The sequence below is a fragment of the Vibrio sp. T9 genome (assembly GCF_003123985.1).
GTDB classification, from domain to species: domain Bacteria; phylum Pseudomonadota; class Gammaproteobacteria; order Enterobacterales; family Vibrionaceae; genus Vibrio; species Vibrio diabolicus.
Window position 1 is genome coordinate 403,699 of record NZ_NIGY01000003.1, and the last position, 48,618, is coordinate 452,316.

Sequence of the window (48,618 nt, forward strand, 5' to 3'; positions counted from 1 at the left end):
GTTCTCCTGTTGCTGGTGGAAGGGACACGAGAAAGTATACGCTTCGCAGAGTCTAGACCTAATCAATAAAGATGCAATTTAGCTTTTCACTATTGAGTGTTCGAAGTGTCGCGATATCATTCATTCACCAAGACTGTGCTATTGCTCTCATAATTTGGGATAAAAAACTTGTTTTTTGAGCAAAATGAACCATGCTTTAGGTGTAAAGCAACATGACTGCTTCAGAAGGAGGGATGTGAGGTTTTACACACAATTTGGATGGATTCAAACCCTACGGTAAGTCCTCGTTTTATGTTCGGGATGCATCAATAGACATCTCCGATTCGCACACTCACGATTGAGTAACGAGGTAGAGGCGCACGCAAATGTGCGCCTTCTTAATTTCTGCTCTACAACTTTCCGCACTACCTGCCACTATTTTTATCTTGAACAATTTCTACTAGTCGGTAATGTCTGGGTTCGATGTTAATCAACCAGAGTAATTCATGCGCTTTTATCCTCGAGTCCTGTTTTCTTTATGTTGTTTTTCGGTAACGTTTCCAGCATTTTCGACGCCGAGTTGGTGGCAGGACACGTTGTCTTCAATACCGTACTCCAATTTAAAAGAGCGTATAGAGACAAGGGGAAGCTGGTATCGCTGTGACGTGCAGCAGCAAGATGTTTCAACGTATATCAGCACATTTTGTTTGGACGATTTTTCGTACTATCAGCAGCATCTGTATGGTGAAGTGGTTTTGGGAAAGGACAGTGCTCAGTTCTCTTTTTTGACCGAATATCAATGGCAAAGTCTCAATGACTTAATCCTCAATTTAAGAAAAGACGGATTGGTTTTACGCAACATAACTATCGGACAAGAACACTATGACGTCGTTGAAGCGCTGGAAAAGAAATCTTCTGAGCTCGTCGATAAAGAAGTTATCTTGTTGATAAACCGCTATCCGCAAGAAACGATTCGAAGCTTATTTTGGGTAAAGCCGGACGAGTTTGCGTCGTCATCACCGTCTTTAAATGTGGAATTGCACAGCGATGGCGAAATTATCGATGTTAAAGTGACTCGTTTTTAGATTCTTTATGGAGAGATAGGAAGGTCGCCATCGCAGACTCGTCTAAAAATCCATCCGATTTTTTGTGCGCACGCAGGTATTGATAGCCAGCGATGAGCTTACGGTGCTGTTCTTCTGCCTCATCTGGCAACGGCTGATTCATAACGTGTTGAAATGCAAGTTTGTACGCATCCATATCTACGACTTCAGCGCGGCGATATAAATAACCACATCCGGTCGCTAACCATTCAAGAGAGCAGTTGGCTCGCATCGCAATTTGATTTGCTTTCGTTAGGCTCGGTTCACTGCCTTTTAAATATTTGCGTATTAAAGCTTCAGACACATCAACGCGTCGTGCAAATCCGCTGATGCTTTCTTCTCCGATCAAGGTGGCTAGGCGTTGGGCAAAAGACATATTTCGTACTCCAGTTCGAATTGCCAAAGTTTACCCGTTGAGCCGATGTGAAAACAAGACTACGATGAATGCAGATCAATTGAAGGAGAAAAACCATGGTTGCAAAAGTTGTGACTGCACCAAAAGGCCCTGAGTTCTCAGAGCTGGTCCAAGGATATTGGCGTGCAGTTGATTGGGGTATGACTGCTCAAGAGCGTTTGTCATTCCTCAAGCAACATATTGAGTTAGGCATTACCACGGTCGATCACGCAGACATATACGGTAATTACGAGTGTGAGAAGTTGTTTGGTGAAGCACTTGCTCTCGATAAGAGTGTGCGAGAGCAGATTCAGATCGTCACAAAGTGTGATATCAATCTGTGCGGAGATAAAACACCAGAGCGTAAGATCAATCACTATGATACGAGTTCCGCTCACATCTACCAATCGGTGAATAACTCGCTTGAGCGTTTGAATGTGGACGAAATCGATGTGCTTTTAATCCATCGCCCTGACGTGTTAATGGATGCCGATGAAGTGGCTGAAGCATTCTCAGAGCTACACAAAGTGGGTAAAGTGAAGCACTTTGGTGTATCTAACTTTACTCCACGTCAGTTTGAGCTGTTGCAATCTCGTTTAGGTAAGCCTCTTGTGACTAACCAAGTGGAAATCAACCCGCTTAATTTTGAGGTTGCACATGATGGAACGCTTGATCAAATGCAAATGTTGCGTACGCGCCCAATGGCTTGGTCTTGCCTCGGTGGTGGCTCTATCTTCAGTGGTGACAGTGAGCAAGCCGTTCGTGTTCGCAACGAATTAGAAGCGATTCGCGAAGAAGTGGGCGCGACTAGCATTGACCAAGTGATTTACGCTTGGGTACGCCGTTTGCCATCTAACCCAATTCCAATCATTGGCTCTGGTAAGATTGAGCGTGTGCAAACGGCAGTAAATGCGCTGAATATCGAATTGACTCGTGAGCAATGGTATCGCGTATGGGTGGCTTCTAAAGGTCACGGTGTGCCATAGAAGTGACACTTTATTGATGAATACATTATTCAAGGCACCCTATGAAAGGGTGCTTTTTTATTGCTACGCGATACCGATTTACCCAGTACTCATACTGAGCGGATAGAGTGGGAGTAAAAACGGATTTTTAATTTAAAATGCAACTTTGTGCTTATTTTTAATGGAGGCGTTTTATCCATGTTTGTTTCATGTCACTAAACAGCGAATGGGATGTTTGCTTTTTCGCCATTTTGTTCACTCATCCATTCATATTGCGTATGCTTATTGAATAAAAAAGAAATAAAAACTCGTCAGTTTTCTCGTATTACATGCTGTAACAATCTGTTAGACTCCGGCGCAGATTGTGGAATATAAAAAGGTGATTGAATGTCTTTTCCCGTACTCATCTGTGATGATTCAGCGTTAGCACGCAAACAGATGGCGAGATCACTACCAGCCACATTGAATGCCGATATTACGTTTGCTATCCACGGAAAAAATGCGCTAGAAGAACTCGAAAAGAACGAGTTTAAATTGATGTTTCTTGATTTGACCATGCCAGAAATGGATGGCTTTGAAACACTAGAAAACATGCAGCGGTTAGGGAATAAAACTCCCGTGGTTGTGGTGTCGGGGGATATCCAACCTAAAGCGAAAGAACGTGTGTTCGCACTGGGTGCAAAAGCGTTTATTCAAAAACCGATCGCCAAAGATGAACTCAAGAATGCGCTTAAAGAGTTGGTTGAGCCAGAGCCTCGTCCTCAAATTATCACGCCTGTTTCTATTGAGTTACCGATTTTACGTCGTCGCGATATTTACATGGAAGTGGCGAACGTCTCTATTGGTCGAGCCGCAGATGCATTGGCGCGTCACTTTGATGTGTTTGTGCAGTTACCGCTTCCGAACGTTAATATCTTCGAAGTGAGTGAACTACACATGGCTCTCCGTGACTTAGCGTCGCATGACAACGTATCGGGCGTTTGTCAGGGCTTTTGTGGCGAAGGTATTGCGGGTGAAGCTCTGGTGATTTTGAGCGATTCGAGCGTCTCGGATCTCAAGAAGTTGATGAAAGTGCCGGCTGACAGCGACGAACTGGAAGAGCTTGAGCTGCTCATGGATATTTCCAATATCTTGGTGGGGTCATTCTTAAATGGCTTGGGCGAACAATCTGAAGTGCGATTCTTCCAAAGCCCTCCAGTGCTTCTTGGTCAGCATATATCAATTGATTCGATCATTGAGTCTACGACGGGCGCATTCAGCCGCACCATGACATTCGAGGTGAGCTACAACATTGAGGGAACGTCAATCCGTTGTGATTTATTGTTTATGTTCGTCGATGAATCTTTGCCGCTGCTCGATAACAAACTGTCATATCTAATGGAGGAGTTCTAATGTTGAATATGCCAGCAGAGTTTGAACAATTCCATTGGATGGTCGACATGGTACAAAACGTCGACATGGGGCTCGTCGTCATTGACCGAGATTATAATGTGCAAGTGTGGAATGGGTTTATGACTCATCACAGTGGTTTGCAATCTCATGATGCAATTGGTCGTTCTATCTTTGATATCTTCCCTGAAATCCCGCAGGAATGGTTTAAGTTAAAAACAAAGCCCGTGTATGATTTAGGTTGCCGCAGCTTTATTACGTGGCGCCAGCGTCCTTACTTGTTCCGTTGCCGTAACGTACGCCCTGTTACTCAGCAAGCGGAGTTTATGTACCAGAACGTTACGCTGAACCCCATGCGTACCCCGACTGGGAAAATCAATTCGTTGTTTTTATCTATACAAGACGCGACGGCTGAAGCATTGATGTCTCAGAGTCAGTAGCGATAAAAAACTTTCTCAAAAGCCAAGGTTCGCCTTGGCTTTTTTGTATACTTATAATTGTGTTTCCTAATGCGCAGAACGTGAAGATGGACTTTAATCTCGCCCTAAAACTCTACACCGCAGAACAAGTAAAAAACGGTGAAACGCTGGCAGCGCAAATGGCTGGTGTTTCTATGTATAGCCTAATGCAACGCGCAGGTATGGCTGTGTATGAGCGTTTTTTACACTTATATCCCAAATCAAAAAATATCTTAGTCATTTGTGGCAAAGGGAATAATGGTGGTGACGGATACGTATTTGCCTCGCTTGCTAAACAAGCGCAACTCAATGTACAGGTTTTCCAACTTGGTGATGTGACTGCGCTCAAAGGTGATGCTTTACGCGCATATCAAGATTGGCAGTCCATCGATGGTGTTAACAATGATTGGGATGAGTGGAATACCGCATTGCTAGAAGCCGATGTGATCATTGATGCCATGTTAGGCACTGGTTTAAGTGGTGAGGTTCGTTCGGAGTACCGTCGCTACATTGAGCAAATCAATCAAATTCACACCCCAGTGATTGCAGTCGATATTCCTTCCGGGTTGTGTGCAAATACAGGTGCTATTTTAGGCGATGCCATTCATGCTAAGCATACTGTAACCTTCATTGGTGTTAAGCAAGGCTTGTGCACCGGACAAGCGAGAGATCGAGTTGGTGAACTCCACTTTTGTGGGTTGGGTGTAAATGTTGAGTTTGATTCTATCGAAGTAGAAAGTGCACTAGGTATTGATCATCAGGTTGTTTCAAGGTTAATGCCCAAGCCAAACCCGACAGCACACAAAGGTGACAATGGCAAACTACTTTGTGTCGGTGGTAACCAAGGTATGTCAGGAGCGATTCGCTTATGTTCCTCCGCTGCGGTTAGATCCGGAGCGGGTTTAACTGCCGCAATTACTCACCCGAGTAGCCTTATTCCGCTACAGATTGGCTGCCCAGAAGTAATGAGCCAAAGCATCACCGCCGACTTACTCAGGGATACTGAGAATGACTTAACCAAACGCATTCGCTGGGCTGAAGTATTGGTGTTTGGTCCAGGTTTTGGTGATGATGAGTGGGCTTATCAAGCCTATCAATATCTGGTTCAAGAACAGAAACCTAAAGTTGTTGATGCTGATGGGCTCAATATTCTAGCGATGCTAAGCCAACGATGTGATGGCACTTTGGTGTGCGACAACCAGCGAGTGATCACGCCGCATCCTGGAGAGGCAGCTCGACTATTAAATGTGACCACTCAACAAATAGAAAGTGACCGATATTCTGCTGCAAGACAACTGCAAGAGCGTTATGGCGGTGTGGTGGTTTTAAAAGGTGCGGGAACGCTTATTTACGATGGAACGAGAATGTACGTCTGCCTAGCGGGCAACGCAGGAATGGCGACGGGCGGAATGGGAGATGTGCTATCAGGTGTTATTGGTGCATTGCTAGCTAAAGGGTTACCCATTTCCATCGCGGCACGTTTAGGTGTGGTACTCCACAGTCATGCTGCCGATATAAACGTGAGTCAGCATGGTCAAATTGGTCTTTTGGCAAGTGATGTCGTTAGCACTCTTCGTACCGCTATCACCCAAGAGCTCTATCGAACTTAATTATATTTCATGCATTGTTGAGAAAATTGGTCGATTTTTTTGAGTACTTTTTACGAATTAGCAGGGCATCTTAGTATTAGGTGATTGAGTTTTAGGCAGATTTGAGAGGTTGTGCGTTTTCATTTTAAAGGTATGACGCAAAGGTTTGCGCAATAGGTTAACTTGAACGTTTTCTTAAGTTGTTGATAATTATAAATAATGAGAAAAAATAACGACTTGAGGAGTGTTTTTGATATGCGATTATCAAGATGGTATCACAAAAAAAATTCAAATATCAGACTTGTAGGAAATAAATCACAGCCTATAATGCTGAAAACCGGAGCGTCTGCCAACGCTCCGGTTTTTTTGTGTCCGAAGAACAGTGAACTCGTCTGCCAACGAAATCACTACGCACTCTGAGATGACACATATACATATGAATCAAGGAATTACACAATGCGTATCGAACAAGAACTTAAGTTAGGTTTTAAAGATGTACTGTTTCGCCCGAAACGTTCTACCCTTAAGAGCCGTTCTCAAGTAAATTTAACCCGCGATTTTACATTCAAGCATAGTGGTCGTCAATGGTCTGGTGTGCCTGTAATCGCAGCAAACATGGATTCGGTTGGTAGCTTTGCAATGGCTAAAGCGCTAGCTGAGCATGGTGTAATGACTGCTGTTCACAAACATTACACGGTAGAAGATTGGGCTGAGTTTGCTAAATCAGCTGATAAAGCAACCCTGAATAACGTAATGGTGTCTACGGGAACATCTGACGCAGACTTCCAAAAAACCAAAGATATTATGGCGCTTTCAGATGAATTTATTTTCATCTGTATCGATATTGCAAATGGTTACTCAGAGCATTTAGTCGAGTATGTTGAACGCGTGCGAGCAGAGTTCCCAGACAAGGTGATTTCTGCGGGTAACGTGGTTACTGGTGATATGTGTGAAGAGTTGATCCTCGCTGGTGCAGACATCGTGAAAGTAGGCATTGGCCCTGGCTCAGTTTGTACAACTCGTGTAAAAACGGGTGTTGGTTACCCGCAGCTTTCTGCAATCATCGAGTGTGGCGATGCAGCGCACGGCCTTGGTGGCATGATCATCGGTGACGGCGGTTGCTCATGCGCAGGTGATGTATCCAAAGCATTCGGCGGCGGTGCGGACTTTGTTATGCTAGGCGGCATGTTAGCGGGCCACGAAGAGTCAGGCGGCGAAGTGATCGAGAAAGATGGCGAGAAGTTCATGAAGTTCTATGGAATGTCGTCGAAGAGCGCGATGGAGAAGCACTCAGGTGGTGTTGCTGGTTACCGCGCAGCCGAAGGAAAAACCGTACTATTACCTTACCGTGGAAGTGTTCACGGCACTATCCAAGACATCCTTGGCGGCGTTCGCTCAACTTGTACATACGTGGGTGCAGCAAAGCTTAAAGAGCTAACCAAGCGTACTACATTCATCCGCGTTCAAGAACAAGAGAACAACGTGTTCGGTAAAGAGTAAATCGACTGAATGGCGATTATCTTGTTTAGTTCCAGATAAATTAAGAATAGTGAATTTAGCAGTTTGTCTTTTAAAAGCCCCGCTTAGAAAGCGGGGCTTTTTGCTTCTCATTTGTTTGCGCTTCAAAATTAACTCTAAGCGATTTTAATAGTTGGTCGAGATTCGACTTGTTCAAACGGTAATGATGTTGTAACTGGCATGAGCTGTAAAACGCTTGAAATCTGACAGTCTCTATTTAATCCAATATAGTCTTTGACATTGGCTACTCGCCAAGTCATGTCTCCGTAAGTACGCAGATAGAACGCGGGTGACTGATGACTGTTATGTCTAATAACGCTCCATTGGGTGATATCACTAAAAAAGACTTCAGGGTTATCGGATGTCTCAAACTCATTCGCCATGATGCCCAAAGGTATATCAACGCGATTAAGTAGCTTTTGTCCGAGTGAGAAGGCTTCGTCGAAGTTAGTTGGTTGTTCGCTTAACTGCTTAATTGCATAGGTTTGTACAAATCGAGACGGCGGTGTTGGGTCGGCGGGTAGGCCCATCAAGCCAGCGCCATTGATTGATTGAAGTGGGCCAGGCACTTGGACATGACGTTGCATGGTTACTTCATTGTTCGGTTCTGGGTTGTAGTTGCGCAAATTGGAAAAATATGAGAGGTGATTGACATGCCAATGGTAATTTGGGCAGTTAGTCATTACTCCTACGTAGGAGTGGTCCACAACCACTTTATAATTATCAAAGTCGTATTCGGTACATTGATAGCGTGCTTGCTGATTTTCCTCTTTGCTGAACATATCGCTTTCTTTAAATGCTCGATAGATATGCATATTACCGTTAAGAAACTCAATGACTGCACTGTCATTATTTGCATCGTGAATCACGAAATGCTGGTCCAAAGCCATGTTGCCACTCTCTGTTTCACCAGTTGAAATAGTCGAGTTAAACACGTAAACGGGGTGGGTGGTGAAGTAGGTCACCATCTCGTCCACAGTATTAAACGTAGACAAGATAAAAGTACCAAACAGGCCGCTGCCTAATGCAAAGGCATCATCAGGGATGTGAAAGGTCGATACATTTTGATTGAGAATGGGCAAGTACAGTGACCCAACAGAAAGGCCAGATTCATTAATGCCATCAGCTGTTAAAAGAGGGTTATTATACCGGGTAATGGCGTTGCAGTGTATGAAGCTCAACTCTCCCTGCCAATTTGCTCGAAACTCACATTCTTTACTGTGACGTTTTGGCGGCTGACCATTAAAAACACGGTCGGCTTTTCCGTCGGAAGTAAAGGTCGTAATTTGGTAAGTTTGTTGGGCTCTAAACCAGATCTCGGTCTGTAGGTTAACTGCAAACTCCATGGTTCTAGCGGATAAGGTTTGGTTGTTGCAACCATAATTGATATTCACATCTGTACACATAGCCATGCTTTCCGTTGTTTATCTTGAATGATGCATATCCAAGAAACTCTCTGAATCAAATGCTTAGAGATTACGTGGATATAGAAGGATTGCGCTTTAATAATGGTTTTAGCCATTGAGATAAGCGCATGCTATTAAGTTAAGCATTCAATCAAAAAACGTCAGTAGCAGTTTAGTATCAGTTGATAGCGTTAAAATAAAAAGTGATGTATTAAGTAAAACTCTTTGATCTTAGAACTCAATAATATATTTATTTTTCAATCCTGGTTACTCTAGATTTAAAGTTGGTTTTAAAAGTGATATTTATTGATTCGATTATCTTGCAGTGGTGATATAAATTGAGAACATAAAGTTAACAATTTCAGATTATGATTGAAAATGGGGAGAGTCTTCAATCCAAATACCGAGAAATGAAACTGCCCGAGAAGTTGTTTAACAGTCTCGGGCGAAGTGATGAATCGGGTAAGCGGCTATAAAGTTTTCTCACAAGAACCGCTAAGTGGTGGAGATATTTTTAAATTATCATTAAAGATTTCCACAGCGACGGGGCCTTTATTTTCGTCTTTTGCATAGTATGCACAAGACTTGTCCCCAGTATTCAAGTCGAAACGGACCTCCATTTCCGGAGAGTCTTTAAATCTCACATATCCGGTGATTTTATCGCTGGAATTATTTTTAACGTAAAATGCCCCCTTAGTTGTCATAATTTTTCCTCTTTTTTAACTTTCTATACGTGATAGAGCGTCCAAATGACGGCCTGTAAATATATGCTTTTTAAGATGCATATTGATGTTAAATGATGGTCTTATTAGTTCTAAGATGATTAAACTTATCCTTAGCGTATTTTTCTTTTATACCGATTAAGTCGCGGTAGCTTCGATCAAAATAAACGCTTGTCGGAATTGCCGGATCTTTAAAGCTGATGAAGGCACCATAGGTTCCCGGTATATCAGCTTCTCTGGCTTTATCAATCCAGTCCATGGCTCTGTTTACATCAACAAGTACTGGGTTATTTTGTAGTTCTAGTTTTTGCTTTATCTCTTCATTCCACCAAGTTTGGTATTGGACTGTATATTGACACTGGCGGTAGGGGAAAGATATGTCTTCAAGGTCGTCTGAGTGATGATAAAAGCCACCAGTGATCGCACCTAAGGTTACGTAACTAAATAGCCCTTGATCGCGGTTTTCTGGCTTTATCAAAGGCGAAGTTAAGCTTTGCAAAAGTGCAGTATAGCCTTCTGCTTTAAGACCTCGCTCTGACACCAATCGCGAAGTGATTTTGTGAGGTGCTGGGGCGTCATAATCTGGAGGGAAAGGAGAACCGCTTTGACACAAAGAATCGCGCCCCCATGTGCTCATCAGGGAGTGATCGTATTTCTTCCCGTCAAAATCAGTGCCATGTGCTTCATAGACTTGAACTAAATCAGGGGAGCAGGCGCCAAATTGAACGGCTATAAATTGGTCAAGATCTTGCACTGTTCCTTCCCAGTAACCGTACATAGTGCAGTGATGGCTGATGGTTTCGAGATCACAGTGGTTAGATGATTCAGGCAGAGCATCAATTTGCAAGTTGGTGCCAAGAAGTTTAGGCGTATCTAGGCTTTTTATAGCCTGCTCCCAATTTTTTAGCACATCTATGGTAGGGTGCGTTGGTATTGGCTGAAGCATACCGTTGATTTTTTTGTAAAGGTTCCACTGAAGTTCGAAGCGGTGGATCTCTTTGGGTAAAGGGAATGTTTTTACGCGTAGCTCGGTAACAATGCCATAACTCATGCCTCCGCCGCCTCTTAGTGCCCAAAATAGGTGGGGGTTGGACTCTGCTGAGACTTCTGTGATCGTACCATCACCCAATACCACGGTTGCACTCACTAGGTGCTCACAACACATGCCGTATTTTCGTGTCCAAGGGCCCCATCCTCCGCCTTGAATATAGCCAGTCAACCCAACTGTGGCACAGGTTCCATGTGCAATCATTCGATCATGCTCTGCAAGTTTTGGTGTCAGTTGATAGAAGCGATAGCCAGCACCAATGGTGGCAATATTTTCACACAATTGAAATGTCTTAATTCTGCTCACGTCAATCAAAATGACGTTGTCACCGCTGCATTCACCTGCGTGATCATGCCCTCCTGAGCGAACACGAATCGGGAGACTGAATCGAGTTGCTGTTAGATAGGCTTGCTGAACTTCTTGCGTACTTTCGCACATGACAATGACAAAGGGTTGGTGTTGATAGCGAGTATTGAAGATGAGTGACTCGACTTGATATTGGTTCAAACCAGGAACCGGTGAAACCGTGTTTTCAAGAGGTGTCAGTAGTCGCTCTTTAGGAAAACCGCATTTATCCATTTTCTGAATAAACAGTTTGGCATTATTGATTGAGATTGAGTACGCGTTAAGTACAGCGAGGCGTTGTATTTGAGGGTTAGGGTGCTGTTCTACCACTTGGTTTTTTTTAGTTCCCTGCATCCATTCTTGTTCCATTATTTTTTCCATTTGGCTTATGTATTGAATAGTTGTTTAAATATTAACTAGCATGCATATGTTCGCCATATCAGTTTGGTATCAGTTGTTCTGTACAAATCGCCAAAAGCATCAGCGAGAGAGCAATAATATCTGGTTGATGAAAAGAACGAGCGGCATCTGCGTGACCGTAGATAATTTATGTAGTCAAGTAGATCTGAGCCTAAAGTGATACTGAACTTGAATGACGTGTTATCTACATTGAATGGGTCACTAACGACAATAAATTCAGTTGGAGAACACAATGAAAATGGAATCAAAAGAATCACAAGCAATTTTTACTGCTCATTATCAAATTGGTAACGGCTTACCTGGAGGAGTGAACTCAGATGTTAATCTACTCGTGGCCAGCGAAGACAAATCAATAGTGGGTAAAGGACATATCTTTCAGGCCATTAACCCACCGTTAAATGTGGTGTCTGATCTCAATGGCAGTTTCAACTATCAATGCACGATGCGTGATTGTCATATCATGGTGACGTTGCAGGGCTACCAGCCTTACCTAGGCATTGCTCCTTTAGGAGCAGATCTTCACAACGTAACGCTCAACATCCTACTTAATGATGATTGGAAGTCAGGCGTGGCATTCTATCGATATAAAAATAGTTCAGGTAAATGGGTTGAAGTAGCAAATCAACGCGTTACTCTACTTTTACCTGAGCATGTTCCTAGCATCGAAAACTTTAAGGTGGAGCAAAGTGAGCATGCGCCAGCATAAATCTAATCAGCGATGACACTGTGCCAAAACACAGATATTCGATGGTTTCGAATATCTGTGTTTGACGAGGTAAATCGAGCAAACAAGATGATTTGACAGTGCAATTAGTCGACTTTCTTCGTTTATTGAATATTTCATGGTTGAGTAGATGTGAAGAGCCAATGGTCGAGCTCATCAACACTTATTTGAGCCTGGTTCAGTTGATACTTACGCGCGGCCTGATTGAAGTTTAACAACTCAGATACGGAGCTGGACTGGTCGAGTAAGGCAAGCATCAGATTCGCTTGTTCAATATAAAAATCACCCCATGGATGCGGATCTTCTCGGGTGAAGTTAGCAAGCTTATCGCGATATTTTCGAAGTAGCGTAGGCTGCTTATACTGCCACGCTACTTGGATTCCTTGTTGGTAAAAGCGTAAATAGTTATGACCAACACAGGTAGATTCTAGCCAAGCCTCACCAGTGCGCAAAGCGGAGAGGGCCGTTGATTCATCGCCACAAATAAGTGCCTTGGTAGATACGAGCCAAGGACCAATAAAATTGTGTAGCTTATTGATATGAACAAGCTCTAGAGCCGTGTCGATGTCCGAAAGGGCTTTCTCCTCTTTTCCCTGATACCAGTGCAATCTTGCACTGGACTCCAAAAGAAAAGCGACAAATCGATGAGCATTAAGCTGTTTTGAAAGTTGCAGAGCGGTCGAGATTTCGTTTTCAGCTTGCACCAATACATTACGGTCGAGAAAGATCCATGCTGCCGTAAGCCTGGAAACAATTTCTGCTCGGCGGTTTGCCGTGAGATAGGCAAGATTCGAGGCATGCTGAGCCTGTTTTAGTGCTTCGTCAGATTGCAGTTGATAGATCATCACTGTTGCCAGCATGTAGCGATTGGCAGTTTCAATCGAAAGCAACTGATGCTCTTCACACAGTTGCAAACACTCGGTTAAGTGCTCGTATGAGCGAGCCATTTTTCCTTGTGCGTAGGCACAATCACCGAGGCCGCCAAGCGATTTTGCTTTCGCGCGAAAACAGTTTGCTCGCTGACTGTAATCTAATGCAAGTAAATGTTCTTTCTCACATTCGTCTAGCTGCCCAGTAGGGAACAGCATATTACCTCTCATCGAGTGGATTTCACACAAAGATTTATTTAACGTCAGCTTTTCGCACAGGGCTTGGGCTTGGTCTAAAATCGACATCGCTTGTACAAAGTTGTCGGTTAAGCGGTAGGGGTTAATGAGGTCTAGATAGTATTGAACACGTTCAGGATCATTTTCTGTGTGATGAACCGCTTGCTCAAGAACCTCAATACTCTCTTTGATGCGTCCCATCGAATACAGGCAGTTTCCTTTCATATTTAGTGCATACGCCATCTGTTCTTTAGGTGACTCTTTAATAGCGAACTCAATAAGTGTCAGTGCTTTTTCAAACTGATAATTACTCAGGTAATGTTTGGCGGTCTGTTCAAGAACAGTAAATACACCTTCGACCTTGGCATGATTAATATGGACGGCATATAAGAATCGATCTCGGCTCTCATACCATTTTGCACAGGCCATGTGTATTTTTGAACACTGTGACTTGTCTATTTGACGGAAAACAGCATTACAAATCAAATCATGATGGAAAAGGTATTGATCGCCATTGAGTTTTACTAAGCCAGCGTCGACTAACTTATCTGGTACGTAGCCGGGAATTCGAGTGATTTCACGCAGTTGCTCCAGTTGAAAGCACTGCCCCAACACAGAGGCAGTACAGAGTGCTTGGCGATCTTGGGCTGGAAGTTGAGCTAATTGTATCGAAACTAAATGTTCCAATGACTCCGGAACGTCTTTATCAAACTGAGAGCAAAGCAGTGTTTGGCGCAAGTATAGAGGATGGCCTTTCGCAAGCTTTATACAGTCATTGATATGTTTATTCTGTTGGCATGTGATTGAGCAAGCTAACTCGTAAGACTCTTCAGATGATAACTCCCTAAGTTCGATTAGATTCACGTTGGCAAACCAAGATTGTTTGGAACTAAGTCGTTTTTGCTGCCTAAACGTCAGAAAGAGTAAAATATTGGTTTTTGTGATATGAGGTAGCAGTGTCTCAAGAAATGCCAACATTACTTCGTCGGCCCAATGGACATCTTCAACAATAATCAAATGCGGTTTTCTGGTCTGCCGTTGTTGAATTAAGAAAGGGATAGATTGCTCTATCGTTTGTTTCAGCGTTTGGAACTCCATTAAGTTCAGCAACTGCTTTTCTGATTCGTTGAGTGCTACCCCCATTAACCAATAAAGGCAGAGGTGGAAAGAAGACGGAATTGATGACTCGACAGTTTGCTGACGAATAGAATCATCGGTATCTTCACGAGTAAATGAACAAATTGCCCGAGTGAATATATTTTGAGGGGACAATAGAGCAGCACTGCCATGATTCAGGATTTGAATCTCTGTGGTTAAACACGAAGATCGATTCAAAGACGCAATGACCTGGTTGAGTAGGCTGGTCTTTCCTATCCCTGCGGTACCAGTAATACAATACGTTTGGCCTGCTTCTTGTTTTTGCCATCGCTTGATTCCGCTATTCAATGTTTCTAGTTCAAGTTTACGCCCTACAAAACAGTCAGTATGGCTTTGGTGTAAGGATACAAGATGCCAGTTGTTGAAGTCTGGCTCTCCTGTCAGAAACGGTTTTATTGGTCTGGCACAATTGGACGAGATAAAGCAAGGACAAGCAGCTATTTCTCCCCAAGGGATTTTAACTAGGATTTCATTGATTGGGGTTATCGCATCCGGATGTTCCGATAGCTCAGTGACTCGATGCTTGTACTTCACATTGATAAAAGACCGAATCGAAGTCGAAAGAGCAACCTGTATTTGAAGGGCTAGTTGTCGAATTCGCTCAAAAACATATTCGTCCGATTCCTGTATAGACCAAGTAAGAACAAACGTCCGGTTTTGTATTATGGGTGTAGTGTTTTGGCTGAAAAGTAATGTTTGCAGAGCCTTTTCGGTCAAATCACACTTTGCTTCGATTGCAAAAATAAAAAAATATGGTGGTGATGAAGACACATTTGTAAGTAATGGTTCTGAGGCCCGATCTATTAAGAGGTCCTCTACGGGGACAGAAAAGTATTCCGCGAGATTGGATGCGGTACGATACAGCACATTCGCCCCAGACTCTGCTCGCTTTATGGAAGCAATAGATACGACAAAACCCTGTTGAAAGCATTCTTCCGCCAGTCTTTCTTGGCTCAGTCCTAATTTCTTTCTCAGTTCTTTGAGTCGTAATACGTTGAGTGGAATTCTTCCATCCCTATTTGCCATATTTCACTCCGTTGTAACGTATAGCTTTTCCCAGTAAACCTGAATCGATTGGATATGTTGAGTGAACAAATTTATCTTATTTCACCACATATAATACTAGTAGTTAAAATGTTATATACGAAAATGAAATGGGCATTTTAATCTTCAAACTACCTTAATTCATTGTTGTATTGGTGGTGTTTTTGTTATTAATAATTTTGATAATTATTGTTGTGAATTCATGTTTTTATTAATAAGTTTTTTTGAAATATCTTTAAATGTATATCTTTTAAAAGATTGCACACCTTCAACTTATATTGGATTATATTAAACTTTAACAATTAAATTCTTTAATTTTAAAGATATAAATTGACAGTTTTATTTTTAGTGTTTTTTTTATTTCTATTCTGGCGAGTTAAGTTTTTCTAGTCTATAAATTAAACATCGGCACTTTCTAAATAACTGCCGATAAAAATAATTTTAATTTCAATATTATAAATAGTTGGCTTTATAATGGATATTGGCTTTTTCTGCCTGTTAAAAGGATTTCATATTACACCACACTTGAATGCCGCGCTTACCTCTATCAAGGAGACTGCGTGGCTGCCACATGTCAAACGATCTTGTTATCGAGGGGATTGGCAAGCGCTTGCTTTAGAAGAATCATATCGAAAGGCCTATTACCCTAACTATTTACTACTCTCTGAATTTCCAGAATTGGAACTGTTTTTATCTCAATTTTTCTGCCCAATTTTGTCAGTACGGTTTATGAAATTAGATCCGTGAGCTCAGATATTATAACGCCGAGCTTATGGCGTATGTTTTTCTCAAGTACAGGCTTGTTTACATCATTAACAACTGCTACAGCGGCAATTGAGGTTCATAAATTATGCAAAAGGGCTCACCTATAGAATTCTACCAGCAACGTCCTCAATCTCGTGAGACGGTCGGTATTGAAGAAGTGCAGCAACAAACTCAACAGTTTGGTTTTGCTGAACCCGAAATGGATGAGCTGCTTAAGTACTCATTACGGACTCAACTTGAGGCTATGCTCCAAAACCAACTCAGCACGGCTGAACGCCAACGGCAACTGAAAGAAAGTTTCGCTGCGGCAGTTGAGCTCGTATTGAAGGAGACGAAAGTTGAGCACCGAACACTGGTGCAAGCCTTTCAGAGCATGTATGGCAACGCTTGCCAATCTCTTTCTCTGGCTAAACTCACTCAAGAGGAACTGACCCGACAGTACATTTCCACATCTGGGCTGGTGATGTCTCCACTTAACTGTAAACACACCATCAAAGATGTGTACCGAATTAAAGGCTTTGCGTGTGGTACAAACAAAGCTATCCAACAAATGCTTGCCAACAAGCCACAGGTTAAAGTGCTTTATCCAGCTTGCGGCCCCTTTGCACCATTGCTGCTACCTTTACTTGCTCACTACAAACAAAGTGATCGGATTAGCGCAGAGCAGCTTCAGGTGACATTAGTAGATATTCACCCCGGAGCGATTAAAGCACTCAATCAATTGATCGCGGATCTTGATATCGCAGACTACATTGAAGCCTTAGTGGAAGAAGATGCTACCCAATTTTCGCCAACTCAAACGTTTGATCTCCTGATACTTGAAGCGATGCAGCATGGCTTTAGTCGGGAAGGGTTCCTCAGCATCGCGAAACATTTGGTTCAATATTTACATATTCAAGGCGAAATGATCCCCAATCAGGTATCTGTGCGCGCCATGATGGTCATCGGGGAGACGGAATTTAATCAACAATGGGAAAAAGCAGAGTATGCACATTCCAACCGTTGCCAGCCGGAAGCGATAGATGATCGAATTGATCTGGGAGAAATTCTTAACGTCAATAAAGCCATGTTGCTCAGAAGCGAGATTTTTGAGCTAGATGGTGGAATAAAAATGCTGCAAGGCAACACCATTGAGCTGCCGAAAGATGTGCCAGATATGGCAAAACGTATCCTCGCCATTTACAGCCATATCGATACTTACGGAGATGCGATGGTCGGACAATACGACTCTGGTATTACCCATCCTAAACCCGACATGACTTTTTATGTGGATGCCAAGCCCAAAGCTGTTGAACACCATTACTTTGAAGCGAAGGGAGGGGATAAGGTCAGTTTCTATTATCAGTTAACCGGATTGCCAGGTTTTGTCGCCACCCATGGATGATTTCGATATGCAGCAAAAATACGTCGTTTTGACAGGAAGTTGTTACGCCTTGCCCATCATTCAGTTGTTGGCACAACAGCATAAATTGGCGGGCGTGGTAGTACCGGAAGGAGAACTAAATCCTGACTTACAGCAGCTACAGAGCTATCTGAGCGCTCAATCGATTCATATTGCTCAGTATACCGCCAATGACAGCAGTGCTTTGATAGCGCAACTCGATGCTTGGCGAGTCACGGATGGCGTCATCTATTTGTTCAGGCACATAGTTCATTCCTCGCTGTGTCAGTTTTTCAACGGAAACTTGTACAACATTCATCCGGGAAAGCTGCCCGAGTATCGAGGCCCGATGCCTCTCTATTGGCAATTAAGAGACGGTTTAGACACCTTTAGCCTCACCCTGCATCGTCTTGAGGCATCGGCTGATTCCGGCGCTATAGGAATGGAGTTAGAGGTACCATTTCACCCGTTTGAGACCTTAACCAGTGCTCAGCAAAAAGCGTCACAAATGACGGCTAAGCTGATGTATGACTTCCTCATCGCGCAACAAAAGCAAGGGCTGGTTTGGCGTGAGCAAGTATCAAACCCCAACGAAGTGGCACGAGCAGTAAACCAACATGATCTGCACATTCGTTGGAACGTGCAAACGAGTCGCGAAATCGTCAACTTAGTGCGAGCAGGCAATCATGACTTCGGAGGTGCGATGTTGAGCTTGCCAAATGGTGTCGCCAATGTTTTGCAAGCAAGCGCAATGGAGACTTCTTTAGCCGGTGTTGAGGCGGGGAGCATTCTCGAGATCAGCCCACAACATGGGTTACAAGTGAAAACGTTAGATAGCGCAATATCAATAGATGTTATTGCTACACAGCAAGGCGTGTTTTCGGGTTATCGCTACGCGCAAATGGCTGGGCTGGACGCTGGGATGTCATTGCTTCAGCACGCTTCAGCCTGCGAGTAAAGATTACGTTATGGGTTGGTTTTAACTTAAGTGTATACGTTAAAAGGAAGAACAGTATGGCTACAGAACCGTATCTTGGGACACTAACCGCATTTGGCGGCAATTTTGCAATTAGAAATTGGGCAATGTGCTCGGGGCAAATGCAGGCAATTGAAGATAATCCAGCACTCTTCTCTCTAGTTAGCACTCTATACGGAGGTGACGCCCGAACTACCTTTGGTTTACCTGATTTGCGTGGCCGCAGTCCAGTTGGTGTAGGCACACGACCTGGGGGGATGGATTATCATCAGGGAGAAAGATTGGGTACTGAACTGGTAACTATTGATATAACCCAAATGCCAGCACACTTACATACGGCAATTTTTACCCCTCTTGGCACTTCTGCACCTGTAACAGGCAGGATGCAGGTTGCTACCAATGCTGCAAATACACAGGTACCCGATAGTAATTCGTATATAGCGCAAAACTCTACCCCTGGGTTCTATAAACCGACGTTTCAGCAACCAGATTTGACTGAGATCGAAGGCTTAAGTGTGTCTGGTGGTGGCTCGGAAGGAGGTACTGTAACTGTGACTGAAACAGGCGGTTCAGTGCCACTTAATATTTTGAGCCCGGTATTGCCGATTAATTGGTTAATTGCCACTGCGGGAGTATACCCACCGCGCAGCTAATCAACCAAGAAAGAATTGGCTGAAACTTTCGCTAATCCTTTCCTATAAAAAAATTAAATATTTAAGTTGATTATGATAACCCGGCTATGTTGATAAGGCCGTCATCTTCAGGAGAGGAAAATGAGATTACGTCGTCAGGTAGCGATCGCAATTACAACAGCATGGGTGTCCTCAGCGTTTTTTTCCGGTGAAGCCTGGGCCGCACAGCAAACGATTAATTACTCTAATGGTTCAGGTTCCAATTTTAGTGAGGTGGAGACAGGCGTCACTGGGGGTATGCCCTCGGTCACTCTTACCAATGCAGGTGCTGTGTCTATGGTATTAGATGCCGGCAATAGCACTGATAGCACTCCGTTTACTGGCCTAAATGACCTCGGGTTTGTAGCTGGTGTTTTTTTCTCAAATACCATGATTAATGAGTTCAACAATCGTGGCTTCCGCTTTTTTGAGCGATCAAGTACTAACTTCAGTTTCGACGAAATTACCTTTATGCAGGGGTCGGCCCGAGACTCAGATAAAACGTATCAACTTGTGTTAACTGGCTTCTCTAATAATACTCAAACAGTGACCGAAACTGTCACCTTGCCAAAAGGTGGTGAAGCAAACTCAGGGTTACAGGATTTGTTTACCCTGACCCGTGGTACAGACTTTACTGATTCTGCATGGCAGGACGTTGATACAGTGACTATGGCGTTTACCCGAAGTCCGGGTGCTGACTCTCGTTATCTTATCAAAAGTATCAAGATTGATGACGCTGCGGTTTCAGACTCAACCGCGCCTACTTTTGTCAGTGCGAGCTCAACCCCCACTGATGATGCAACCAATGTTTCTGTTAGCAACAACATCGAGATTGCCTTTGATGAGAATATTGAGCTGAAGAACGGCAATATTACCATTCGTAATGTTACAGACAGTCGCGACTTTGAAGTATTTAATGTTGCCACCGAAAGCGATGGCACAACAACATCACCAGGCGCTGGCCGAATCAGTGTTACCAACGATAAAGTTTACTTAAACCCAACCAGTGATCTGATAGGAAACCGGACTTACGCCATTCATATTGAATCCAGTGCCGTGGCTGACACCGCAAATAATAGCTTTGCTGGGATCAGCGATGATGCCACATTTAACTTTACTACGGTCGATACCACGCCAAATGCGCCATCTACACCCGATTTAGATGCTAGTTCGGATACCGGATCATTAAATACTGATAATATTACCAGTGACACTACTCCAACGTTTAGTGGGATTTCCGAGAGTGGATCGATCGTTACTTTATACAGTGATCAAGTCGGTGGAGGTGCAACGGTTATTGGTACAGGCACTGCTACTGGAGGAAACTGGCAGATAACAACCAATGAGTTGGCGTCTGGTATTACACATGCAATAAGTGCTAAAGCGTCTGATAGCGATGATAATGTTAGCTCGGCATCCAACGCGTTAAGTGTCACCATTGATACAGTAGCACCATCCGTAGTGAGCATTACCACGCCGATTGAGGCTGATAGTATCGTCAACGCTGCAGAAGACAACGATGTGCTTATCGCTGGCTCCGGCGCGGAAGCAGGCAACAGCGTGACCGTGACTATCACAGACAATAACAGCTCTGTCAGTCGTACGGTGACGGCCGACAACTCAGGCAACTGGACGCTGAGCGGCAGCGAGCTGGATATCAGTGGCCTGAACAATGGTACCCTGACGGTGTCTGCAACCCAAGCTGATATAGCAGGTAATATCTCCACCGCAGCCACACAGAGCATTACCCTGGACAATGCTGCCCCATCAGCAGTGACCATCACCACGCCGATTGAAACCGACGGTATCGTCAATGCGACAGAAGATAACGATGTGTTGATCGCTGGCTCCGGCGCGGAAGCAGGCAACAGCGTGACCGTGACCATCACGGACAATAACAGCTTTGTCAGTCGTACGGTGACGGCCGACAACTCAGGCAACTGGACGTTGAGCGGCAGCGAGCTTGATGTAAGTGCGTTTAACAACGGCACCTTGACTGTGTCTGTAACCCAAGCGGATACCGCAGGTAATACTTCCACCGCCGCCACCCAGAGCATTACCCTGGATAACGCCGCACCATCAGCTGTGACCATCACCACGCCGATTGAAACTGATGGCATCGTCAATGCGGCAGAAGACAACGACGTGCTGATTGCTGGCTCCGGCGCGGAAGCAGGCAATAGCGTGACCGTGACCATCACGGACTACAGCAATTATGCCAGTCGTACGGTGACGGCCGACAACTCAGGCAACTGGACGTTGAGCGGCAGTGAGCTTGATGTAAGTGCGTTTAACAACGGCACCCTGACGGTCGCGGCTAGCCAGAGCGATGCTGCAGGCAACACCTCCAGTGCAGATAGCAAAACATTTACGTTAGATAACGTGCAGCCAACTGTTTCTTTGAGCAGCTCAGACCTCGATTTGATCTCTGGCGAAATGGCGAGTGTCACGTTCACCTTAAGTGAGTCATCAAGTGACTTTGCTGAGTCAGATGTCACCGTCACTGGCGGCAGTTTGTCCAACTTTGCAGGCAGTGGTAGCAGTTACACGGCGACCTTTACACCAACGGAAGAGAGTGTGGCGAGCGGCACCATTGATGTTGCCACCGGCACATTTACCGATGCCTCTGGTAACAGCAATAGTGCAGCAACACCACTTTCCATCAGCGTCGATACTATGCTTCCAACCGTCAGTATCACTAGCTCCAGCGCTGCGCTGAAAGCGGGTGAAACGACAACACTCACGTTTACCTTGAGTGAAGCCGCAACTGATTTTGCCGAAGCCGATGTGACCGTTGCTGGCGGAACTCTTTCTAACTTTGCGGGCAGTGGCGCCAGTTACACGGCTACCTTTACACCTGCAGAAGAAAGCACTGAGGATGCAACTATTGATGTTGCAGCAGAGCAATTTAGCGACGCTGCAGGAAACCTCAATACTGCAGCGACTCAGTTGTTGATTTCAGTGGATACGGGGATCCCGACTGGACATAGCATCAGCATTGATCAGGAGAGCATTAACAAAACCAACGAACAAGCGATAAGCTTTACCTTCGCAGCAGCTGAAGTGAACGCAATGTTCACTTATAGCGTGACCGACGGTACCACGACCATTGACGGCGCTAGTCAAACAATCTCCTCGGAGACCATGCAAGTAACGGGCATTGACGTCACTGGTTTGCAAGAGGGGACGTTGACAGTAAGCGTGGTGGTAACCGATGCCGCAGGCAACGCATCTGATGCAGTGACGGATACGGTGACTAAACGCTATGATGTCGCGCCAACGGCAGTTGATGATAGCTTCTCGACTGAGGAAGATACGGCGAAACAATTTGATCTGTTAGCCAACGATTCCGATATTAATGATGACATGGTCGCTTCTTCTGCAACGATTAAAACGCAACCAATTAAAGGTCAGGTGTCGATCAGCAACGGCGTTGTTACCTATACGCCAAATAGTAATGAGACAGGCACGGATAGCTTTACCTATACCGTGAAAGATGCCCTGTTACAGGAGTCACAAGACGCGACAGTAACCGTAACTATCAAGGCTATAAATGATGCGCCAGTCGCGAAAGCGCTGACCATTAACACTGACGAAGATACCGCAAGCGCAGCAGTCACCGCGCGCAGTCAAGCGAAGGATGTTGAAGATGGCATCCCAACGGGTGATTTAGCGTTAGTTAGTTTGCCTCAAAAAGGACAAGTCGCCATTGATCAAGCTGTAGGCACTTTTGTATATACGCCGAATGCGAATGAAAATGGTAGCGACAGTTTTACTTACACGATCGCAGACAGTGAAGGCGGCGTTTCTCTTGCGGCCACGGTCAACGTCAATATCGGTTCCGTCAATGACTCACCAGTGGCGGAGGCAGACAGTTTTACCTTTGATGAAGATGTCACATCGATACTCGATGTTTTAAGTAACGACAGTGATATTGAAGATGGGTCATTCACCGCGAGTAGTATTACCCTGCAAGATCTTGGTCAAGGAGAGGGGGGGTACAGTTTTGCCTCGGTCAGTGTCAATGCCGATGGGACCTTAAAGATTGTGCCAACAGCGAACGTTAATGGTCAACATAGCTTTACCTACACGTTAACCGATAGTGGTCAAGCAGTCTCCGTGCCAGCAACCGTCACGCTCAATATTACGCCAGTGAATGATGCCCCCGTTGCTGTTGATAACAGTGCACAACTACTAGAGGGAGGCTCCTTCGAGGTCAACGTATTAGGCAATGATAGTGATGCCGATGTTGGAGACAGTTTTGAACTCACTAGTGTCACAGTCGTCGATACGCCAGCACATGGCAGTGTGAACGTGACGGCGTCTGGAGCGATTGTTTACAACCCCAATGAAAACTACTTCGGTGAAGACAGCTTCACCTATACGGTGGCAGACTTAGCAGGTGCTGTATCTAACGTCGCAACAGTGACCATGACGGTAACACCAGTCAACGACGCACCAATGGCGCAAGCACAGTCACAAACGCTTGATGAAGACAATAGTTTGGTGATCACGCTGGTTGGTTCAGATATTGATAACGATGATGACACTCTGCAGTATCTTATCACTGAGCAAGTCAGTCATGGCGTGCTAGAGCAGTTGACCAATAATGGTTGGCGCTATACACCAGAAGCGAACTTCAATGGCTCCGACTTCTTCTTGTTCAAGGTCAACGACGGTGATCTAGACTCGACAGAGGTTCGTGTCGATTTGACGGTTAATGCAGTCAACGATACACCAACCGCGACCGATATCAGTGCTACGGGAGAGGAAGAGATACCGCTGACCATTATTTTAAATGGTAACGATGCAGAAGGCTCATCTTTGAGCTATCAAATTGTAAAATCACCAGTCAACGGTAATGTTACCGTCACAGGCAATCACGCGGTTTATACGGGTAACAGTAACTTCTTTGGTCAGGACAGTTTCACTTACAGCGTAAGTGACGGAGAACTTACCTCTGGAGTGGCGTTAGTGACCATCACAGTGAATAACGTTAATGACTCGCCAGTGATTACGGGTACTCCATCGGCACAAGTGGATGAAGATAGTGTGTATCAGTTTGTGCCCGCCGCATTGGATAATGACCCAGCGGATACTCTGACCTACTTGATAGCTAACAAGCCACCTTGGGCTACATTTGACAAGACAACAGGAGCACTTTCTGGCACGCCAAGTAACAGTGATGTGGGTACTTATCCAGATATCGTGATTAGCGTATCCGATGGTACTATTTCTTCCTCATTGTCAGCGTTTTCGATTACTGTGAATAACGTGAATGATGCACCTGTTATCTCTGGCTCACCAGCAACACAAGTGAATGAAGACAGCGCCTATCTGTTCATGCCACAAGTGTCAGATGTTGACAGCCAAGCCTTTACTTTCAGTATCGTGAACAAGCCATCTTGGGCTAGCTTTGATGCATCAACAGGCACGCTCAGTGGTACACCAGGTAATGGTGATGTTGGCAAATATCAGGGCATTGTTATCTCGGTATCTGATGGTCTCACGACCACAATGCTCAATAGATTCAGTATTGTGGTTAACAATGTCAATGACGCGCCAGTGATCAGTGGCACTCCTGCTCTTACCGTCAACGAAGGCAGTACGTATCGCTTTGCGCTGCAGGCATCGGATGTTGATAGTAGTAGCTTGAGCTTTTCAATCCGCAATAAACCATCATGGGCAACCTTTGATAGATCTACTGGGTTGCTAAGTGGTACGCCGGAAAATGAGCATGTTGGCAGCACCAATAATATTGTTATTAGTGTCTCTGACGGTGAGCTAAGCGCTTCTCTAGCAGCGTTTAGCATCACGGTAATCAACGTCAATGATGAACCAATGGCAGTTAATGATACCTATGTCTTTACCGAGAGTAACGATGGTAGCTACTTATTGGATGTACTTAGCAACGACAGCGATATTGATCTAGACACATTACAACTGGAATGGGTTAAACCTACATCTGGAACGGCAACGATTATGGGCAGTCAAATCCAATTGGTAACGACGTCAATTGGTACAGTGACAGTGCAATACAGTGTAAAAGATGGTAATGGTGGAAAGGCCACCGCGAAAGCAATCGTGACCATTAAAAGTGCGAAATTGGACGCACCAACAATAACCGCACCTTCAGATATTGAAGTGAAAGCAACTTCGCTCTTTACTAAAGTTGCATTAGGCTCTGCCGTGGCCCGAGATAGTACAGGCAAGCTATTACCTGTTTCATTGGTCGACAGCACGACCTTCTTCCGACCTGGAACTAATACGGTCTATTGGCGTACTCAAGACTCTGATGGAAACGTCGCTGAGGCTAGTCAAACGGTAACAGTGTATCCACTGATAAGTATCTCCAAAGATGCGCAAACCACGGAAGGCACCAACCATAGCGTAACGATACACCTTAACGGCCCTTCGCCGAGTTACCCAGTAGTCGTACCTTACACGGTTTCAGGAAGCACAGACAGTGATGACCACACACTCACCTCTGGCGAAGTGGTGATAACTAGTGGTACCGAAGGCAAACTTTCGTTCGAACTACTTAATGATGGACAAAGTGAAGGCGTTGAAACCTTAGTGATTGATTTGGACAGCACCCTTAATCTAGGTAGTAAGCGTCGTTACACCTTGACAATCTTTGAAGAGAATGTGGCTCCGAAGGTCTCGGTAAGTGTATCTCAGGCGGGGGAGCAGCGGAGCCAAATTGAAAATGGTGTTGAACCGGTCACAATCACAAGCAGTGTTAATGATGCCAATATGTCCGATATACACAGTTTCAGATGGACTAGTGATAGCGATGTACTTAACCAAGCGATTGAGGGGCAGATGTACAGCGAAACATTGACTTTCTCTCCGCAATTACTGAGTTCAGCAATTTACAATTTGCAATTGACAGTTACTGACAATGGCACTCCACCATTATCAGTGACACGGAATGTCTATTTAGAAGTGGTACAAACATTGGCGGAGCTCGGAAGTGAAGATAGTGATGGCGACTTAATCCCGGATGATCAAGAAGGTCATAATGATAGTGATGGTGATGGCATTCCTGACTATCTTGACGCAATTTCTGACTGTAACGTAATTCAACAGGTTGTGTCAGAAAAAGATCGCTTCCTCATTGAGGGGCAGCCAGGTGTCTGTTTACGCAAAGGAATAACCATTCTGACTAACACAACAGGAGGAGCTTTATTGCTGGATGAGGAGCTTCCTAAAGATATCAACATGAAGAGCATAGGGGGAATCTTTGATTTTGTAGTAACTAATTTGCCGCTGCCCGGCCAAAGCTATCAATTAGTTTTGCCTCAGCGTTTACCTGTTCCAGCAAATGCAGTGTACCGAAAGTATAACGCTGAACAGGGGTGGATAGACTTTATTGAGGATGCTCAAAACACAGTTTCTTCTAGTTCTGGCGAGGCTGGTTATTGTCCGCCACCAGGGCACAGTTCATGGTCACAGGGTCTGACTGAAGGTGACTGGTGTGTACAACTTACCATTGAAGACGGTGGTCCGAACGATGATGACGGATTGGCTAATGGCAGTGTCGTTGACCCTGGCGTCGTTGCCGCTCGTGTAAACAATAATGCACTTCCTCAAGCGATTGACGACAATGCGTTTGTTAGTCTCAATGGTACGGTGACGCTCGATGTATTGAGCAATGATACCGATGCTGATGGTGATGGGCTGAAGGTAAGTCGCGCTTCTGTAGATATTGGTAGTGTTAGTGTGGTTGATAACAAACTAAGTTATGTCACTCAACCACAGTACTACGGGGAGGTTTTGATCACTTATAGCGTAACGGATGGTAATGGTGGAACGGGATCGGCGAAGGTGACGGTGAATGTGGTAAACAGTCAGAATCCGAATGCGGTGGACGATAATATTACCACCGATGATCGTACCCCTGTCACGGTTTATGTCCTTGCTAACGATATCGATCCGGATAACGACACATTGAAGTTGGTTTCAGTCCAAGCGCAGTATGGGCAGGTGGTCATGAATGCAGATCAGAGCGTGACCTATACCCCTACCTCAGGGTTTGAAGGCAATGATGTGTTGACATATATCATTCAAGATAGCCAAGGCCTGCAAGACACAGGGAAAGTTATAGTGACAGTTAAGTTGGTAAGAGATGTAAAGGTTGAAAATACTTCAGCAGGATCATTGGGTAGCATGGTGTTGATGCTTTTGATTTTGTTAGGAGCCATGCAACGTTATGGAAGAAACAGTGCTCTAGCACTAATTGCTGTGTTTAGTTTTAGTAGTCAAGCGGGTTGGTATGTTGATGTTCAAATGGGGTCAAGCCATGCAGATGAGCGTGATGCTGTTAAAGGTGATAACGTAATTTCTACTGACAACACCGGGCTCTACCGCTCTATCGGGTTTGGATATACTTTTTCTGAGCAATGGTCAGGAACTATTCGTTATATAGATATGGGTGAAGGTAGTGCAACATTGCGTAGTGCGACTACTTCACCAGAAGACTATCACACCAGTGTCGCATCTATAGCACCACTCCTTGTTAAGGGCATAGGCTTCGACATCGGTTATAAGTTCTGGCAATACAATTCATGGTCCGCAAAACTGAGTTTGGGGGGCTTGTTCTGGGATACCGATATTGAAAGTACGTATCAAGGCAGCAAGATAACGACGGAAGTGGATGGTTTTGATGGATATATTGGTGCAGAAGTTGGCTACAACCTCTCAGATAATTGGGAGATCGGTGTCCAAGGCGCTCGTTATTTTTTACATGAAAATGATGTTGATATAATTGCGCTACAACTTCGTTATTTTTTTGAGCCGTTAGCAGCGTATTAACTTATGGTTTGGTATTTTTCGATAATTTATATCCCAATTGCTCATGAAGCGGTATGGTAAATCACTGGAGATTAATGTCGTGATTGTGCTCTTTATTATGTAGATCAATAGTCCATGAAAAATCCTTAATTATCTTGAGGTCTTTTCTTCTTTAACATCTAGGGAAAGATAGTGATTGATAGAGTGTTAAGCAGAACTTACTATCCGTTCGATATTAGAAAAATAAGGTTCATTGAATACTAGATGTGAACTTAAAAGAAGATGATTTACGTAATAGTGTTGCTGGGGGCGCTGAAAATGTCAGCGTGATACGTCGCTTTACTTTGAACCTAGTACGTTTACAGTCGAAGAAATATAGTTTTGGGGCTGAAGCAAACCAAGCGGGTTATAGCGACACAATTCGTAGTGAACCCTTATTGAGTTGAAAAGCGTTCCAAGCTCGCAGTTGCTCTGACTCTGCTGGTGATAACACGACGATAAATTGATACCTATCAAAACGATAATTTGATATTGCCTCTTCATAAATCTATTGCTTTTTAAGTTTATGATATTTTTGAAGAGGCAATTTTATATCTGCTTTAATCCAATACTGATTGAATAATATCAAATGCTTTTTCTATTTTTGGGGTAGGGATAATGCCAAACCCAAATAAGAGGGCATTAGAATGATTGTTGATAGAAAAATGCGATGATGGGTAAACCGCTACATTGGATGAAGCAAGCTTATTCATCATTTGTGTCGCGCATCCCGATACTTCAGCTGCTATATGCAATCCACCTTGGCTTGGAATACGTTGTAAGCAATCTATGTTGTCAATTAATTGAGTGAGTTTATGATACCTTTCGCTATAGATTTTATTCATATTGAGTAAATGGTGAGAGAAATGACCGTCACGCATGAATTCGTCAAGTAGGATTTGAGACACTACAGATGTACTTCTTCCCAAGTGCCATAACATATTTGAAATTGGCTCTATTAAAGATTTTGGCGGAATCATATAGCCAATGCGTATGCCGGGAAATAGTATTTTAGAGAAACTGCCTATCATTATGACGCAGTCATTTTTGTCTTGTGACTTCAGAGCTTGCTTACTGGTATTGAGATAGTGATATTCCGCATCATAATCATCTTCGATAATGATTGCGTTATTAAATTCTGCCCACCTCAACAGTTCTAACTTTCTTTCGACGGAGTAGCTAAAGCCTAAAGGGAACTGATGACTAGGCGTTGTATAAATAATTTTGCTATTAGAAGGGATTGATTCAACGACAACGCCTTGGTTGTCCATCGGTACGGTGCCTATTTGCGCGCCAAGCAATCGAGCTTGATTTCGAAAAACAGGATATCCTGGATCTTCCGTCGACACGAGGTCCCCCGGAGAGAGTAATGTAAGGAGAGTCGTCATTATTGCCTGCTGGCATCCTTGCGTAATGATGATGTCTTCAGGATCACAGATTACGCCTCTCGAATGTCTTACATACTCGCAGATAGACTCTCGTAAACAAGCTAACCCTTGCAAATCAACACCATGTGCAAACTCTGGAGTTAATGCATTGAGCCTACTCAGTCTTGAGTGTCGCCAAATGTGCTTTGCTATTCTCTGATGATCAGGAACGCCTAAAGTGAAGCCATAGTCTAGATTCTTTGGTGCGATGATCTCTGGCTTCTTCGCTGCGTTAGTGCCAAACACCCCTAGTTGGTAGTGTTTTATTGGTCTTTTATCTTGATTCACCGTTTGTTCTAGAGCATTACTTACGTACGTGCCAGACCCTGCCTTTTTTACTATCCACCCCTCGAACTGAAGTCGCTCATACACCGAAATGACAGTGTTTCTTGCTATGCCTAACTTTTTAGACAACATGCGAGTCGACGGTAATCTCTCATTTGAGCGTAATCTGCCTTCTAATATCCCTTGGTATATCTCGGAATAAAGCTGTTGGCTGGTGACTTTTCCAGTTTCGAAGTGTAGTGAAAATGGCATCGTTTTCTCTGTAGACGTTGAAAAGTGGTTCTAAAGCGTTGTGAGGATGTGGATCTGTATATACCAAGTATATCTGCCTAGTATACCGTTATCTTGGTATGGAAAAAGCGCATTTGAGTACACTATTTCCCCATTTTGCAAACGGATGTTACTCACATTCGTATCTAATCGGCCTACCTATCAACGGTGATCAGGTTTAAACCTGTTTATATCGCGCTAAAAATTTGAAGACACAGTGTTATTCAACGGGGGTTAACGATTGGAGTTCTTCAAGTCAGGATTACTTTTATATAAAAAGTTAAAAGCCTTGGAATAAACTAGAAATTAATTATAAGTGAAAATTAACAATAGAGGGTTCAATGAAATTAAACAATGCCTTGGTGGCTATTTTATCGCTCACTTCTTTCGTCACGTTTGCGAAAACGGAGTTAACGGTTAGCAGTCAATTAAAGAGCGTAGTTGATGAATGTGCTAAAGGATTAATGAACGAATACGATATTCCGGGGTTGGCTGTTGCAGTAACGATTGATGGTAAGCGTTATTTTTACAATTACGGTTTCGCTGACGAAAGTAAGGGGAGTTTAGTCACTAACGACACAATTTTTGAACTCGGCTCTATCAGTAAAACTTTTGCCGCTACTTTGACTGGGTACGCCCAAGCAAAAGGTAAGCTGAACATGGATGACAAGGTCAAAGATTACATTCCGGAATTAGAAAATAGTGTCCTGGGTAATACCAAGCTAGTTCATGTCGCAACCTACACTGCAGGTGGTCTACCATTGCAATTCCCTAGCGAAGTAACGAACGACGCTGAAATGATGCAGTACTACAAAACGTGGAAACCGGAGTACGAAGCCGGTACTAAGAGGAAGTACTCAAACCCTAGTATTGGTCTATTTGGTTACATCGGTGCCTTGAGTATGAAGTCAGACTATACGGAAATGATGGAGACCCTCATCCTACCTGAGCTCGGTATGACCAATACGTTTGTCGATGTACCAAAGGATAAGCTTAACAACTATGCTTTTGGTTATAGTTCTGAGGGAAAACCCGTTAGAGTTAATCCAGGTATTCTTGATGCACAAGCCTATGGTATTAAATCAACAAGCTTAGATATGCTTCAATATATCGAAGCAAATATGGGTCAAGCGCAACTTAATTCTGATATAGAAAATGCGCTAGAGCGAACTCATACTAAGTATTTTGATACCGACACGTTTACACAAGCCGTAGGATGGGAAGGTTATGATTACCCCGTTTCACTTTCGCAATTATTGAAGGGTAACTCCAGCGATGTAATTCTCAACGCTAAACCGGTTCAAGCAAGTGTATCCGGTACTCTCGGTCGTGACGTTTGGTATAACAAAACGGGTTCAACAGGTGGCTTTGGGGCATATGTTGCATATGTACCCTCTGAAAAAATAGGCATAGTGATTCTAGCGAATAAAAACTACCCTAATGCAGAAAGAGTAGAGGCTGCTTACAATATTATTAGCTCGGTGGTGAAGTAAATTTTAGTGGTAATAGGAACTACGTAATTATTAGAGCTTATTTAGATACATACTATCTGTAGTGTTTTATTCGATAGTATTTATAGGAGTATTCATGAAAACTAAGCATTGGTCTAAGGTGACTTTGCTACATGAAGTTGTTACGAACCCAAATATAACGATTAAAGGTAAACATAGTTATTACAGTGATTGTTGGGACGCCGGTTTTGAGGAGTCCGTTGTAAGATATCTACAAGGCGATGAGTTCAGCCGAGATTGGGAACCAAAATGGAAGATTGATAAGTTACATATAGGTGACTTTGTCTGCATTGCAGCGGAAGTTGTGATTGTTATGGGGGGAAATAGTACACATAGAGCTGATTGGTTCTCCTTGTACCCATTTATGGACTTTATTGAAGAAGCGTACGTCGGGAAAGGAGATACTCACATTGGCGATGGTGCCTGGCTCGGTATGCGATCCATGATAATGCCGGGTGTGACTATCGGAGAAGGAGCAATCGTTGCGGCAAACAGCGTGGTGACGAAAGATGTTGAGCCTTACAGCATGGTTGCAGGCTCACCAGCTAAGCATATCAAATATCGCTTTTCTCGCGAGACGATAGACGAACTGCTCGCCCTTAGGATATATGATTGGCCTGATAAGAAAATCGACAGTCTGAAGAGGTTGTTATGTTCAGACGATTTAGAAGGGCTGAAAAAGGCAAGCGCTGAATACGATAGAAACCATTCAGAAGAGTGACGATGTCACTATTTTAAAAAACAGAAGAGGCTCATTATAGAGCCTCTTTTTAGTGTGATGGATCTCTGCAACCACCACACTTCCTTATCAACTCATCATTCAGCAAGTCGCCAACTAGAATCGGAAACCTTTTAGTTTCATCTTTGCAGGGAAGGTTACCTCAATAGCTGGCTCTTTCAATTGTTAGCAGAGACGCTCATAACTGTTTTGTTTGAGCAATTCGGTTAAGTCGCCTTGACCATATTTTAGAGTTGCTTGGTGTTTTTGATGTCGAATGACCTGATCAAAAGTAGGTCGAGTCACTGAACGAAAAACGCCCACGGGTACGGGAAAGTCTGGATAGCTCAAGTTAGCAAGCGCATAAGCATAGTATGACTCCTCGCATTGACTGGAGTGGAGCAAAAGGTTCGGGGCCTCTGATTCGACAATCTCGAAACCAAACCCTCTATTGATCAACGCTTTTGAGTGTGTTTTACCAAACAATAACGGTTCATTATCTGAGAGATAAAGTAGATGTTCGCTTCTATTAGCTGGGCCGTTGTAAGGTTCGTGCACTTTATCGTTAAAAATGACGCAGTTTTGCAGGATTTCAACTACAGCAGTGCCCGAATGCGCGGCGGCTGCCTCTAACACCATCGTCATGTGTGTAGGATCATTGTCTGATGTTCGTGCTATGAACGTAGCACCTGCGGATGCTGCTAATGCCAGAGGTTTAAGCGCTTGATCGGGAGAACCTTCAGGACTCGACTTAGAAATGAAGCCCTGTTCGCTTGTCGGGGAAAATTGGCCTTTGGTCAGTCCATAGACAGCATTATTAAAAAGCAAAATTTTAATGTCTTGGTTGCGTCGAATCGCGTGAATAAAGTGATTACCGCCAATACTCAGTGCGTCACCATCGCCAGTTACAACCCAAACATCTAACTCTGGATTGCTCGCTTTTACACCAGTAGCGATGGCAGGGGCACGGCCGTGAATCGTATGAAATCCATAAGTATCGAGATAATAAGGAAAACGAGATGAGCAGCCAATCCCTGAGATGAATACGGTGTTCTCTTTAGTTCGACCTAATCGTGCTAGAACGGATTGCATCGTTTTTAATACGTTAAAATCACCACAGCCTCGACACCATTTGACTTCAACATCAGATGCGAAATCTTTGCGGTTGAGTACCTTAGTCGTCATTTTTAATATCCTTCAGGTGGTGGTTAATAGACTCAATGACCTCGTGAACTTTGAATGGTAACCCCTTAACTTGGGTTACGGAGCGTGCAGAAATGGCATATTGTGAGCGAATCACTTTGACGAGTTGTTGGTTATTCAACTCAAAAACAAGCACATGTTTGAATTGGCTAATGATCTCTTCCAAATTGCTTGGAAACGGGTTTAGATACTTAATATGGGCGTGGGCAACCGATGCGCCTTGCTTTCTCAGATGCTCAATTGCGGTCGACACAGAACCTTGCGTGCCTCCCCAACTTAGCACTAGCAGTGAGTCTAGAGTACTGCCTGTTAGTGTTTGTTTGGGGATGAAATGGCAGATGTTATTTATTTTTTTTGCTCTTTCATCAGTCATGCGCTGGTGGTTTTCAGGATCATGAGAAGGGTTGCCTGTAATCGCTTGCTTTTCCAATCCTCCAATGCGATGCATTTTCTCTTTTGTACCAGGCGTGACCCACTCTCTGCTGTAATACACGTCATCACGGGCATAGGGATAAAACGGGCTTATGTTTGCTTTTGCTGCCTCGGCAGTGAGCTTAATCTCATCAGGGTTGGGCACGAGCCAAGATTCGGAGCCGTTTGCTAAGTAACCGTCACTCAATAAGATCACTGGCGTCATAAATGTAGTGGCAATTCGACATACCTCGATTGCCATATCAAAGCAGTCTGCAGGAGAGGCAGGAGCCAACACTGGGAGTGGTGAATCCCCATTTCTACCATACAAAGACAAAAGCAAGTCTGATTGCTCTGTTTTAGTCGGTAGACCAGTTGAGGGGCCTCCACGTTGTACGTTGATAACAACCATTGGCAACTCCGCCATTACGGCAAGGTTAATGGTCTCTGCTTTCAAACATAATCCAGGGCCAGACGTTGATGTGACTCCTAAACCGCCAGCATAAGATGCGCCTAAAGCTGAACAAGCAGCTGCAATCTCATCTTCTGCTTGGAATGTCGTAACCCCAAAGTGTTGATAGGTTGATAGCGTGTGTAGAATATCTGAGGCGGGTGTTATGGGGTACGAGCCCAAAAATAGCTGGCGTTGGAGTTTTTCTGCTGCGCATATTAACCCAAGCGATAATGCTTCGTTCCCTGAAACAGTACGATACAAGCCAGCTTTATCTGCTACGGGAGCAACCTGAAAACAGTCGCTGAATACTTCGGTTGTTTCGGCATAATTAAATCCCGACTTTATGGCTAAAGTATTTGCCTCTCTCATTTGCGAATTGTCAGCGAATTTATTATTTAGCCATTCAATGGTCGGTTCTAGTGGACGGCTGTAAATCCATAAAACAATACCAAGCATAAAAAAGTTTTTGCTTCGCTTCACTACTTTAGGCGCTATGTTTAACTCAGAAAGAGATTGAACGGTTAAACGCGTAAAACTGTCACTAATCACTCGATAATCTGCGAGGCTACCATCGCTCAATGGGTTAGATTCATAGCCAGCAAGCTCAAGGTTTTTTTTATTAAAACCATCGAGATCAATAAGCACCAAACCGCCTTCAACGAGTTGTGAGATTTTGGTTTTTAATGCAGCGGCATTCAGAGCGATTAAGACTGAAAAATCGTCGCCAGGAGTATAAATCTCTGTTGAGGCAAATTGCATCTGAAAAGCCGATACTCCAGATGTGGTTCCTGCCGGAGCCCTTATCTCAGCTGGATAATCAGGTAACGTCATGACATCGTTTCCTTGTTTCGACGAGTTGTCTGAAAAGCGTTCTCCAAGTAATTGGATACCATCTCCAGAATCGCCAGCAAAACAGATCACTTCGCGTTTAAGTTGAATTATTGTCATTAAAACCTCTTACCGTGTTAGAGCAAGTTCAGTATGTTTCATTGCACTTAATGAGATGCAATGGAATTAAAGGTTGGAGAAAATGCCGTAAGCCCGAGCATTCTGAGTGTAGAGTTAATGGTGTTGGCTTTATTTGTCGTCTCTGAGGTCAGTAGAAATATCCATAGCTAGGTATGCTTTTCCGAAATACTAGAAAAGTTTGCATGACACAAAAATACTTTTTCTGTCATATTAGATGTGATTATTTTTCATTAATTGTGAGCGTTATGGATAAGTTGTCATTAATAAAGTTGTTTGTATCTGTTGTGGACTTAGGGAACTTTACAGCAGTCGCGAATCAATTAGGGCAGTCGCCTTCTACTGTTAGTAAAGCGATTGCTCGCCTAGAACAGGATTTGGGTGTTCGTTTAGTGCACCGTACAACACGTCAACTCCAGCTCACTGAAGCGGGATTTAACTACCTTGAGACGGCAAGAGAAGTGATCAACTTGCTCAAAAGTAGTGAAGAGCAGCTTCATCAAAGTATTGCATCTCCGTTTGGTACACTTCGTGTCAGCCTTCCTTTATCGTTCGGGCAAAACTATATAACTCCGCTGATTCCAGAGTTTTGCGAACGTTACCCTGAAGTGAAGTTGGATCTTAGCTTTTCCGATGAATACACCAGTATATTGGAGAGTGGGATGGACGTTGCTATTCGAAGCGGGAGACTAAATGACAGCAACCTGATTGCGAGGCGATTATGTCCTATTGATATGGGTATGTTTGCCAGTCCGGAGTACATAAAGAAGTTTGGTCGGCCTCAGAGTGTTGAAGCGCTTAACCAGCACAAATGGATAATGTACCGCTATAAACAATCGGGGCGCTTACTTACCTTGACGATGCCTTTAGATGGGCAATTAGTAGAATTTAGTCCTACACATCAAGTGACAGTAGACAATGGTTATGCGATGGCCTCTTTAGCGAGTTTAGGAGCAGGGATTGCACTGATGCCCCAATATCTTGCTCGAGACTTAGTACAGCAAGGTAAACTGATGTTGGTTTCTGAACCTCAAAGAACCGATGGTCAAGGTGTCTATATATACTATCCAAGTCGTAAGTTTGTACCCGCGAAAGTAAAAGTATTTATCGACTATATTATTCATAAACTGGATGAGCAGGGAGAGGCGATCAACAGCAGTTGGATGCTGAACCATTAAAGCTCTTACTGGAGGATGATAGCTTTTTATGAAGTCTAAGCGTGTTACGTGCCACCAAGTTTGCTAAATTCAGTTGTGCCCACAAAAATATTAACTCATGGGTCTGTAAACAAAGATTCGCATCATTAAGAGCCGCATATAGCGGCTCTTTTTATTCTCGATGTATATAATAGTGACTTGGCTGAAACAGTCATAATATAAAATCGGTAATATCACTTGATGATAATGACCAAGCCGTAACTAAAATCCTAGGTAGGGTTCACATATCTCTGGGATCATAGGTTTTCCTAGAGTGTACAAGTGCTTAGTTCCAGATTCTCTTGGGTCAACTAAGCGAGATGAAGTGGACCATAAAATTCCTTTTCCATTACCGTATACTAATGCATCACCTGCAGAGGTGGCACTCTCACCAGTAATTTGTGATATACTTACTTGAGTTATTTTTTCATTAACACGGTCATAATAATACACTTGAGGTCCATAGCCACCAGCAGTGTTATATTCTCTATTTTTTGATGAGAAAGCGATACTTTCAGCATTATTTGATATAGTAGGACTAGAAATGCTATGAATAAGTTTATTGTTTGGTCCTTTTACATATTCAGACATTCCAGTATCTACGTTATAAATTGATAGATAAATGTTTTGGGTAAAGTCTTTATCATTTTCTGTATTTGCTGGTTTTCTAGCTGGATATATTAAGAACTTTCCATCAGGGCTAATTGATGAGTAAAAAGTGCTAGGCTGATGGCTTAAGTCTATCCTAGTTGACTTTATTTTTACCGAACTACTTTTTATTCTATCATATAAATATATTGCAACTTCAGTATCTTGCCCATCATAGACATTGTTTATGTCCATTTGCTCTGTAGAAGTGTATGTCAAATAACGACCATCACTAGAAATGATTCTTGATGGAGATAACCATATATTACCCAAGTTGCCATCTATGTCGATATTTATTACTCTAGATTCTTTATTCTGTATGTCAGTTATTCCAACTACTTTTTCTGTATGGTTTTTTAAACTACTTCCAGTAGAGCAAGGGTATTCGTAGTATGAATATTTTTCATTTATAGGGTAAACGTTAAAATGAGTATGCTTATTTGTGCATTTTCCTTCCATCTCGTCAGGGTATTTTGCAGTAAGTAATTTGTCTTCTAATCTATCCCATATTACTCCACTGTAATCTATCGAGTTGTCAGTATATGTAAAACCAATATATCTCCCGCTTGAGGATATAGCGGGATTTATCATTTTTATATAATTATCTAGACTTGATGGACGCCCTAATCGAGTTGTTTGATTTGTTTCAGTATTTTTTAGGAAATAACCACCATCCATATTGTCATCGGCAAGCGGTATTTTAGGTAATGTGTTGTGAAAAAGTACGTATTTTCCACTATCAGTAATTGACATGCTATGAGGTTTCACGTAGTAGGCTCCGTGACCAGCCGGATTCATATTAGAATCAGAGTTAATGATATACGGAGAAAGTTTTTCCTCATTTTTGATATAGGAGTTCTCGATATTAAAATCAGAAGCATAGGATTGAAAAGCAGAAAAAAATAATAGGGATATTGATAATTGACGCATCGTAGTTCCTCTGTAGTAAACGATCATGTTTATTTGCGACGCATTTTACTTTAAAATTTAAAAATTTATGGTTTATTATATACTCTATAGTTATTCCACTCCTTCATCAGTTCTGCTTTTTCTTTTCTCGCTGCAATCAGCATTTCTATATTAACGTCAGTGTTTGGGTGCTTTTGAATGTATCGCTCGTAATCAACCGGAATACCATTAATGTGCAGTTCAAGGTGTAAATGCGGCCCTGTTGTTCTTCCTGTGTTACCCGTTTTTCCTATCACTTGTCCTCGGCTGATCTTCTCGCCAACGTGGACGTTGCGTTGAGATAAGTGTAGGTAGCGTGATACAGAGCCATTTGTGTGGCGGATATTAATGTAGTTGCCCGCAAAACGGTTGTAACGAGACTTTAAAACGATACCATCAGCAATACTACGAATCGGTGTACCTACTGGTGTTGCATAGTCAGTGCCTAAGTGCGGAGTCGTTATATTAGTTACTGGGTGTGTTCGTTTTAAGTCATAGCCAGAGCTTACTCTGTAGCTTTTATAAAAGGGATCTGAAAATCGGAGTTTATTTTTTATTGACACGCCATGTTCATCAAATATGTTACCTTGCCCATCATTGATAATAAATAAATCGGTTTTACTACCTAAATAGTAAAAAGAACTAATATAGGTTTCATTTCTACTATTTAGCTTAGTTCTCAAGATAAAATGGTCATCTCTCTTAACTGAATCAATAATATTAAAGTTACTTTTAATAAGGGCCAATAGCAAATTAATCTCTTTTTGACTTATCCCTGATTTTAACAATGAAGCGACAAACGAGTACTCAACCACACCTATGGTGATTTTTTGTCTAAGAGTACCCACCTCAAAAGGAGCTTGAACTTCCTCATTCTTGAACTCCAAAGGCTTAACGGTAGGCAGTCTATCCATGGGAGTGAGGATGTGGTGAGAAAGAGACACGCCAATAAAAATGAGTAAGGCAATGGTGAGAAGGGTTGCGGTAGGAGTTCGCACACTCCTTTTTATTATCAAAATAGTCATTAGTTTTGGTGGTTTATCAAGGCTGACAGTTGTGCGTAGAGTATAATATTTTAAATAAAACCTAGCATTAAAGTATGGCTAATTCCTCTGTTTTAACTAAGTGAATAATTATAGGTGATGATTTTAATTTAATAATTTAGTAAAAGTGACGGTTGGCCTGGTGTTTTTGGCTTTTTAAATGGTGTTATTGTCACGTTGAGAAAATATTTTACAATAATATAATCTCGGCAAAATATATTTTGCCAAATTACTATGTTCGCTAAAAATACGCTGAAATTAACATTAGGTCTTACGCTTACATCTCTTTTATTGAGTGCATGTGGTGGTGGTGATGGAGGAGACAACACACCTCCAGCTAGAAGCAAAGGAAGCATTTCCGGTATGGTTTTTGACGCCCCTGTAAATGGCGCAAAGATTGAGGTTTTCGAGTTCAAAAATGGAAACTTAGGCCGGAAGTTGGCTAACACGACGTCTGATGCGTTCGGAAACTATCTGCTAGAGTTTGAATCGTCTTCAATGCCTCTTTTTGTTGTTGCAAAAGAGGGGAGTTATACCGACCCGTTTACGAATGAAGCGGTATCAGTGAGCAATGCGAAGACACTTAAATTTGAAGGTGTTGTGAACTTTAAAGAGGGGAGTGAGCAAAAGTTAATGCTTACTCCGCTGTCGAACTTGGCAGCAGGCTTGGCAAAGTACAAAATTTCTCAAGGATCCACAGATGAGAGTGCCTTTTCTACCGCTTTGGATAGTATCAATAGCATGTATGGGTTTGACGTAAATGAGACCAAACCTATTGATATAACCAAAGGTGGGCAAAGCAGTTTTGCTAGTGCTGGGCATCAATACGGCGCTTTATTAACTGCATACTCGTCTTACTCTTACGATCTTATAAAAAAATACGGCAACAGCGATAACGTCTACACTTCAATGCATTTCGCTGACATCCAATATCGGGATGTTATTGCCGATGGTGTTCTTGATGGTCTTGAAGTGAGCCAGACTTCAGGAGCAGTGACTCCCCTCAGCTTTGGACAGAAAAAGATAAATAGCGACATTTATACACGTGATTTATCTCAGCATGTTCTGATCGTGGTAAACGATCCAAGTGTCAATATCTCTGGTACTGATGCCGCAGACTATGTCGACTTTAGTAAGAAGCTTAATGACTTAGGTACATATGGCAGTACTGATGGCGTCATTCCGCCGCGAGATGGTACGGATATCGATACAGATGCGCCAATAGTTACTCGTACGGACAGTGATGTACTCGCTGGCACTGATAAAGTTGATCTAAAAATTGTTGATGATATCGGTGTAGAAGACGTATCCGCCTTTATTCAGTATAAGATTAATGGCTCTTGGTCTGGTGAATTTCAGTGTAACGACATACAAGATTTTGGAAGCACATTCTGTTCGGTTGAATTTGATGATTTTGAAGTTGGCCTTCGAGAGACCAACGTTAAAGTTAACATTAATACCAAAGAGATCGATAGTGTGGATATGAACCCTGCCACAGGGCTCTCAAACGTAACAGCAGCACGATTAGTCTTATATACAGCGGATGTACTGGGTAATGAGTTAATTCCAGGCAGCCATTCGGGTCTTCATATCAACTTTGAATGGGATAACGATGCGCCTGTTATCGATATTACATCGGCGAGTGCAATTAATAACCAACTTAAAGAATACGTTCTGAAAGGGGTTGTAAAAGAAAGCTCGCAAGAGATCAGTTCGGTCAGTATTTCATTTAAAGATGGCTTACATGAGGACGTCACATGTTCTCCTGTCACTGTAGAATCTGGAAATGCTTGTGAGTTTAGTAAGGCTTACCCAACTGATGAATTCCTATCTACGACGGTCTTTGAGGTTCGAGCGAAGGATAGCAAAGGCAATACGGGTGCCGCTCAGCATGCAGTAAGTCGTGACGATCAAGCGCCAGCACAAACGATTACTTATCCTGAAGGTGCGTCAATGACGTACGTAAATGTCGGTTTAGATGGTGAACGAACCACTTACGATGGTATCTACTCTCAAGATACGTATACCCCAGACAATGTTCAAGCAAGCCGCGATTTCCTAAAGATTGACTATGCGTACGCAAGTATAGGGATTCAGAACTCATTAAAAGGGATAGATTTTAGTAACTTCAACGCTAATTTATTGAAAGAGAATAAAATCCCTTATGTTCGTGTGAAAGTATCAGACGTAAATACCGATACGGTTTTAGGCTCCAACGCTAATAAGCTTAAGCTCGTCGTCAAGTACTACGTAAGCCAAAACAACGATAACAACTACTCACTTCAGCAAGTTATTGATACAACTGCATCAGATGACGATTACATCGCAAAAATTCCGCACGAAACGCTGTTAGATAGCAATGGGCGAGTAGAGGATGTCATCTATTACATTCCGTTTGTAAGAGATATTTTGGGTGACAGCTTTAAATCGGTATCAGAAAACAGTAGTCAAAAGTTAGTCATTCAAACCGTCGATGAGTCTGATAACGAAAGCACTCCAAGAGAAGTATATTTTAGAAGTAGCTTTGACCTACCAACCATAAAAGTGGTGACACCATTTATTGGTGCGCGAGCGCAACTTGAAGGGTTGAGTCCAAATGGTGAATTCACTTCACTTGCGAGTTGTACCACTATCCAACAATTGGAAAGTGATCAATCAATGGCTCTTGACATCGCGAGTTGTGAAACCACAACTGATGTTGTGAATTATGACTTCATGCGTGTTCGTTTAATTGGTATCGAGGGCAGCGAGCCATACTACTATCAATGGAAAAGAGATCCAGGAACCAAAAAAGTAACGGTTGATTTAAACAAGGCCAATATTGGCGTGTACTTTAAGCTCAATGGCTCTCAGACTTACTATATTACTGAACTATCGACATATCAGACTAGCTTGTTTGATTTCCAGTGGGATCAAGTCACTGCCGGAGAGAAAACTTCTGAGCGTGCGATTCAAATTCTTGATGAGGTGCGCTACGCGTTATCAGGCACGAACAACAACTCATTCTTTGGGTTTGATCCAACGGTTGTGCCTTATGCAACTAACGAAATGCTTGCTACTAAAGCGATTCCAGAAAAGCCATCAAACGATTATCTACACCGATTTCTTGTCGAAGCCATCGATAGTATTGCTCAAGGAATGCCGAGAAATAACTCATTAGATTTTGCCTCCGCTATTTACGATGATTTGAGCTTTGATGGAAAAGCGAATGGTATTGGTGTTGGTGGACGTCAGGTTATGCTCGATTCTTATCAATTCGGTTCCGATACTTATCGAAAGGATTTAGCGCAATCGTATTACGAAATCATGGCGAGCAAATACGGTATTGAGACCAATATCGCGCAGCTCTATGCTGATGATATTTCGATGGCTAATCCTAACTTAAATGGTAAGAACATTTTTGATACAGAGGGTAGCAGTATCGATATCTTGCCTCCACAGCCAAAATTAACGATTGAAAGCGGTCGAGAGACGATGGTTGGCAATAGGCTTTATATTGCTGGTGAAGTTGTTTCTAAAATTATCCTAGACGATCCTTCTGGTATTGTAGAAACCGACGCTTATGGTCCGAAGTTTAGCACGATGTGGTATCAAGCCAGTGAGCCAAACATTGAAATACCGCTGGACATCAACATTGTAGAGAACCCTGGCAACAGCAATGCTTATCGAAAAGAGTACCTCTTTACCCTTAACTCTCAGTCTAGTGAACTAAAAGATATTGTAGAGTTTGCTGTGGAAACCAGTGCCATGGACCCACATGGCAATGCGTATGGTTACGATGGCAAAGCTCCGTTTATAGAAACGGTATTTATTGATAATGATTTCCCTAAAACGAGTTACCTCCCACCTAATGACGTCGACGGTAAACCTGTAGAAGACGGTATTTATTTAAATGCCAAAAATACCCATGAATTGACCTTCAAGGTTGAAGATGTTGTGGGTGACAAGCTTTCTTCAAGAGGTCTTGTTTTCTACCAGCAAACGGGTGAAAAAGTCACATACACACCAGAGGACTTTTCGAATAACTCGAAAGACGCCTTTAAAGTCAAATTATGTACGGGGGAGCTTTGTTCAAATCAAGGCGCGACGATTTACCCGGGTGATGGTGATTGGCTAGTCGTTGCAGCGGCAGAGGATAATTTAGGTAACTCCGTTTCAGAGTTAACTAGCACGGCTCCGAGATTCAATATTCGTATCGACTCTGAAGCTCCTATTGTAAAAAGTGAGCAGGTTCAAAGCCGTTTAGGCGGTAATAACCAATGGACACCTGTCATTGATTGGGGGACGTTAAGCCCCGGCAATAATGTAAAAATAGATCTTCGCCGAGGGTCTGGTCAGGCACTGACATTAGAAAGCTGTGACCCTCTAACAGAGACGTGTGACGTACCATACCTAGTTGGTGAACAACCTGACGTCAAAGTCCAACTGGTTTCAAAAGCATTTGATTACGATGAATGGAATGAATTTTATGTCACTGCGACGGACAACGCTTACCCTGCCAATGTTAGTACAACAGGGAAATTCACATTCCAAGTCGATAACAAAGGCCCCGAAATCATCCTAAATACGCCTTGGGTTGAAGACACATTGTCTAAAGAGAACTATGTCATAGGGCGTGAGTTCAATGTGCGATTTAAATCCGTAATAGACGATTCAGACCTTGAGCAAGTCTCGCTGTATCAAAGTGGTAAAGATTCGCCAATTAAGACAATTGTGCCAACGGATTCATCTAAAGAGTTTGTCATGTCTCTTATCAAGAGTGACACAGATAAAATAGACATTTCTGAAGATGAAAAAACAACGTCATTGTATGTAAAAGCAACCGATATTTATGGTTTTGAGTCTAGTTCTAACACGCACAAGGTTATTCTTGATCGTGATGGACCAACATTAGGATTAAGTGGTTTCAATGCGAATGACTACTACTTAGGTAACTATGTCTTTGACCTAACGGCTCTAGACCTAAATGCAAACGGTGATGTTTCAATTAATGGTGTCAATCGAGAAAGCCTAGAGTATTGGACGTTTAGCGATCTGGAGCCATTACCTGGCTCTCCCGGTACAAAAATCAATGAGGATCTCAAAGTGAGTCTTGGTGATTTAGGTACGGGTACACACAAGGTTCGTTTAAAAGGGTCTGATGTTCGTGGCAACACAACCTTAACCAGTGGTGAGCAAGATTTTACCGTTAAAGTGTACAATTCCATCCCGCAGGTAACCCTAGCGATGAGTTACACGGATGGAACGCCAATTACAAACAGCACCATCTATCAAGATGGGAATATCGTACTTACGCTTGATATTGTTGATGACAGTGGCGTTGATCGAATTGACTCAACGTATAGATTTTCTGGAGAGCAAAACGGGACTAACTTTACGTTCTCAGAAACCGCAGATGGCACTTGGACGGCAACGCTGCTTTCTACACAAATTGCCAAAGATGGTAACTATGAACTTGATATAAAGGTTTACAACAAAGTTCGTTACCTTGACGAAAAAGACAGAAAGGTTGGAAAAGTAAACCAAACCTTTAGCGTACAGCGTGAAGGCGTGGTTCTCTCGGTTGCAAGTCCGCTGGACTTCCAGAACTACTTATCTGATGGTGTTCTTGATGTCACCTTTACTACATTGAGTGCGGTCAAAGCCAAAACGTTAGAGTGTTGGGTTCGTGAAGAGTACAACTCTCTAGATGCACCACCAACTAATGAGCAACCAACTTCTGGTGTTATCAACGTATCGCAAGAACCTTACAGTTGTAGTGTCAATGTTGGGCAAAACATGACGAAAGCACCTGTCACTTTGATCACTAAAACCTTGGGTACAAATGGGCGTGAAACGATCAACAAGTTCAATTTTTCGATGGTGGATATTGATGCACCAACAGTCATTGATGGTAACTCATACAGTTTTAAAGGAAGTGATGTTTGGTTTGATGAAGCTTTGAAGAAGAAGATGCTCACATTTGAGCTCTCTTTCAATGATGCTTTGTCAGGCGTGAATACTGAAAGTTCAGATAAATATCCAAAGTTGGTTCGTAATCTTGGCAACAAAGCTTATACACCAACGACCTGTGCCAAAGGTGTTGGAAATATCAAGTGTACGTACTCTGAATCCTACGCCGATATTATTGATGGCCTGAGTACGACTCAAGAATACAAAATCAAGAACGTATCTGATTTAGCAGGAAACTTGACGCCAGAGCATGATCTACTGCTTGAATTACCTAAAGGTTCGGTAGTCGTTGAAATTACTGATCCGGTTGGAAACACAACCATTAATGGTCAGCAGCTTGTCGCTAAATTCAGAATTAAGTTGTATGAAAACTCTAGGCTAGACAATGTGATGGCCAGATTTGGAACGGAATCCTACAACTATAAAGATAATCCGGAGAAGTTTGCGCAATTGGAAGTGTGTGCAGATGACCCAACCTACAAGTGTTCAACATTTACGAGTGAACTTCCTAGCGATGCTGATGGAAAAACGATCAGGACAATTATTACCGCAACGGATGTGTGGTCGAGAGTTGGTGAAGCGACCGTTGATATTAAAGTTGACAACACACCTCCAAGTGTTGGCGATGAGATTATCGTAACCGAATCGCCAACAAATCCTGATAATGTTCGTTTTCGTTTTGACATAACGGACACTGGTAGCAGCCTCGCAAAAGTAAACTACTCGGTTTTAAACCCGAGTTATCAAGAAGAAAGAGTAGAGGATGGGAATGGTTCATCTACGTACTTTGAACTATCGAAATCTCAGTTAGAGGGGCGTGGTTCAATCACAGTAGACATCAAAGCGACAGATAGCGTCGGACTGTATTCTGATATCAGAAAAGTCATTGATATTAGTGTTCCTAAAGTCACGGTTGATTTCGATGGAATTACGAGTTTGCAGGGTGGGAAACTGTTTTTAACCAAGGCGAGCCAGCCGTTCACGGTATCTACGGTGGAAGGAGAAAGAGTGAAAGCTTCACAATATTCTGTGGAGCTTATTCCAAGCCTCGGTGATTCCTTGCGTTACTCAGGTGATGTTATCTCATCTAGTGGTAATGGAATGATGAACTTTGCCGTCGATAACCAAGGGTCATATACCCTTAAAGTGACGGTGACGGACTCAGTTGGAAGAGAGAATACAAGCTTTGAATTACTAGGCAAAAGTTATGATGGACAAGTTATCGAGTCTATTGTTGATTATGACGTTCCAAGTATTTCTGGCTTAAATGCTAATCAAATTTCTAAGGTACCGACAAACGATAAGTATCAGCTAGAAATTAGCGCATACATTACAGATAAAAATTTAAACCTCGTCACGTCAAAAGCGGTAAGTGGTGGCAGCACTGTGGCTCCTCAAGCGATTACTGAGCCGACAACCGAAGCGGGGCCTTATGTCATAAGCTATTTATTGCCTAAAGGCGATCATACGATCACGGTGGCAGCAACAGACAAGGTGGATAACAAGAGTGAAAGTTCTATTGACGCGCATGTGGAAGCGGCAACCGTTCCCGGGCTAAGTATCTCTACCGCCTCAAGCGCCCCTCTTTTTGGAGGCGAAGAGATTACGCTTGCGTTTAACTTTACAGAAGAAGTTACGAACTTTGATATCTCAGATGTCCATCTTGTCGCTAGTGATAGCGGTGCAACAGGAACGTTAAAACAAGATACTTGGTCGACTTCAGACAATATTACGTGGACGGTTAACTATGTCAGCCCAGAAAAACAAGATAAAAATATCACTATTCAGGTAGAAGACAATAGCTATCAAAGTACCAACACAATTCCTGGAAAAGGAAGCAGCTTAAGTATCGCGGTTGAAGGAACCTTACCAAAACTAACCAATGTGACATTTAACCCCGAGCATCAGAGTGTGGGTCAAAGCGTGAGTGTCTCGCTTGAGTTTGATAAAGAGATCCAAGAGGCGACCGCTACGCTTGGCGGCAATCGCATCAGTTCTCTGTCCGCAACGGCAGATAAAAAGGTCTGGGTTGGTGATGTACAAGTTCCGAGCACTACGCTGTTAAGTGTCGACTTGGTTGTTAGTCAGTTTAAAGATTTGACTGGCAACATAGGTGAGGATAACACCGCTCACGAATTACCGATCACACCGACCTTAGTCATCACGCCAGTGGGCAATGTGGATGAAACGCATGCTGCCACGCTACAATTCGAAGGTACGTCGACACGTTTTGACGGTCAGTCCCTGCGTCTTGAAGTGAAAGCCCAAGGCGGCGCGACGGTATTGAAAAGCAGCAGCGCAACGGTACAAGCCGGTGGTACTTGGACCAGTGACGCGATTGATATGAGTCACCAAACCAATGGTACTTATACCGTGATGGTGACAGGGACGAACTCTGCGGGCATTGAAGTGAGTGAGAGCCAGAGCTTTACATTGGAGCAATCTCTGCCAACCTTGACTAACGTGACGTTTACGCCTGAGCACCAAGCCATCGGCCAAAGCGTGACGGTGACGCTGGAATTCGATAAAGATCTGCAATCCGCCGCAGCGGAGTTAGGTGGTACGACGATCACTTCATTAATAGCAACCGCGGACCCAAGCGTTTGGACTGGTGATGTGGTGGTACCAAGCACGTCAGAGCTCAATGTGGCGTTGCTTGTTCGTGACTACCAAGACTTATCAGGGAATATCGGTAGCCAGAACACAGCCTACTCTATGCCGATCACGCCAACCTTAGCTATTACTCAAGTGGGCAATGTGGATGAAGCGCATGCCGCCACGCTACAATTCGAAGGCACGTCGACACGTTTTGATGGTCAGTCCCTGCGTCTTGAAGTGAAAGCCCAAGGCAGCGCGACGGTATTGAAAAGCAGCAGTGCGACGGTACAAGCCGGTGGCACTTGGACCAGTGACGTAATTGATATGAGTCACCAAACCAATGGCACTTATACCGTGATGGTGACAGGGACGAACTCAGTGGGTATTGAAGTGAGTGAAAGCCAGAGCTTTACACTCGCGCAGTCTCTGCCAACGCTGACTAACGTCACGTTCACGCCTGAGCACCAAGCCATCGGCCAAAGCGTGACGGTGACGCTGGAATTCGATAAAGATCTGCAATCCGCCGCGGCGGAGTTAGGTGGTACAACGATCACTTCATTAATAGCAACCGCGGACCCAAGTGTTTGGACTGGTGATGTGGTTGTACCAAGCACGTCAGAGCTCAATGTGGGGTTGCTTGTTCGTGACTACCAAGACTTATCAGGGAATACCGGTAGCCAGAACACTGCCTACTCTATGCCAATCACGCCGACCTTAGCCATCACGCCAGTGGGCAATGTGGATGAAACGCATGCTGCCACGCTACAATTCGAAGGCACGTCGACACGTTTTGATGGTCAGTCCCTGCGTCTTGAAGTGAAAGCCCAAGGCAGCGCGACGGTATTGAAAAGCAGCAGTGCGACGGTACAAGCCGGTGGCACTTGGACCAGTGACGTAATTGATATGAGTCACCAAACCAATGGCACTTATACCGTGATGGTGACAGGGACGAACTCAGTGGGTATTGAAGTGAGTGAAAGCCAGAGCTTTAC

The 48,618-nt window shown here is 43.4% G+C and carries 25 protein-coding genes; 15 read left to right on the forward strand and 10 right to left on the reverse strand.

Going from position 1 to position 48,618, the window contains the following annotated elements; genetic code table 11:
- Positions 1–644: 644 nt before the first annotated feature.
- A complete protein-coding gene (locus CBX98_RS08720) occupies positions 645–1,064 on the forward strand; it encodes a hypothetical protein (protein ID WP_242446579.1) in 420 nt (139 codons plus the stop codon).
- Here the strand turns inward: CBX98_RS08720 and CBX98_RS08725 are convergent.
- On the reverse strand, positions 1,045–1,458 hold the full coding sequence (locus CBX98_RS08725; RefSeq protein ID WP_005396084.1) for a helix-turn-helix transcriptional regulator: 414 nt from the start codon (positions 1,456–1,458) through the stop codon (positions 1,045–1,047). The two genes, CBX98_RS08720 and CBX98_RS08725, sit on opposite strands and share 20 nt — an antisense overlap.
- Before the next feature lie 95 nt (positions 1,459–1,553).
- On the opposite strand from CBX98_RS08725, the gene CBX98_RS08730 reads away from it, so the two are divergent.
- The 5 genes from CBX98_RS08730 (at position 1,554) to CBX98_RS08750 (ending at position 7,377) form a co-directional block, all read left to right on the forward strand.
- Positions 1,554–2,462: an aldo/keto reductase family oxidoreductase gene (locus CBX98_RS08730; RefSeq protein ID WP_047008144.1), complete on the forward strand. Its 909-nt coding sequence runs from the start codon at positions 1,554–1,556 to the stop codon at positions 2,460–2,462.
- Positions 2,463–2,828: 366 nt separating this feature from the next.
- Complete coding sequence (locus tag CBX98_RS08735) at positions 2,829–3,833, forward strand: response regulator (protein ID WP_005396082.1); 1,005 nt, start codon at positions 2,829–2,831, stop codon at positions 3,831–3,833.
- On the forward strand, positions 3,833–4,270 hold the full coding sequence (locus tag CBX98_RS08740) for a PAS domain-containing protein (protein ID WP_005396081.1): 438 nt from the start codon (positions 3,833–3,835) through the stop codon (positions 4,268–4,270). The genes CBX98_RS08735 and CBX98_RS08740 overlap by 1 nt, the downstream gene beginning before the upstream one ends.
- Positions 4,271–4,356: 86 nt before the next feature.
- The gene (locus CBX98_RS08745) at positions 4,357–5,898 is read left to right on the forward strand and encodes an NAD(P)H-hydrate dehydratase (protein ID WP_109168988.1); all 1,542 of its coding nucleotides are present in this window, start codon (positions 4,357–4,359) and stop codon (positions 5,896–5,898) included.
- A 435-nt stretch (positions 5,899–6,333) separates the two neighbouring features.
- Positions 6,334–7,377 (forward strand): GMP reductase, encoded by a 1,044-nt coding sequence (locus CBX98_RS08750; RefSeq protein WP_005396079.1) that lies wholly within the window; start codon positions 6,334–6,336, stop codon positions 7,375–7,377.
- A gap of 134 nt (positions 7,378–7,511) precedes the next feature.
- On the opposite strand, the gene CBX98_RS08755 is transcribed toward CBX98_RS08750, so the two are convergent.
- From CBX98_RS08755 to CBX98_RS08765, 3 genes are all read right to left on the reverse strand, one after another.
- The gene (locus tag CBX98_RS08755; RefSeq protein ID WP_242446580.1) at positions 7,512–8,807 is read right to left on the reverse strand and encodes a linear amide C-N hydrolase; all 1,296 of its coding nucleotides are present in this window, start codon (positions 8,805–8,807) and stop codon (positions 7,512–7,514) included.
- 464 nt (positions 8,808–9,271) lie between these two features.
- Positions 9,272–9,505, reverse strand: a complete 234-nt coding sequence (locus tag CBX98_RS08760) for a hypothetical protein (protein ID WP_109168990.1) — start codon at positions 9,503–9,505, stop codon at positions 9,272–9,274.
- 88 nt (positions 9,506–9,593) lie between these two features.
- On the reverse strand, positions 9,594–11,285 hold the full coding sequence (locus tag CBX98_RS08765) for an FAD-dependent oxidoreductase (protein ID WP_109168991.1): 1,692 nt from the start codon (positions 11,283–11,285) through the stop codon (positions 9,594–9,596).
- 283 nt (positions 11,286–11,568) lie between these two features.
- Between CBX98_RS08765 and CBX98_RS08770 the strand changes: the two genes are divergently transcribed.
- A complete protein-coding gene (locus tag CBX98_RS08770) occupies positions 11,569–12,042 on the forward strand; it encodes a DUF1842 domain-containing protein (protein WP_109168992.1) in 474 nt (157 codons plus the stop codon).
- A 134-nt stretch (positions 12,043–12,176) separates the two neighbouring features.
- Here the strand turns inward: CBX98_RS08770 and CBX98_RS08775 are convergent, their stop codons facing one another.
- Positions 12,177–14,858, reverse strand: coding sequence for an AAA family ATPase (locus CBX98_RS08775; protein ID WP_242446581.1), 2,682 nt, complete (start codon positions 14,856–14,858; stop codon positions 12,177–12,179).
- Positions 14,859–16,218: 1,360 nt separating this feature from the next.
- On the opposite strand from CBX98_RS08775, the gene CBX98_RS08780 reads away from it, so the two are divergent.
- The 4 genes from CBX98_RS08780 (at position 16,219) to CBX98_RS08795 (ending at position 27,978) form a co-directional block, all read left to right on the forward strand.
- On the forward strand, positions 16,219–17,517 hold the full coding sequence (locus CBX98_RS08780) for a hypothetical protein (protein WP_109168994.1): 1,299 nt from the start codon (positions 16,219–16,221) through the stop codon (positions 17,515–17,517).
- A 7-nt stretch (positions 17,518–17,524) separates the two neighbouring features.
- Positions 17,525–18,472: a formyltransferase family protein gene (locus CBX98_RS08785; protein WP_240312173.1), complete on the forward strand. Its 948-nt coding sequence runs from the start codon at positions 17,525–17,527 to the stop codon at positions 18,470–18,472.
- A gap of 56 nt (positions 18,473–18,528) precedes the next feature.
- Positions 18,529–19,143, forward strand: coding sequence for a tail fiber protein (locus tag CBX98_RS08790; RefSeq protein WP_053807894.1), 615 nt, complete (start codon positions 18,529–18,531; stop codon positions 19,141–19,143).
- A gap of 120 nt (positions 19,144–19,263) precedes the next feature.
- The gene (locus CBX98_RS08795) at positions 19,264–27,978 is read left to right on the forward strand and encodes an Ig-like domain-containing protein (RefSeq protein ID WP_242446582.1); all 8,715 of its coding nucleotides are present in this window, start codon (positions 19,264–19,266) and stop codon (positions 27,976–27,978) included.
- Positions 27,979–28,556: 578 nt separating this feature from the next.
- On the opposite strand, the gene CBX98_RS08805 is transcribed toward CBX98_RS08795, so the two are convergent.
- The gene (locus tag CBX98_RS08805) at positions 28,557–29,960 is read right to left on the reverse strand and encodes a PLP-dependent aminotransferase family protein (protein ID WP_109168996.1); all 1,404 of its coding nucleotides are present in this window, start codon (positions 29,958–29,960) and stop codon (positions 28,557–28,559) included.
- Between the two features lie 359 nt (positions 29,961–30,319).
- On the opposite strand from CBX98_RS08805, the gene ampC reads away from it, so the two are divergent.
- Both ampC and CBX98_RS08815 read left to right on the forward strand, forming a co-directional pair.
- Positions 30,320–31,471: a class C beta-lactamase gene (ampC, locus tag CBX98_RS08810; RefSeq protein ID WP_109168997.1), complete on the forward strand. Its 1,152-nt coding sequence runs from the start codon at positions 30,320–30,322 to the stop codon at positions 31,469–31,471.
- Between the two features lie 94 nt (positions 31,472–31,565).
- Positions 31,566–32,210, forward strand: coding sequence for a CatB-related O-acetyltransferase (locus CBX98_RS08815; RefSeq protein WP_085343962.1), 645 nt, complete (start codon positions 31,566–31,568; stop codon positions 32,208–32,210).
- 183 nt (positions 32,211–32,393) lie between these two features.
- On the opposite strand, the gene CBX98_RS08820 is transcribed toward CBX98_RS08815, so the two are convergent.
- Both CBX98_RS08820 and CBX98_RS08825 read right to left on the reverse strand, forming a co-directional pair.
- Entirely contained in the window at positions 32,394–33,392 is a 999-nt protein-coding gene (locus CBX98_RS08820; RefSeq protein WP_085343961.1) for a 2-oxoacid:ferredoxin oxidoreductase subunit beta, read from the reverse strand.
- Positions 33,382–35,223: a 2-oxoacid:acceptor oxidoreductase subunit alpha gene (locus CBX98_RS08825; RefSeq protein ID WP_109168998.1), complete on the reverse strand. Its 1,842-nt coding sequence runs from the start codon at positions 35,221–35,223 to the stop codon at positions 33,382–33,384. The genes CBX98_RS08820 and CBX98_RS08825 overlap by 11 nt, the downstream gene beginning before the upstream one ends.
- A 266-nt stretch (positions 35,224–35,489) precedes the next feature.
- Here CBX98_RS08825 and CBX98_RS08830 point away from each other — a divergent pair, with 266 nt between their 5' ends.
- Positions 35,490–36,419, forward strand: coding sequence for a LysR family transcriptional regulator (locus CBX98_RS08830; RefSeq protein WP_006741107.1), 930 nt, complete (start codon positions 35,490–35,492; stop codon positions 36,417–36,419).
- Between the two features lie 240 nt (positions 36,420–36,659).
- On the opposite strand, the gene CBX98_RS08835 is transcribed toward CBX98_RS08830, so the two are convergent.
- Positions 36,660–38,015 carry a hypothetical protein gene (locus CBX98_RS08835; RefSeq protein ID WP_109168999.1) on the reverse strand — a complete coding sequence of 452 codons (1,356 nt, stop codon included), beginning with the start codon at positions 38,013–38,015 and terminating at the stop codon, positions 36,660–36,662.
- A gap of 65 nt (positions 38,016–38,080) precedes the next feature.
- The gene (locus CBX98_RS08840; protein WP_109169000.1) at positions 38,081–39,058 is read right to left on the reverse strand and encodes a peptidoglycan DD-metalloendopeptidase family protein; all 978 of its coding nucleotides are present in this window, start codon (positions 39,056–39,058) and stop codon (positions 38,081–38,083) included.
- Positions 39,059–39,439: 381 nt separating this feature from the next.
- On the opposite strand from CBX98_RS08840, the gene CBX98_RS08845 reads away from it, so the two are divergent.
- Positions 39,440–48,618, forward strand: a 9,179-nt coding sequence (locus tag CBX98_RS08845) for a tandem large repeat (protein WP_109169001.1), incomplete at its 3' end; no start/stop codon positions are given.

Coding starts and splice junctions, on each gene's coding strand:
- CBX98_RS08725 (WP_005396084.1), bottom strand. CDS start 1,458: ATGTCTTTTGCCCAACGCCTAGCCACCTTGATCGGAGAAGAAAGCATC.
- CBX98_RS08730 (WP_047008144.1), top strand. CDS start 1,554: ATGGTTGCAAAAGTTGTGACTGCACCAAAAGGCCCTGAGTTCTCAGAG.
- CBX98_RS08735 (WP_005396082.1), top strand. CDS start 2,829: ATGTCTTTTCCCGTACTCATCTGTGATGATTCAGCGTTAGCACGCAAA.
- CBX98_RS08740 (WP_005396081.1), top strand. CDS start 3,833: ATGTTGAATATGCCAGCAGAGTTTGAACAATTCCATTGGATGGTCGAC.
- CBX98_RS08745 (WP_109168988.1), top strand. CDS start 4,357: ATGGACTTTAATCTCGCCCTAAAACTCTACACCGCAGAACAAGTAAAA.
- CBX98_RS08750 (WP_005396079.1), top strand. CDS start 6,334: ATGCGTATCGAACAAGAACTTAAGTTAGGTTTTAAAGATGTACTGTTT.
- CBX98_RS08755 (WP_242446580.1), bottom strand. CDS start 8,807: ATGGCTATGTGTACAGATGTGAATATCAATTATGGTTGCAACAACCAA.
- CBX98_RS08760 (WP_109168990.1), bottom strand. CDS start 9,505: ATGACAACTAAGGGGGCATTTTACGTTAAAAATAATTCCAGCGATAAA.
- CBX98_RS08765 (WP_109168991.1), bottom strand. CDS start 11,285: ATGGAACAAGAATGGATGCAGGGAACTAAAAAAAACCAAGTGGTAGAA.
- CBX98_RS08770 (WP_109168992.1), top strand. CDS start 11,569: ATGAAAATGGAATCAAAAGAATCACAAGCAATTTTTACTGCTCATTAT.
- CBX98_RS08780 (WP_109168994.1), top strand. CDS start 16,219: ATGCAAAAGGGCTCACCTATAGAATTCTACCAGCAACGTCCTCAATCT.
- CBX98_RS08785 (WP_240312173.1), top strand. CDS start 17,525: ATGCAGCAAAAATACGTCGTTTTGACAGGAAGTTGTTACGCCTTGCCC.
- CBX98_RS08790 (WP_053807894.1), top strand. CDS start 18,529: ATGGCTACAGAACCGTATCTTGGGACACTAACCGCATTTGGCGGCAAT.
- CBX98_RS08795 (WP_242446582.1), top strand. CDS start 19,264: ATGAGATTACGTCGTCAGGTAGCGATCGCAATTACAACAGCATGGGTG.
- CBX98_RS08805 (WP_109168996.1), bottom strand. CDS start 29,960: ATGCCATTTTCACTACACTTCGAAACTGGAAAAGTCACCAGCCAACAG.
- ampC (WP_109168997.1), top strand. CDS start 30,320: ATGAAATTAAACAATGCCTTGGTGGCTATTTTATCGCTCACTTCTTTC.
- CBX98_RS08815 (WP_085343962.1), top strand. CDS start 31,566: ATGAAAACTAAGCATTGGTCTAAGGTGACTTTGCTACATGAAGTTGTT.
- CBX98_RS08820 (WP_085343961.1), bottom strand. CDS start 33,392: ATGACGACTAAGGTACTCAACCGCAAAGATTTCGCATCTGATGTTGAA.
- CBX98_RS08825 (WP_109168998.1), bottom strand. CDS start 35,223: ATGACAATAATTCAACTTAAACGCGAAGTGATCTGTTTTGCTGGCGAT.
- CBX98_RS08830 (WP_006741107.1), top strand. CDS start 35,490: ATGGATAAGTTGTCATTAATAAAGTTGTTTGTATCTGTTGTGGACTTA.
- CBX98_RS08835 (WP_109168999.1), bottom strand. CDS start 38,015: ATGCGTCAATTATCAATATCCCTATTATTTTTTTCTGCTTTTCAATCC.
- CBX98_RS08840 (WP_109169000.1), bottom strand. CDS start 39,058: ATGACTATTTTGATAATAAAAAGGAGTGTGCGAACTCCTACCGCAACC.